Annotated in this window: 48 protein-coding genes (2 of these 48 only partly in view); 22 read left to right on the forward strand and 26 right to left on the reverse strand. The window is 63.1% G+C overall.

Going from position 1 to position 57,494, the window contains the following annotated elements:
* The 13 genes from dgoD to ATF69_RS01245 all read right to left on the reverse strand — a co-directional run.
* Positions 1–503 carry the 5' portion of a galactonate dehydratase gene (gene dgoD, locus ATF69_RS01185; RefSeq protein ID WP_146869646.1) on the reverse strand. Its footprint begins 646 nt before the window's first position, so only the first 503 of its 1,149 coding nucleotides appear in the window; the start codon lies at positions 501–503; its stop codon lies beyond the left edge, outside the window.
* A gap of 57 nt (positions 504–560) precedes the next feature.
* Entirely contained in the window at positions 561–1,220 is a 660-nt protein-coding gene (locus ATF69_RS01190) for a 2-dehydro-3-deoxy-6-phosphogalactonate aldolase (protein WP_116749616.1), read from the reverse strand.
* On the reverse strand, positions 1,217–2,266 hold the full coding sequence (locus tag ATF69_RS01195) for a 2-dehydro-3-deoxygalactonokinase (protein WP_146869647.1): 1,050 nt from the start codon (positions 2,264–2,266) through the stop codon (positions 1,217–1,219). The genes ATF69_RS01190 and ATF69_RS01195 overlap by 4 nt, the downstream gene beginning before the upstream one ends.
* Positions 2,267–2,277: 11 nt before the next feature.
* The gene (locus ATF69_RS01200; protein WP_146869648.1) at positions 2,278–3,216 is read right to left on the reverse strand and encodes a dihydrodipicolinate synthase family protein; all 939 of its coding nucleotides are present in this window, start codon (positions 3,214–3,216) and stop codon (positions 2,278–2,280) included.
* 113 nt (positions 3,217–3,329) lie between these two features.
* Complete coding sequence (locus tag ATF69_RS01205) at positions 3,330–5,063, reverse strand: IlvD/Edd family dehydratase (protein ID WP_146869649.1); 1,734 nt, start codon at positions 5,061–5,063, stop codon at positions 3,330–3,332.
* A 34-nt stretch (positions 5,064–5,097) separates the two neighbouring features.
* Positions 5,098–6,135 carry a galactofuranose ABC transporter, permease protein YjfF gene (gene yjfF, locus ATF69_RS01210; protein ID WP_146869650.1) on the reverse strand — a complete coding sequence of 346 codons (1,038 nt, stop codon included), beginning with the start codon at positions 6,133–6,135 and terminating at the stop codon, positions 5,098–5,100.
* On the reverse strand, positions 6,132–7,184 hold the full coding sequence (locus ATF69_RS01215; RefSeq protein ID WP_146869651.1) for an ABC transporter permease: 1,053 nt from the start codon (positions 7,182–7,184) through the stop codon (positions 6,132–6,134). The genes yjfF and ATF69_RS01215 overlap by 4 nt, the downstream gene beginning before the upstream one ends.
* Positions 7,177–8,730, reverse strand: a complete 1,554-nt coding sequence (locus ATF69_RS01220) for a sugar ABC transporter ATP-binding protein (RefSeq protein ID WP_244303626.1) — start codon at positions 8,728–8,730, stop codon at positions 7,177–7,179. The genes ATF69_RS01215 and ATF69_RS01220 overlap by 8 nt, the downstream gene beginning before the upstream one ends.
* Positions 8,727–9,956, reverse strand: a complete 1,230-nt coding sequence (gene mmsB, locus ATF69_RS01225) for a multiple monosaccharide ABC transporter permease (RefSeq protein ID WP_146869652.1) — start codon at positions 9,954–9,956, stop codon at positions 8,727–8,729. Before mmsB ends, ATF69_RS01220 begins: the two co-directional genes overlap by 4 nt.
* A gap of 1 nt (position 9,957) precedes the next feature.
* Positions 9,958–11,475, reverse strand: a complete 1,518-nt coding sequence (gene mmsA / locus ATF69_RS01230) for a multiple monosaccharide ABC transporter ATP-binding protein (RefSeq protein WP_108497700.1) — start codon at positions 11,473–11,475, stop codon at positions 9,958–9,960.
* 110 nt (positions 11,476–11,585) lie between these two features.
* Entirely contained in the window at positions 11,586–12,656 is a 1,071-nt protein-coding gene (chvE, locus tag ATF69_RS01235) for a multiple monosaccharide ABC transporter substrate-binding protein (RefSeq protein WP_146869653.1), read from the reverse strand.
* A gap of 187 nt (positions 12,657–12,843) precedes the next feature.
* Positions 12,844–13,809: an ABC transporter substrate-binding protein gene (locus ATF69_RS01240; RefSeq protein WP_116750363.1), complete on the reverse strand. Its 966-nt coding sequence runs from the start codon at positions 13,807–13,809 to the stop codon at positions 12,844–12,846.
* Between the two features lie 78 nt (positions 13,810–13,887).
* Entirely contained in the window at positions 13,888–15,339 is a 1,452-nt protein-coding gene (locus ATF69_RS01245; protein WP_146869654.1) for an aldehyde dehydrogenase family protein, read from the reverse strand.
* A 148-nt stretch (positions 15,340–15,487) separates the two neighbouring features.
* Here ATF69_RS01245 and ATF69_RS01250 point away from each other — a divergent pair, with 148 nt between their 5' ends.
* Positions 15,488–16,450, forward strand: a complete 963-nt coding sequence (locus tag ATF69_RS01250; protein ID WP_056067548.1) for a LysR substrate-binding domain-containing protein — start codon at positions 15,488–15,490, stop codon at positions 16,448–16,450.
* 899 nt (positions 16,451–17,349) lie between these two features.
* On the opposite strand, the gene ATF69_RS01260 is transcribed toward ATF69_RS01250, so the two are convergent.
* The gene (locus tag ATF69_RS01260) at positions 17,350–18,171 is read right to left on the reverse strand and encodes an SDR family NAD(P)-dependent oxidoreductase (RefSeq protein WP_055401789.1); all 822 of its coding nucleotides are present in this window, start codon (positions 18,169–18,171) and stop codon (positions 17,350–17,352) included.
* A gap of 124 nt (positions 18,172–18,295) precedes the next feature.
* Here ATF69_RS01260 and ATF69_RS01265 point away from each other — a divergent pair, with 124 nt between their 5' ends.
* Both ATF69_RS01265 and ATF69_RS01270 read left to right on the forward strand, forming a co-directional pair.
* Complete coding sequence (locus ATF69_RS01265) at positions 18,296–19,249, forward strand: SMP-30/gluconolactonase/LRE family protein (RefSeq protein ID WP_146869656.1); 954 nt, start codon at positions 18,296–18,298, stop codon at positions 19,247–19,249.
* 76 nt (positions 19,250–19,325) lie between these two features.
* A complete protein-coding gene (locus ATF69_RS01270; RefSeq protein ID WP_146869657.1) occupies positions 19,326–20,255 on the forward strand; it encodes an aldose 1-epimerase in 930 nt (309 codons plus the stop codon).
* Between the two features lie 93 nt (positions 20,256–20,348).
* On the opposite strand, the gene ATF69_RS01275 is transcribed toward ATF69_RS01270, so the two are convergent.
* Both ATF69_RS01275 and ATF69_RS01280 read right to left on the reverse strand, forming a co-directional pair.
* Entirely contained in the window at positions 20,349–21,962 is a 1,614-nt protein-coding gene (locus tag ATF69_RS01275) for a rhodanese-related sulfurtransferase (protein WP_146869658.1), read from the reverse strand.
* 26 nt (positions 21,963–21,988) lie between these two features.
* On the reverse strand, positions 21,989–22,645 hold the full coding sequence (locus ATF69_RS01280; protein WP_146869659.1) for a cysteine dioxygenase family protein: 657 nt from the start codon (positions 22,643–22,645) through the stop codon (positions 21,989–21,991).
* A gap of 204 nt (positions 22,646–22,849) precedes the next feature.
* On the opposite strand from ATF69_RS01280, the gene ATF69_RS01285 reads away from it, so the two are divergent.
* The 4 genes from ATF69_RS01285 to ATF69_RS01305 all read left to right on the forward strand — a co-directional run bounded on the left by ATF69_RS01285 (position 22,850) and on the right by ATF69_RS01305 (position 27,213).
* A complete protein-coding gene (locus tag ATF69_RS01285; protein ID WP_099730012.1) occupies positions 22,850–23,875 on the forward strand; it encodes an ABC transporter substrate-binding protein in 1,026 nt (341 codons plus the stop codon).
* Between the two features lie 208 nt (positions 23,876–24,083).
* A complete protein-coding gene (locus ATF69_RS01295; RefSeq protein WP_146869660.1) occupies positions 24,084–25,199 on the forward strand; it encodes an ABC transporter permease in 1,116 nt (371 codons plus the stop codon).
* Positions 25,193–25,996: an ABC transporter ATP-binding protein gene (locus tag ATF69_RS01300; RefSeq protein WP_146869661.1), complete on the forward strand. Its 804-nt coding sequence runs from the start codon at positions 25,193–25,195 to the stop codon at positions 25,994–25,996. The genes ATF69_RS01295 and ATF69_RS01300 overlap by 7 nt, the downstream gene beginning before the upstream one ends.
* A gap of 8 nt (positions 25,997–26,004) precedes the next feature.
* Positions 26,005–27,213, forward strand: coding sequence for a c-type cytochrome (locus tag ATF69_RS01305; RefSeq protein ID WP_244303627.1), 1,209 nt, complete (start codon positions 26,005–26,007; stop codon positions 27,211–27,213).
* 168 nt (positions 27,214–27,381) lie between these two features.
* Here the strand turns inward: ATF69_RS01305 and ATF69_RS01310 are convergent, their stop codons facing one another.
* A complete protein-coding gene (locus ATF69_RS01310; protein WP_056067560.1) occupies positions 27,382–27,774 on the reverse strand; it encodes a VOC family protein in 393 nt (130 codons plus the stop codon).
* A 364-nt stretch (positions 27,775–28,138) separates the two neighbouring features.
* Here ATF69_RS01310 and ATF69_RS01315 point away from each other — a divergent pair, with 364 nt between their 5' ends.
* A complete protein-coding gene (locus ATF69_RS01315; protein WP_056067562.1) occupies positions 28,139–29,254 on the forward strand; it encodes an LLM class flavin-dependent oxidoreductase in 1,116 nt (371 codons plus the stop codon).
* A 98-nt stretch (positions 29,255–29,352) separates the two neighbouring features.
* Here ATF69_RS01315 and ATF69_RS01320 read toward each other — a convergent pair whose 3' ends face one another.
* Both ATF69_RS01320 and ATF69_RS01325 read right to left on the reverse strand, forming a co-directional pair.
* Positions 29,353–30,993, reverse strand: coding sequence for an FAD-dependent monooxygenase (locus tag ATF69_RS01320; protein ID WP_146869662.1), 1,641 nt, complete (start codon positions 30,991–30,993; stop codon positions 29,353–29,355).
* Positions 30,994–31,083: 90 nt separating this feature from the next.
* Complete coding sequence (locus tag ATF69_RS01325) at positions 31,084–32,100, reverse strand: tripartite tricarboxylate transporter substrate binding protein (protein ID WP_146869663.1); 1,017 nt, start codon at positions 32,098–32,100, stop codon at positions 31,084–31,086.
* A gap of 83 nt (positions 32,101–32,183) precedes the next feature.
* Here ATF69_RS01325 and ATF69_RS01330 point away from each other — a divergent pair, with 83 nt between their 5' ends.
* Entirely contained in the window at positions 32,184–33,113 is a 930-nt protein-coding gene (locus tag ATF69_RS01330; RefSeq protein ID WP_244303628.1) for a LysR family transcriptional regulator, read from the forward strand.
* A gap of 174 nt (positions 33,114–33,287) precedes the next feature.
* Here the strand turns inward: ATF69_RS01330 and ATF69_RS01335 are convergent, their stop codons facing one another.
* The gene (locus ATF69_RS01335) at positions 33,288–34,136 is read right to left on the reverse strand and encodes a nucleotidyl transferase AbiEii/AbiGii toxin family protein (protein WP_146869664.1); all 849 of its coding nucleotides are present in this window, start codon (positions 34,134–34,136) and stop codon (positions 33,288–33,290) included.
* Entirely contained in the window at positions 34,133–34,714 is a 582-nt protein-coding gene (locus ATF69_RS01340) for a type IV toxin-antitoxin system AbiEi family antitoxin domain-containing protein (protein WP_244303629.1), read from the reverse strand. Before ATF69_RS01340 ends, ATF69_RS01335 begins: the two co-directional genes overlap by 4 nt.
* Positions 34,715–34,886: 172 nt before the next feature.
* On the opposite strand from ATF69_RS01340, the gene yjjJ reads away from it, so the two are divergent.
* Positions 34,887–36,272, forward strand: coding sequence for a type II toxin-antitoxin system HipA family toxin YjjJ (gene yjjJ / locus ATF69_RS01345; protein WP_146869666.1), 1,386 nt, complete (start codon positions 34,887–34,889; stop codon positions 36,270–36,272).
* Between the two features lie 522 nt (positions 36,273–36,794).
* Positions 36,795–38,240, forward strand: a complete 1,446-nt coding sequence (locus ATF69_RS01350) for a PIN-like domain-containing protein (protein WP_146869667.1) — start codon at positions 36,795–36,797, stop codon at positions 38,238–38,240.
* 222 nt (positions 38,241–38,462) lie between these two features.
* Here ATF69_RS01350 and ATF69_RS01355 read toward each other — a convergent pair whose 3' ends face one another.
* Positions 38,463–39,413, reverse strand: a complete 951-nt coding sequence (locus tag ATF69_RS01355; protein WP_146869668.1) for a LysR family transcriptional regulator — start codon at positions 39,411–39,413, stop codon at positions 38,463–38,465.
* Positions 39,414–39,510: 97 nt separating this feature from the next.
* Here ATF69_RS01355 and ATF69_RS01360 point away from each other — a divergent pair, with 97 nt between their 5' ends.
* A complete protein-coding gene (locus ATF69_RS01360) occupies positions 39,511–40,746 on the forward strand; it encodes an MFS transporter (protein WP_146869669.1) in 1,236 nt (411 codons plus the stop codon).
* A gap of 512 nt (positions 40,747–41,258) precedes the next feature.
* Here the strand turns inward: ATF69_RS01360 and ATF69_RS01365 are convergent.
* On the reverse strand, positions 41,259–41,855 hold the full coding sequence (locus ATF69_RS01365) for a putative pterin-binding protein (RefSeq protein ID WP_056067822.1): 597 nt from the start codon (positions 41,853–41,855) through the stop codon (positions 41,259–41,261).
* Positions 41,856–42,329: 474 nt separating this feature from the next.
* On the opposite strand from ATF69_RS01365, the gene wecB reads away from it, so the two are divergent.
* The 6 genes from wecB (at position 42,330) to ATF69_RS01395 (ending at position 50,687) form a co-directional block, all read left to right on the forward strand.
* Positions 42,330–43,475 carry a non-hydrolyzing UDP-N-acetylglucosamine 2-epimerase gene (wecB, locus tag ATF69_RS01370; protein WP_082564967.1) on the forward strand — a complete coding sequence of 382 codons (1,146 nt, stop codon included), beginning with the start codon at positions 42,330–42,332 and terminating at the stop codon, positions 43,473–43,475.
* Positions 43,450–44,778, forward strand: a complete 1,329-nt coding sequence (locus tag ATF69_RS01375) for a glycosyltransferase (protein WP_146869670.1) — start codon at positions 43,450–43,452, stop codon at positions 44,776–44,778. The genes wecB and ATF69_RS01375 overlap by 26 nt, the downstream gene beginning before the upstream one ends.
* Before the next feature lie 344 nt (positions 44,779–45,122).
* Complete coding sequence (locus tag ATF69_RS01380) at positions 45,123–45,929, forward strand: glycosyltransferase family 4 protein (RefSeq protein ID WP_158641474.1); 807 nt, start codon at positions 45,123–45,125, stop codon at positions 45,927–45,929.
* Between the two features lie 75 nt (positions 45,930–46,004).
* A complete protein-coding gene (locus tag ATF69_RS01385) occupies positions 46,005–47,426 on the forward strand; it encodes a polysaccharide pyruvyl transferase family protein (RefSeq protein WP_146869672.1) in 1,422 nt (473 codons plus the stop codon).
* 22 nt (positions 47,427–47,448) lie between these two features.
* Positions 47,449–49,767 carry a glycosyltransferase gene (locus ATF69_RS01390; protein WP_146869673.1) on the forward strand — a complete coding sequence of 773 codons (2,319 nt, stop codon included), beginning with the start codon at positions 47,449–47,451 and terminating at the stop codon, positions 49,765–49,767.
* Positions 49,764–50,687, forward strand: coding sequence for a class I SAM-dependent methyltransferase (locus tag ATF69_RS01395; protein WP_146869674.1), 924 nt, complete (start codon positions 49,764–49,766; stop codon positions 50,685–50,687). Before ATF69_RS01390 ends, ATF69_RS01395 begins: the two co-directional genes overlap by 4 nt.
* A gap of 24 nt (positions 50,688–50,711) precedes the next feature.
* Here ATF69_RS01395 and ATF69_RS01400 read toward each other — a convergent pair whose 3' ends face one another.
* The 3 genes from ATF69_RS01400 to ATF69_RS01410 all read right to left on the reverse strand — a co-directional run bounded on the left by ATF69_RS01400 (position 50,712) and on the right by ATF69_RS01410 (position 53,577).
* Positions 50,712–51,971: an ABC transporter ATP-binding protein gene (locus ATF69_RS01400; protein ID WP_146869675.1), complete on the reverse strand. Its 1,260-nt coding sequence runs from the start codon at positions 51,969–51,971 to the stop codon at positions 50,712–50,714.
* A complete protein-coding gene (locus ATF69_RS01405) occupies positions 51,961–52,779 on the reverse strand; it encodes an ABC transporter permease (protein WP_146869676.1) in 819 nt (272 codons plus the stop codon). Before ATF69_RS01405 ends, ATF69_RS01400 begins: the two co-directional genes overlap by 11 nt.
* Before the next feature lie 114 nt (positions 52,780–52,893).
* Positions 52,894–53,577, reverse strand: a complete 684-nt coding sequence (locus tag ATF69_RS01410) for a 2OG-Fe(II) oxygenase (protein WP_146869677.1) — start codon at positions 53,575–53,577, stop codon at positions 52,894–52,896.
* A gap of 775 nt (positions 53,578–54,352) precedes the next feature.
* Here ATF69_RS01410 and ATF69_RS01415 point away from each other — a divergent pair.
* The 4 genes from ATF69_RS01415 to ATF69_RS01430 form a co-directional block, all read left to right on the forward strand.
* Positions 54,353–55,171 carry a class II aldolase/adducin family protein gene (locus tag ATF69_RS01415; RefSeq protein WP_146869678.1) on the forward strand — a complete coding sequence of 273 codons (819 nt, stop codon included), beginning with the start codon at positions 54,353–54,355 and terminating at the stop codon, positions 55,169–55,171.
* Complete coding sequence (locus ATF69_RS01420; RefSeq protein WP_146869679.1) at positions 55,168–56,316, forward strand: acyl-CoA dehydrogenase family protein; 1,149 nt, start codon at positions 55,168–55,170, stop codon at positions 56,314–56,316. The genes ATF69_RS01415 and ATF69_RS01420 overlap by 4 nt, the downstream gene beginning before the upstream one ends.
* A gap of 21 nt (positions 56,317–56,337) precedes the next feature.
* A complete protein-coding gene (locus tag ATF69_RS01425; RefSeq protein ID WP_146869680.1) occupies positions 56,338–57,339 on the forward strand; it encodes an NAD(P)-dependent oxidoreductase in 1,002 nt (333 codons plus the stop codon).
* Between the two features lie 145 nt (positions 57,340–57,484).
* On the forward strand, positions 57,485–57,494 hold the 5' end (the start) of the coding sequence (locus tag ATF69_RS01430; RefSeq protein WP_146869681.1) for an ABC transporter substrate-binding protein. 950 nt of this gene lie beyond the right edge of the window; the window shows 10 of its 960 coding nt (coding positions 1–10); it begins with the start codon at positions 57,485–57,487; the stop codon falls past the right edge of the window.

Raw genomic sequence — 57,494 nt, forward strand, 5'->3', positions numbered from 1 at the left:
GCCACGTTCTGCAGGCAGCGCTCCACCTTGTCGTAGCTGTCCACGTACTGCACCTCTTCAGTGCCGTTCATCTTGACGGCCGTGAAGCCGCGCGCCACGGCGGCCTGGGCAGCGGCGGCGGTCTCGCTGGGGCGGTCTCCGCCAATCCAGCTGTAAACCTTGATGTGGCTGCGCACATTGCCACCCAGCAGTTCGGACACGGGCACGCCCAGCGCCTTGCCCTTGATGTCCCACAGCGCCTGGTCGATGCCGGCCAGCGCGCTCATGTGCACGCCGCCGCCCCGGTAAAAGCCGCCCCGGTACAGCACGGTCCAATGGTCTTCGATGTGGCGCGGGTCCTTGCCGACGAGGTAGTCTGCCAGCTCATCGACCGCAGCGGCCACGGTGTGCGCGCGGCCTTCCAGCACGGGTTCGCCCCAGCCGGTGATGCCTTCGTCGGTTTCGATTTTGAGGAAGCACCAGCGCGGCGGGACGATGAACGTGGTGAGTCGGGTGATCTTCATGGGGGAAGGGCAGTCGGTTCAGAAGTGCTGGGTTGTCTGGAACGAGTAGGGGGCGGTTCAGGCCGTGGCGGGCGCGGTGCCAAAGGACGCCTGCCACGCCCGCGCAAACGCTGCGGCTTTGTGCGCGACTTCGGGGGCCTGGTCGCCGGGCCGGTACAGGGCCGAGCCCAGGCCAAAGCCGCTGGCGCCTGCTGCCGCATAGGGGGCAATGCTCTCGGGCACGATGCCGCCCACGGGCACCAGCGCCATGGGCGGCGTGATGACGGCGCGCCAGGCCTTGAGCACATGGGGCGGCAGCGCCTCGGCCGGGAAGAGCTTGAGCATGTTGGCGCCCGCTGCCAGCGCGGCGTAGGCCTCGGTCAGCGTGGCCACGCCGGGCGCGCAGGCCATGCCGGCAGCGCGGGCGGCCCGGATCACATCGGGGTCGCTGTGGGGCATGACGATGATCTGCCCGCCAGCTGCGGCCACATCGGCCACGGCATCGATGGAGAGCACGGTGCCTGCGCCCACCAGGCAGTCGGCTGGCAGTGCATCGCGCAGTGCGCGGATGCTGGCCAGCGGCTCGGGCGAGTTGAGCGGCACTTCGATGATGCGAAACCCCGCGTCGTACAGCGCGTGGCCGATGGCCACCACCTCGTGCGGCTGCACGCCGCGCAGGATGGCGATGAGCCCGCAGCGCTGCAGGATGTGGAACAGGGCTTTGTCGATGGGGTTCATGCAGCCAGACTCCCGGCGGTGAAGGGGTGTGAGGGGGAGGGCGCTGGCGCAACGACCAGCCCTGCCGCCAGCGCGATCTGCCACAGCCCGGTGGCCGTGGCTTGCGTGGCGATGTTGGGGGCGGCAAAGCCGTAGGTCTGCAGCGCGACGGCGTAGCGGCGGCACAGGTCGGGCTCGCCGCAGAGCACCAGCGTTTGCGGGTTTGCCTCGGTTTGATCCTGTGCGCGTGCCAGGCTGGCCACCTCGTGCCCGATCAGCAGGCCCGAGAGGTAGTCCGCTTGCGCGGTAGGCGCCAGCGCGCCGGTCAGCCCCAGCGTGCGGGTGCTGAAGATGTGCGAGAGCAGCCCCAACGCGGCGTCGCCGCCCCGCGCCACCTCCAGGCCGCGCGCAAAGGCGGCGTCGTCGGGCGCGGCTGCGGCCTGCATGGTCTTGCCCAGAATGGTGTGGCCGCGCAACGCGGCAAACACATCGCCGGTCATGAAGGTGTGGAACTGCTCGATGCGCCCCCGGCGTGCCAGCACCCATTTGCTGTGGGTGCCGGGCAGGCCGATGAGCACGGGCGCATCCGCAGGCAGCGCAAGGCCCGCCAGTACGCCCAGCACCTGGGTCTCTTCGCCACGCATCACGTTGGGCAGTGCGCCCTGCTGCAACAGGCCCGGCACGATGTGCAGCGGCGGGCCGTCGCGCCGCTCCACCAGCGTCAGGCCCCGCGCCAGTGCATCGAGCGAGGTGGGCGTCGGCAGGTACTTGGCCTCGCGCCAGCCCTGGGCGCTGCCCACCATGCCGCAGGCCAGCAGGGGCAGGCCGGGTGTGGCGGCCAGCCAGTCGCCGCAAGTGTCTTGCAGTGCGCGTTCAAACGCGGCACCGAGCCCGCCGTCTGCCACGCTCGCGGTGGCGAGGGGCAGGTTCATGATGCCCCAGGGGCGGTGCCGCGTCTCCAGCATCTCGCCATGCGCGCCCATGCGGAAGGCCCGCAATGCGCTGGTGCCCCAGTCCAGGGCAATCAGGCCCGCCTCGGCGGGCACCAGAAAACGTGCAGGCACCATGTGAGTCCTGCTTAACGTGCCCAGCGCAGCACCAGCGGGTCCAGCCGCCGTGCGATGCCGATCAGGCCGCGTCGCACCTCAGGGTGCATGGTCGGGAAGGGGTGGCGGCCCGCCTCGCAGGCGATCACGCCGCCTTCCTTCATCAACGCCTTGGCCGTGAGGATGCCGCCCTGGCGGTTTTCGTGGTTGATGAGGGGCAACCAGCGCTGGTAGAGCGCAAAGGCCTGGTCCATGTCGCCCTGGCGGTGCGCCTCAATGATTGGGCGGATGCCGTCGGGGAAGGCGCCGCCCGTCATTGCGCCCGTGGCGCCCGCATCCAGGTCGGCCAGCAGGGTGATGGCCTCTTCGCCGTCCCACGGGCCTTCAATCGCATCGCCGCCCAGGCGGATCAGCTCGCGCAGCTTGCTGGCGGCGCCGGGCACTTCGATCTTGAAGTAGGCCAGGTTCTCGATCTCTTGCGCCATGCGGGCCAGGAAGGGGGCCGACAGCACGGTGCCGCTGGCGGGTGCGTCCTGCACCATGATCGGGATGCGGATCGCATCCGACACACGGGCATAGAACTCGTAGATCTGCGCCTCGGGCACGCGGAAGGTGGCACCGTGGTAGGGCGGCATGACCATCACCATGGCCGCGCCCATGTCCTGCGCGGCGCGGCTGCGCTCGGCGCACACGCGGGTGCCGTAGTGGGTGGTGGTGACGATGACCGGCACGCGGCCCGCCACGTGCTCCAGCGATGTGCGGGTGAGGACTTCGCGCTCGGCATCGGACAGCGAGAACTGCTCGGAGAAGTTGGCCAGGATGCAGACGCCATCCACACCGGCGTCGATCATGAAGTCGAGGCAGCGCTTCTGGCTGTCGAGGTCGAGGCTGCCGTCATCGTGGAAGGTGGTGGGGACGACGGGGAAGATGCCGCGGTAGCGAGGGTTCTGGAGGGAATGGGTGGCTGGCATGGCGGGTGCGGGTAAGAATTTGAGTGAAATATGCCTCTAGCGCTAGTTGAACAAGCGCTGGTAGCTATTGAATCTGTAGCAATTGACTGCGACGAGCGCCTCAGTGGGGCACATCAATGCGAGTGGCGGGGCACAGCAGCCCCCCGGCAGCCGACCAAGAAGTCAAAGTCGCAACCATCGTCCGCCTGCAGTACGTGGTCCACATACAGCCGCTGGTAGCCGCCGCGTCCCCCGTTGTCCGTGCCAGCCAATGCGGCCAGGCGTGCTGCCAGTTCCTCGTCGCTGATGTCCAGGTGCAGGCGGCCGTTCTCGCAGTCCAGCTCAATGAAGTCGCCATCGCGCACGGCAGCCAGGGGGCCACCGGCTGCCGCCTCGGGCGCCACGTGCAGCACCACGGTGCCGTAGGCGGTGCCGCTCATGCGCGCGTCGGAGATGCGCACCATGTCCTTCACGCCCTGGCGCAGCAGCTTGGGAGGCAGACCCATATTGCCCACCTCGGCCATGCCGGGGTAGCCCTTGGGGCCGCAGTTCTTGAGCACCATCACGCAGCTGGCGTCGATGTCCAGGTTTTCATCGACGATGCGCTCCTTGTAGTGCTCCAGGTTCTCGAACACCACGGCGCGGCCCCGGTGCTTGAGCAGTTCGGGCGATGCGGCCGAGGGCTTGAGCACCGCACCACGCGGCGCCAGGTTGCCGCGCAGGATGCAGATGCCGCCGTCGGCAATCAGCGGGTTGCTGATCGGGCGGATCACCTCGTCGTTGTATTGGGGCGCTTCGCGCACGTTGTCCCACAGGCTCCTGCCGTTGACGGTGAGGGCGTTGGGGTGGGGCAGCAGGCCGCTCTCGCCCAGGCGGCGCAGCACGGCGGGCAGGCCGCCCGCGTAGTAGAACTCTTCCATCAGGAAGCGGCCCGAGGGCTGCAGGTCTACCAGCGTGGGCGTGCCACGGCCAATGCGCGTCCAGTCTTCCAGATCCAACTGCACGCCGATGCGGCCTGCGATGGCCTTGAGGTGGATGACCGCGTTGGTGGAGCCGCCGATGGCGGCGTTGGTGCGGATGGCGTTCTCGAAGGCTTCGCGCGTGAGAATTTTGGAGAGCGTGAGCCCTTCGTGCGCCATTTCAACGATCCGTTTGCCCGACATGTGGGCCAGCACATACCGGCGCGAGTCAACCGCCGGTATGGCTGCGTTGTGCGGCAGCGATGTGCCCAGCGACTCGGCCATGCAGGCCATGGTGCTGGCCGTGCCCATGGTGTTGCAGGTGCCGGCAGAGCGGGACATGCCGGCCTCGGCCGCGAAGAACTGGTGCTCGTTGATCTCGCCGGCTTTCAGCGACTCGTGCAGGCGCCACACGGCCGTGCCCGAGCCGATGTCCTTGCCGTCGAGCTTGCCGTTGAGCATGGGCCCGCCCGTGACCACGATGGCGGGTAAATCACAGCTGGCCGCGCCCATCAGCAGGGCAGGCGTGGTTTTGTCGCAGCCCACCAGCAGCACTACCGCGTCGATGGGGTTGCCGCGAATGGCCTCTTCCACATCCATGCTGGCCAGGTTGCGCGTGAGCATGGCCGTGGGCCGCAGGTTGGATTCGCCGTTGGAGAACACCGGGAACTCGACGGGGAAGCCACCCGCCTCGTAGATGCCGCGCTTCACATGCTCGGCGATCTTGCGAAAGTGGGCGTTGCACGGGGTCAGCTCGGACCAGGTGTTGCAGATGCCGATCACGGGGCGGCCGTCGAACGCGTGGTCGGGGATGCCCTGGTTCTTCATCCAGCTGCGGTACATGAAGCCGTTTTTGTCGGCCGTGCCGAACCATTCGGCGGAGCGGAGTTTGCGCTTTGGGGTGGTCATGGTGGGGTGCGAGAGAAAGAGAAGAAATGAAGAGTCAACGGGCCTTGCCCGAGCGGTGCGAAAGCAGCCGCTGCAGCAGACAGAAAGCGAACAGCAGCACACCGACGACGATGCGCGTCCACCAGGAGCTGAGCGTGCCGTCGAAGGAAATCAGGGTCTGGATGATTCCGAGCATGAGCACGCCAAACAGCGTGCCCGCCACATAGCCCACGCCACCCGTGAGCAGTGTTCCGCCAATGACCACGGCGGCAATCGCGTCCAGCTCCATGCCCACGGCATGCAGGCCATAGCCCGACAGCATGTAGAACGTGAACACCACGCCCGCCAGTGCTGAGCAAAAGCCCGACAGCGTGTAGACGCCAATGAGCGTGCGGCGCACCGGCAGGCCCATGAGCACAGCCGAGTGCTCGCTGCCGCCCACCGCATACACGCTGCGGCCAAACGGCGTGCAGTGCGCCACGAACAGGGCCACCAGCAGCACGGCGATGGCAATGAGCGCGCCCAGCGAGAGCGATGCGCCTTCCCACAGCGGCAAGCGCCACTGGGCCAGCTCGGAGTAGCCCTCGTGGGTGATGCTGATGGAATCGATGCTGATCAGGTAGCACAGCCCCCGCGCCAGGAACATGCCTGCCAGCGTGACGATGAAGGGCTGGAGCCGAAAGCGCTCGATGAGGAAGCCCATGAACGCGCCAAATGCTGTGCCCATCAGCAGCACCAGCGGGATGGCGACCATGGGGTTCCAGCCCCGGTGTTCCACCAGCGCGGCCAGCACCATGGTGGTCAGCGCCACCACCGATCCCACCGAGAGGTCGATCCCGCCCGACAGGATCACGAACGTCATGCCCACCGCCACGATGATGAGGAAGGCGTTGTCGATCAGCAGGTTGAGGAACACCTGGGCCGAGAAGAACCCGGTGTACAGCACCGAGCCCAGCGTGGCCATGGCCACGAACAGCGAAATGGTGGCGGCCAGCGGCAGGTACTTGGGGTTGAACCGCGCGCGCTCGGTGGTGGCCTGTGGGGCAGGGTGGTTCACGGTGCCGAAGCCTGCGGTCTTGGGTACGGCGCTCATGGCAAAGCTCCCGCGCCGGGGCGGCGTGCCAGGGCTCCCACTTGCGCCCGGAACTCGGGCGACTGCAGCAGCATCACGATGAACACCACCACGGCCTTCACCACCAGGTTGATCTCGGGCGGCACGCCCAGCGAGTAGATGGCGTAGGTCAGCGTCAGGATGATGAGCGCGCCAATCACGCTGCCCACCAGGCTGAAGCGGCCGCCGGTGAGGGCAGTGCCACCCAGCGTGACGGCCAGGATGGCGTCCAGCTCCAGCAGCTGCCCGGCGTTGTTGCCGTCCGCGCTCTTCACGTTGGAGCTGATCAGCAACCCCGCAATACCCGCGCACACACCGCAGAACACATAGGCCGCCACGATAAGCCGCCCCGCCTGCACGCCCGCCACCCGCGCCGCCGTGGGGTTGATGCCCACCGCCTGGATGAACAGGCCCAGCGCCGTGCGCGTGATGGCGAGGTACAGCACCACGAAGACTGCGGTCACTACGAACACGGAGAACGGCAGCCCTGCCAAGTACCCACCGCCCATGAAGAAGTAGGGCGTGTAGTAGATGGTGATGATCTGCCCGTCGGTGATGAGCTGGGCAATGCCCCGGCCCGCCACCATGAGGATCAGTGTGGCAATGATGGGCTGCATGCCCACCTTGGCGACCAGCACGCCATTCCACAGCCCGCACAGCAGCGCCACGCCGATGGCGCCCAGGATAGCGACGGGCAGTGGAAACCGGCTCTCGGTGCCCGACACCGAGCCGCCGATCAGCCACGCTGCCACGGCCGCTGCAATGGCCACCGTCGCGCCCACCGAAATATCGATGCCGCGCGTTGCGATCACAAGCGTCATGCCCAGCGAAACCAGCACCAGCGGTGCGGCGCGGTTCAGTATGTCGATGAGGCTGCCGTACAGGTGCCCTTCGCGCCATTCGATGTGCAGAAAACTGGCGTTGAAAGCCGTATTGATGGCCAGCAGGAGCAGCAACGTGACGGCGGGCCACGCCAAGCGGTGTCGCATCAGCGCGGCCAAAAGGGAGGGAGAGGGGGAACGTTCAAGCATGTTCTGCGGCGATGAGTTCGTAGACGGCGTCTTCGCTGCTGCCCGCAGGCAGCTCACCCACCTTGTGGCGGTCGCGGAGCACCACGATGCGGTGCGCCACGCGCACCACCTCGCTCATTTCGGAAGAGATGAACAGCACGGCCATGCCCGCCTGGGCCAGGCGCAGGATCTGGTCCATGATTTCCTGCTTGGCGGCCACGTCGATGCCGCGTGTGGGTTCGTCCAGAATCAACAGGCGCGGCTCGATGGCCATCCAGCGCGCGAGGATCGCCTTTTGCTGGTTGCCACCCGAGAGCAAGCCGATGGGCTTGTCCACACTCTCGGTCTTGATACCCAGCAGCTCCACATAGCGTTCGGCCAGCGCCGTCTGCTCGGCGCGCGAAAGGAACTTGCTCACACCCATGCGCGCCTGCAGCGCCAGCGCAATGTTCTCGCGCACCGACAGCTCGGCCACGATGCCGTCGGTCTTGCGCTCTTCGGGGCACAGGGCGAGGCCATGGCGGATGGCGTCCATGGGGTTGGTAAACTTCACCACCTGCCCGTCGATGCGCAGCGCGCCCCGGTCGGGCTGCTCCAGGCCGAACAGCAGGCGCGCCAGCTCGGTGCGGCCCGAGCCCAGCAGTCCCGCCAAGCCCACCACCTCGCCCGCGCGGATCAGCAGGTCCAGCGGCTGCAGTTGCGTGTCCTGCCCCAGGCCCTCGGTTTGCAGCAGCGTGGCCTGGCGGCTGTCCACGGAGGGCGCTGGTGCGGGTTGCTCCGACGCTGCGGCCAGGTCGCGGCCCAGCATGGCTGCGATCAGTGCCTGTGGCCCCAGGTCTTTGGCCAGCCACTCGCCCACCCAGCTGCCGTTGCGCAGCACGGTGATGCGGTCGGACACGGCATACACCTGGTTCAGGAAATGCGTCACAAAGACGATGGACGGTCCCTCGCTGCGCAGGCGCCGCAGCACCTCGAAGAGCTTTTGCACTTCGTCGTCGTCCAGGCTGGAGGTGGGCTCATCCAGGATCAACACACGCGATTCGATGCTGAGTGCGCGCGCAATCGCCACCAGCTGCTGCACGGCCACGGGGTAGTCCGACAGCAGGCGCGTCACGTCGATCTGCAGCCCGATGCGCTCCACCAGATCGCGGGCGCGCTGGTGCAGCGTGGCCCAGTCGATGCGAAAGCCCTGCGCGATGCCGCAGCGCGGGTAGCGGCCCGCAAAGATGTTCTCGGCCACCGAGAGGTTGGGGCAGAGGTTGACCTCCTGGTACACGGTGCTAATGCCCAGGCGCTGCGCCGCCAGCGGCGAGTCCGGCCACACCGCTTTTCCGCCCAGCCGCATCTGCCCGCCGCTGGCCTCCAGCACGCCCGTCAGCACCTTGATCAGCGTGGACTTGCCCGCACCGTTTTGCCCCATCAGCGCATGGATCTCGCCAGGGTAGAGGTTGAGCTGCACATCGCGCAGCACGGTGATGCCCGCAAACTGTTTGTGGATGCCCGAAAGCTGCAGCACAGGCGCGGCAGCGGGGGCGTGAACGGTGGATGCGTCCATGGAAACCGTCATGCCTTGTTCTTGTTGTAGACATCCACGAGCACGGCGGCCAGCAGCACGACGCCCTTGATGACCTGCTGGTAGTCGATGCCGATGCCCAGGATGGACATGCCGTTGTTCATCACGCCCATCACAAAGGCGCCGATGACCGCGCCCATCACCTTGCCCACGCCGCCCGATGCCGATGCGCCGCCGATGAAGCAGGCCGCAATCACGTCCAGCTCAAAACCCAGGCCCGCCTTGGGCGTGGCGGTGTTGAGCCGCGCCGCAAAAACCAGCCCGGCCAGGGCGGCCAGCACGCCCATGTTGATGAAGGCATACAGCGTGAGCCGCTCGGTCTTGATGCCCGAGAGCTTGGCCGCCTTCTCGTTGCCGCCCATGGCGTAGATGCGGCGGCCGATGGTCGTGCGGCTGGTAACAAAGTCGAACAGCACGATCAGCAGCGCCATCACGATGAGTACGTTGGGCAGGCCCTTGTATGAGGCCAGGAGGTAGCTGAAGTACACCAGCAGCCCGCCAAAAACGATGGTGCGGGCGATGAACAGACCCGCAGGCTCTGTCTGCACGCCGTGGCACAGCCGGTTGGCGCGCTGGCGCAGGCCACCCACGGCCAGGGCTGCGGCCACTGCGGCGCCCAGCAGCAGCGAGGTCAGGCGCAGCCCCTCCACGCTGAACAGGTCGGGGATGAAACCCGAGCTGAGCATCTGGAATGCCGAGGGGAACGGCCCCACCGACTGCCCCGCCAGCAGCGCCAGCGCCAGGCCCTTGAACACCAGCATGCCCGCCAGCGTGACGATGAACGAGGGGATGCGCGAGAAGGCCACAAACCCGCCTTGAATGGCGCCGATGAGGCCGCCGCACAGCAGGCACACCAGCGTCGCGGGCACAAAGTGCCAGTTGTATTCGACCATCAGCACCGCAGCCAGTGCGCCGATGAAACCACACACCGAGCCCACCGACAGGTCGATGTGCCCGGCCACGATGACCAGCAGCATGCCCAGCGCCATGATGACGATGTAGCTGTTCTGCAGCACCAGGTTGGTGAGGTTCAAGGGCTGCATCAGCGTGCCCTCGGTCATGTACTGGAAGAAGCCCATGATGGCCACCAGCGTGATCAACATGCCGTATTCGCGCAGGTTGTGCTGCAGGTGCTGCAGCAGCGACTTGTCGTGCCGCGCCGCTGCTGTCGGGTTGCCGTCGGCCAGCGTGCTGGCGGGGGGATGGGTGGTCTGGCTCATATCAACTGGCTTTCACAATCGCTCGCATGATTCGTTCTTGGGATGCTTCGGCCGTCGGCATCTCGGCCACAAAGCGGCCTTCGTTCATCACATAGATGCGGTCCGTGATGCCCAGCAGCTCAGGCATTTCGGAGGAGATCACGATCACGCATTTGCCCTCGGCCGCTAGCTGGGCGATGAGGGTGTAGATCTCGTACTTGGCGCCCACGTCGATGCCGCGCGTGGGCTCGTCGAGGATGAGCACTTCGGGGCTGGTGAACAGCCATTTGCTCAGCACCACTTTTTGCTGGTTGCCGCCCGAGAGGTTCAGCGTCTTCTGGTCCACGCCCGAGCAGCGGATGCGCAGCTTCTCGCGGTAGTCCTGTGCCACGCGGTGTTCCTGACCGCTGTCGATCACGCTGGCGAACGACACGCCCGGCAGGTTGGCCAGCGAGGTGTTGAACTGGATGTCTTCGTTCAGCACCAGGCCATTGCCCTTGCGGTCTTCGGTCACATAGGCCAGGCCATGGCGCACGGCCTTTTCCACCGTGCTCACGTCGATGGGCTGCCCGTGCAGCCGCACTTCGCCGCTGATGCGCTGGCCCCAAGAGCGGCCGAAGATGCTCATGGCCAGCTCGGTGCGGCCTGCGCCCATCAGGCCCGCAATGCCCACAATCTCGCCGCGCCGCACGTTCAGGTCGATCCCCTTGAGGTGCTCGCGGTCGCTGCGCTGCGGGTGGTGGGCGCGCCAGTTGCGCACCTCAAAAACAATGTCACCCACTTGCGGCTGACGCTGGGGGTAGCGGTCGCTCATCTCGCGGCCCACCATGGCCTGGATCACGCGATCTTCGCTCACCGGGCCCTCGCGGCAGTCCAGCATCTGCACGGTGCTGCCGTCGCGCAGCACGGTGATGGCATCCGCCACGCGCGAGATCTCGTTGAGCTTGTGCGAGATCAGGATGCAGGTAATGCCCTGGGCTTTCAGCTCCAGCAGCAGGTCCAGCAGGGCCTGGCTGTCGTTTTCGTTCAGGCTGGCGGTGGGCTCGTCCAGGATCAGCAGGCGCACCTTGCGCGACAGCGCCTTGGCAATTTCCACCAGCTGCTGCTTGCCCACACCCAGCTGGCCCACTGGTGTGTCAGGCGACTCGCGCAGGCCCACCTTGTGCAGCAGCGCCTGTGCGCGGCTGTGCGCGGCCATCCAGTCGATGACGCCGTGCCGCGCGGTTTCGTTGCCAAGAAAGATGTTCTCGGCAATCGACAGCAGCGGCACCAGCGCCAGCTCTTGGTGAATGATGATGATGCCCAGGTGCTCGCTGTCGCGGATGCCCGCAAATTCGCGCTCCTGCCCGTCGAACAGGATCTGGCCGCTGTAGCTGCCGTGCGGGTACACACCCGAGAGCACCTTCATCAGCGTGGATTTGCCCGCCCCGTTTTCGCCGACGATGGCATGGATCTCCCCAGCCTGCACCTGCAGGTTGACCTGGTTCAGCGCCACCACGCCGGGGAAGGTTTTGCGGATGTTCCGCATTTCAAGAAGCATGGTCTCTCAGTCTGTTGGCGGGGCCTTGGGCCCCATCCCGGTTGCACGCCGCCTGCGCTGCCCCAGCAGCATTCGCAGGCGGCGGCTCTACATGCAGAAGCCGCTCGCGCTCACTTGATTTGGGACTCTTTGTAGTAGCCACTGCCGACCAGCACCGTGTTCCAGTTGGATACGTCCACCGACACGGGCTTGAGCAGGTACGAGGGCACCACCTTCACGCCGTTGTTGTAGGTCTTGGTGTCGTTGATCTCGGGCTGCTTGCCTGTCAGTACGGCGTCCACCATGTTGGCGGCCACCTTGGCCAGCTCGCGGGTGTCCTTGAACACGGTGGAAGACTGTTCGCCCTTGAGGATGGACTTGATGGAAGGCACCTCAGCGTCCTGGCCGCTGACCACGGGGCAGGGCTGCTGGGCGGTGCAGTAGCCCACGCCCTTGAGGGAGGACAGGATGCCGATGGAGATGCCGTCATAGGGCGACAGCACCGCATGCACCTTGTCCTTGCCGTAGTAGGCCGACAGCAGGTTGTCCATGCGCGCCTGGGCCACCGAGCCATCCCAGCGCAGCGTGCCCACCTTGTTCATGCCGGTCTGCTTGCTGCGCACCACCAGCTTGCCGCTGTCGATGTAGGGCTGCAGCACGCTCACGGCGCCGTCGTAGAAGAAGAAGGCGTTGTTGTCGTCCGGCGAGCCGCCGAACAGTTCAATGTTGAACGGGCCCTTGCCTTGCTTGAGGCCCAGCTTGTCCACGATGGAGGTGGCCTGCAGCACGCCGACCTGGAAGTTGTCGAACGTGGCGTAGTAGTCCACGTTCTTCGAGCCCTTGATGAGACGGTCGTACGCAATGACCTTCACGCCCTTGTCGGCCGCGTTTTGCAGCGCCTTGGACAGCGTTGTGCCGTCAATCGACGCGATCACCAGCACCTTGGCACCCTTGGTGATCATGTTCTCGATCTGCGCGAGCTGGTTGGGGATGTCGTCTTCGGCGTACTGCAGGTCGGTCTTGTAGCCCCGGTCCTTGAGCACCTTGACCATGTTGTCGCCATCGGCAATCCAGCGCGCCGAGGACTTGGTGGGCATCGAGATGCCGATGGTGCCCTTGTCCTGGGCCGATGCCACGGACGTGGCGCCAATGGCAGCCAGTGCCACGGTGGCCAGCACGGCCTTGAAAATTGCACGCTTCATTTGAGTCTGTCTCCTGATGTTGTTTTGATTTGATTGCCGCTTGGATGCGTCACAGCCTTACGAAACTGTCGCGGCCCAGTGCCAGAGCCACCGCCCAAGGGCCGCCCCGCCGGGCCGGTGGCGTCCCCCTTCCCGCATCGCGCAGCGATGTGAGAGAAAGGGGGAAGGCGCGCACCGCCTCAGGGGGTTAATACTTGCGGTTAGGCATTTCCTTCGCCGCCACTTCCATCGGGAAGATGCCTTCTTCGGTCACGATGCGCTTGGGAACGGCCTTGCCAGCCTTGATGTCCTTGACGGCGCTCATCAGCTGCGGGCCCAGCAGGGGGCTGCATTCCACGCTCACGTTGAGCTTGCCGGCGATCATGGCCTCGAAGGCGCCCTTCACGGCGTCGATGGAGATGATCACGATGTCCTTGGCAGGCTTCATGCCGGCCTCTTCGATGGCCTGGATGGCGCCAATCGCCATGTCGTCGTTGTGCGCGTACAGCACATTGATCTTCTTGCCCTCGGCCTTCAGGAAGGCTTCCATCACTTCCTTGCCCTTGGCACGGGTGAAGTCGCCGGTCTGGCTGCGGATGATCTTGAACTTGGGGTCGGCCTTGATGACTTCTTCAAAGCCCTTCTTGCGGTCGATGGCAGGGGCCGAGCCCACGGTGCCTTGCAGCTCGACGATGTTGACCTCGCCCTTCTGGTCCTTCATCTTCTCCACCAGCCAGCGGCCGGCCTTGCGGCCTTCTTCCACAAAGTCCGAGCCCATGAAGGTCACATAGAGCGACGTGTCCTTGGTGTTCACCGCGCGGTCGGTCAGCACCACGGGGATCTTGGCGGCCTTTGCCTCGCGCAGCACGGGCTCCCAGCCGGACTCGACCACGGGCGAGAACGCAATCACGTCCACCTTCTGCGCGATGAACGAGCGGATGGCCTTGATCTGGTTCTCCTGCTTTTGCTGTGCGTCCGAGAACTTCAGTTCGATGCCCGCCTCCTTGGCGGCCGACTTGATGGACTCGGTGTTGGCGGTGCGCCATTCGCTCTCGGCCCCCACCTGGCTGAAGCCCAGCACGAGGGGCTTTTGCGCCCAGGCGGTGCCGGGCAGCAAGGCGGCCACGGGCACGCTGGCCAAGGCGGCAGCAACGGTGCGGCGGTTCATTTTCATCATCTTGTCTCCTGTCTGTAATGGTTGGTTGACGATGGTTGCGGGATGGAAAAAGGAACGAAAAGGGAGCCTGGTGACTTAGGCCAGCATGTAGCCCGTCTTGACCATGGTGTAGAACTCGGCGGCATAGCGCCCCTGCTCGCGGGCGCCGTAGCTGGATTCCTTGCGGCCGCCAAACGGCACATGGAAGTCCACACCCGCCGTGGGCAGGTTCACCATGGTCATGCCCACGGCAGCGTGGCGCTTGAAGTGCATGGCGCGCTTGAGCGACGTGGTACAGATGCCCGCACACAGGCCAAAGGGCGTGTCGTTGGCCAAGGCCAGTGCGTGCTCGTAGTCGTCAGCCCGCAGCACGCAGGCCACGGGGCCAAAGATTTCCTCGCGCGCCACGCGGTGCTCCGGGCGGGCCAGGAAGAGGGCTGGGCTCATGTAATGGCCTGGGGTGGGGCGCTCCAGGCGCTCGCCACCCCAGACATGCTCCGCTCCCTCATTGCGCGCAATGTCGATGTAGTCCAGGTTCTGTGCCAGCTGGTTGTCGTCCACCACCGGGCCCATCTCGGTGCCATGCTCCAGCGCGTGGCCCACCTTCAGGCTGGCCAGCCGGTTGCGCAGGCGCGCCACAAAGGCGTCGTGCACCTCGGCCTCGACGATGAGGCGGCTCGATGCGGTGCAGCGCTGGCCGGTGGAGAAATACGAGCCCTGCAGCGCGCAGTCCACCGCCTGGTCCAGGTCGGCGTCGGCCAGCACGATGAGCGGGTTCTTGCCGCCCATCTCCAGTTGCACCTTGGCGCGGCGCTGGCTGGCGGCGCGCAAGATGCGGTCGCCCGTGGCGACTGATCCGGTAAAGCTCAGCGCATTGACCAGCGGGTGGTCCACCAGCGTCTGGCCCACCTCGCGGCCGCTGCCCATGACGAGGTTGAAGGCACCGGCGGGCAGGCCGCTGCGGCTGATGATTTCGGCCAGCGCCCAGCCACAGGCGGGCACCAGCTCGGCGGGCTTGAACACCACGGTGTTGCCGTATGCCAGGGCCGGGGCGATCTTCCAGGCCGGGATGGCGAAGGGGAAGTTCCACGGCGCGATGATGCCCACCACGCCCACGGGCTCGCGGGTTACGTCCACCTGCACGCCCTGGCGTACAGAGGCCAGCAGTTCGCCCTGGATGCGCAGCGCCTCGCCCGCAAAAAACTTGAAGATCTGCCCGCCGCGCGCCACCTCGGCGATGCCTTCGGGCAGCGTCTTGCCTTCTTCACGCGCCAGCAGCGCACCCAGCTCGTCCTTGCGCGCCAGCAGCTCGCTGCCAATCATGTCCAGCACGTCGGCGCGGCGTTGGGGTGTGCTCTGGCTCCAGGTGGGCAGGGCGTCGGCCGCCGCGCGCACGGCCAGTTCGGTCTGGTTGCGGTCGGCGCGGGCGTATTCGGCCACCACCTCGCGGGTGTCCGACGGGTTGGTGCTGATGCCGGTGGTGGTGCCGATTTCCCACCGGCCGTTGATCAGGTGCCGGGGGCTGAGCTGGAGGTCGCCAAGCTTCATGGAGAGAGGCCTTTGTTGCAGTTGCGGCGAAGTCTATGGAAGGTTTTGATATCAATCCAATCGTTTTTTAGACAAAATACATATCGTTCTTTGCATTCTGGAAAACCCCTCCTTTTTCTCGCCCTCCCTTCCTTCCGTCCATCCATTCATGAGCACCTACAACCACTGGTTCATCCGCGCCCGCCTCAAGACGCGCCAACTGCTGCTGCTGGTGGCCCTGGCCGAAGAGGGCAACATCCACCGCGCCGCCCAGGTGCTCAGCATGACGCAGCCGGCCGCCTCCAAGCTGCTCAAGGACCTGGAGGATGTGCTGGAGGTGTCGCTGTTTGACCGCCTGCCACGCGGCATGCGCCCCACCTGGTACGGCGAAACCATGATCCGCCACGCCCGCATGGCCCTGGCCAACCTGAACCAGGCGCACGATGAGATCGGCGCGCTCAAGCGTGGGCACTACGGCCAGGTAGGCATTGGCGCCATCACCTCACCCGGCCTGAGTCTGCTGCCCGCCGCCGTGGCACAGGTCAAGCAGGAGCACCCCAGCCTGCGCATTTCGCTGGACATCGAAACCAGCCCCGTGCTGCTGGAGCGGCTGGAGCAGGGCAAGCTCGACATCGTGGTGGGCCGCCTCTACGAGGAGCACGATAAGGAGAACCTGCGCTACGAGTCGCTGACGGAGGAGCTCGTCTGCGCCATGACGCGCCCGGGCCACCCGCTGTCGAGCATGACCGGGTTGACGCTGCGCGATGTGGTGTCGGCCAGCTGGATCGTGCCGCCTGCGGGCAGCGTGCTGCGGCACCGGTTTGACCTGATGTTCCAGCAGGACGGGCTGGCGCCGCCGCTGCACACGGTGGAGACATCGGCGCTGTTGTTCATCACGCGCATGCTGCAGCAGAGCGACATGATTGCGGTGGTGGCGGAGGATGTGGCGCGCTATTACGCGGCGCATGGGATCGTGACGGTGTTGCCGCTGGCGATGCCGTGCCATATGGATGCGTTCGGGATCATCACGCGGTCGGACCGGCTGTTGTCGCCGGCGGCGAAGGTGATGATGAAGGCGTTGAAGCAGACGAGTCTGGTGCAGTATGGGCGGCGGTTGGAGGTGGGGGATTGATGGTTTTGGGTGTTATTGGCTGGATGCGCTAGTGGAATATGCGCGGATAGCTATTGATTTTGTAGCGTTTTGTTGTTGACGCTGATTTGGGCGCATGCCTGGTTTGAGGGCGGAGGCCGGGAGTCGCCCCGGCGGGCGAGGTACTTTTCTTTGCTTCGCCAAAGAAAAGTACCCAAAAGAAAGGCGACCCCCAGTCTGCGACCCCTTCGCTGTGCGAAGGGGCAAACCTGCGGCGGGGCGGTTGCGGGGTGCGTCGTGGAACTCGCTCTGCGCTGCGCGCGCCGCTCGGACATCCACGGCGAGTCAGTTCACGAAGCATGGGCGCTTCGACGCCCATGCCACCCCGCAACCGCCCCGCCGCAGGCGCAGCCAGCAGGGGTGGGGAGCCGAACATCCAAACAGCCACACGGGCCATCGCTGCGCTCGGCCCCGCCTGCGCAGCGTGTGGCGCTTGCGCCCGCGAGACGGGGCCGAGCGCAGCGCAGCGAAGCAATGGCCCGAGTGGATGTCCCTCGGGTTCCCTTCTGGATGCGCCTGGGGCGCGCAGGGTGCGGGGTGGCATGTGTGCCGAAGGACACACATGCTTCGTGAACTGACTCACCGCAGTTGGTCGAGCGAAGCGCCGCAGGCGCGCAGCGAGTTCTGCGGTGCACCCCGTGACCGAGCACCCCAGGTTGCCCCGTAGCGAAGCGCAGGGGTCGCAGACAGTAGGGTCGCCCTTTCTTTGGTGACTTTCTTTCGGCGACGCGAAAGAAAGTTACTCGCACGCCGGGCGACTCCCGGCCTCCGCCCTCAACCCGAGCACGCCGCCAGACCAGCGCCCAAACTCAAAAACTACAAAAACAATAGCTGCCAGCGCTTGATGGATAAGCGCCAGAGCCCAAAAAAACTTCAAAAAATCAAACCCATCCCGCATCCACCTTGAACTCCTGCGCCGTACACATCGCCGCATCGTCCGACGCCAAAAACAACACCATCCGCGCAATGTCATGCGGCCGCAGCTTGTCCGGCAAACACTGGTTGCGCGCCAGCTCCTTCTCGCCCTCGGCGTCCAGCCACAGCTTGATCTGCCGCTCCGTCATCACCCACCCCGGCGACACCGTGTTAATGCGGATCCGGTCCTGCCCCAGCGTCTTGGCCAGCCCGCGCGTGAGGCCGTTCACCGACGACTTGGCAATCGCATAGCAGGGGTAGCCCGTGCCCTTGCCCTGCCAACCGGTGGAGCCCAGGTTGATCACCGAGCCCGCGCCCAGCCTGCGCATGCCGGGCACCACGGCCTGGATGGCGAAGAAGGCGGGGCGCTCGTTGATGGCCATGCGCTCGTCGTAGTACTCGGGCGTTACGGATTCGAGCGTGTGCCGGTCATCGCTGGCCACGTTGTTCACCAGCACTGCAAAGTCGCTGCCCAGCTCGGCCGCCGCTTCGGCCACACAGGCTTGCAGGGCGTTCACATCGCGCACATCGCACACACGCCACCAGGGGCGGGGCAGGCCTGCGTCGGCAATGTGCTGAGCCAGGGCTTCGCTGGCGTTGCGCGCCACGTCCACAAACGCCACGCGGGCACCTTGTTCGGCAAACGCCGCAACGATGGCCGCGCCAATGCCGCTGCCGCCGCCCGTCACAAACACGGCGCGGCCTTGCAGGCTGGGGAATTTCGCCAGGCCCTGGGGGGCGCCGGTGGCGTCGGTCGACGAAGAGGAGGGGGTAAAAAGCTGTGTCATATCAATATTGCAATCAATCAATGGCAAAAAAATTCATTTCAAGCATCAATTGGCGTTGATAAGATGCCGCTCGTCAAGTGCCTGGCGGCAGGCCGATGCAAAAAAACGACCGGAGACAACCAACGTGCGCCCTTCGCTGGATACCCCCATCCCACCGTCCAGCGGCGCGTCCGCCTCTGCTCCCACAACAACCGGCGCCGTGCGCTGCGTGGTCGCGCTGGGCAACGCACTGGGTGAGGGGGTGATGTGGTCCGTGCGCGAGCAGGCCGTGTACTGGGTGGACATCCTGCAGCGCGAACTGCACCGCTGGGACCCTTCCACCGGCGGCCACCAGCGTTGGACGTTTGATGAAGAAATCTCCGCCGTCGCCGAGCGCGCCAACGCACCCGGCTTCATCGTCACCCTGCGCCGGGGCTTTGCGCTGTTCGACCCCGCTGCCGACATCGCCCCGCGCTACCTGCACCAGCCCGAGCCAGAGCGCACCGGCAACCGATTCAACGACGGCAAGTGCGACGCCCAGGGGCGCTTCTGGGGCGGCAGCATGGACTTTGCGTGCGAGGCCCCCACGGGTGCGCTCTACACCTACACCGCCGGCGGCCACTGCGTGCGGCACGACGATGGTTTTGTCGTGACCAACGGCCCCACCTGGGCCACCACCGCGCAAGGCCCGGCCATGTTTTTCAACGACACGGTGCAGGGCACCACCTACCGCTACCGCTGCGACCCGGCCACTGGCACCGTGAGCGACAAGACCTTGTGGAAGCGCTGGCCCGCGGCTGACGGCGTGCCCGACGGCATGACCACCGATGCGCAGGGCCGCCTGTGGGTGGCGCACTGGGGTGGCGGCTGCGTCACCTGCCACGACGCCGACACGGCCGACGAGCTGGCCCGCATCACGCTGCCCGTAAGCCAGGTCACCAACTGCGCCTTTGGCGGTGCGGACCTGCGCACGCTGTACATCACCTCGGCCCGCACCGGTCTCACGCCCGAGCTGCTCGCGACCGAGCCGCTGGCCGGGGCACTGTTTGCCGTGGACATCAGCACGCCCGGCCTGCCCGCGCATCTGTTTGGCGGCTGATGCCGGCCCCGCGCGCAGCAGCGAGGCCCATGGCTCCGCCTCTTCTTTTCTCCATCCCGTAGAAAGCACACCGCCCATGACCGAGGCCTCTTCATCCCACCCAATCGTCTGGCTGCACCACGCGGGGCAGCATCTGGGCCTGGTGCCCACACTGGGCGGCAGCGTGGCGGCCTGGCAGATCGACGACCCGCAAGAGGCTGATGCACGCATCGACCTGTGGCGGCCATGGGATGGCGCCACGCCCGACCTGTACCAGCTTGCATCCTTTGCCATGGTGCCCTGGTCCAACCGCATCAGCGGCGGCGGGTTTGAGCATGCAGGCCAGTTCCACCCCATGCGTCCCAACCGCGTGGGCGAGCCGTACCCCATCCACGGCGACGGGTGGCTGCAGCCCTGGCAGCTGACCCAGCCCGCGCCCGACATGCTGCAGATGCAGCTGCGCTCCGAGCGCTTTGACGGCAACCCCTACGAGTACGAGTGCGTGCAGACCTTCCGGCTGGTGGAGGGCGGCCTGGACCAGTCGGTGCAGGTGCGCCACCTGGGCGCACAGCCGCTGCCGTACGGCCTGGGCCTGCACCCCTGGTTTCCGCGCACGCCCGGCACGCGCATCACGGCGCCGGTGCGGGGCGTGTGGCTGTGTGGCGACGACCCTTTGCCCACGGAGCACACGCAGCACTTCCCGCCCGGCTGGGACTTGAATGCAGGCGCCCCCGCCAACGGCGGCCTGATCGACAACGCCTACACCGGCTGGGGCGGCACCGCGCAGATCGACTGGCCCGAGCGCGGTCTGCGCCTTACCGCCCACATGCCGGACTTTGCCAAGAACGGCGGCGCGGCCCACCACTACTGCCTGGTGTACCGCCCGCCGCAGGGCCCGGCGTTCTGCTTTGAGCCCATCACCCAGCCCATCGACGCCTTTCACCAGCCGGGCCAGCCCGGCCTGCGCACGTTGGCGCAGGGCGAGGTGCTGGCGATGAACGTGTCGTGGCGGTACGGGGCGTTGTGAGCGCCCCGGGGGCGCCCCAGAAGAGGGTTTGTAGAGAAATCAGCCGGTAGCGCTAGTGAATCATGCGCTGGCAGCTATTAAATCGATAGTGAATCAGATCACCCGGAACCCGTGGGTGCCGTCGCGCCCCAGTTGTTCCACCAGCCCGAACTCCCAATCCAGGTAGGCCTGCATCGCCTCGCGCGGGCTGTCGGTGCCTTCGTACGGGCGGCGGTAGCGGTCGATGCGGGGCGAGGCCAGGCGCGTCTCGCCATGCTCCAGCGGCAGGCCCTGGGCGATCCAGGCCAGCGTGCCACCCTCCAGCACCGCCACCTCGGCGCCACCCGTCAGGCGGGCCAGGTCCTGCGCGGCATAGCGTGCCAGCAGGCTGCTGCCGCAGGTCAGCACATAACGCTGCGCCTTGGGAATGCTGGCCACGGCCTGCGCCAGTTGCGAGCGGATCACGAACCACGCGCCGGGGATGTGGCGCTGCACGTAGTTGGCGCTGGTGGTCAGGTCCAGCACGGCGGTGTGGCCGGGGCGCTCTTTGCTTTCTTCGTTCAGCCAGGCCGCCAGTTGTGCGGGCGTGACCCAGGCAATGGGGCCTTCGGGCTCGGGCACGGGGTTGGCCACGGCGCCGGTCTCATTGAAGTCGGCGGCGGGCGCGTCGTCCAGCACCCACACATCCCAGCCCATCTGCGCCAGCCACGATGCGCTCATGTTCGCGCGCACGCCGTCGTCATCCACCAGCACGATGCGCGCGCCACGCACGGCGGCGGTGTGGTCGGTCTCCTGCACCAGCTGGCCGCCGGGCGTGTTGCGAAAGCCGGGCAGGTGGCCTGCGGCAAATTCTTCAGGCGTGCGCACGTCCAGCAGGTAGGTGGTGCGCTGCGCCTCGGCCGCAAAGCGCTCCAGGTCGGCGCGGGTGGCGCGCTGCACGCCCGCGCGGTCGGCCACGCTGCGCGCCTGCTGGGGCGCGCGCTCGCGGTCGGCATGCACGGCGGGGTCAAAGCGGCGGGTGGCGCCGCGCTCCAGCGTCTGGCCGGCCAGCAGCCAGCCGATGGTGCCGTTGCGCAAGGCCGCCACCGGGTTGGGGATGCCCGCGTTCACCAGCGACTGCGTGCCGATGATGCTGCGCGTGCGGCCTGCGCAGTTCACGATGATCTGCGTGGCCGGGTTGGGCGCCAGTGCCTGCGCGCGCAGCACCAGCTCCGCGCCGGGCACGCTCACGCCGGTGGGGATGTTCATGGTGTGGTACTCGTCATACCGCCGCGCATCCAGCACCACGACGTCGGCCTTGGCGTCGATGAGCGCCTGCACCTCTTCGGCCGCCAGCGAGGGCGTGTGGCGCTCGGCCTCCACCAGCTCGCCAAACGATTTGCTGGGCACGTTCACGTCGATGAACAGCTCGCCGCCCGCATCGCGCCAGCCCTGCAGGCCACCGGCCAGCAGCGTCACCTGTGTGTAGCCCAGCTGCTGCAGCTTGCGCGCGGCGGGCTCGGCCAGTCCTTCGCCGTTGTCGTACACCACGATGAAGGTGTCGCGGCGCGGAATGCGCGTCCACGCCTCCAGCTCGATCTTGCCGGCGGGCAGGTTGGCGGCGAACAGCGGGTGGCTCTGGGCAAACGGGTCTTCCTCGCGCACGTCGAGCAAGGCGATTTCCTGGCGGGCGAGCAGGGCCTCGCGAACCTGGTGGAACGAAGTCTGGGGCAGGGCGGGAGCGGTCATGGTCTTGGTGTTGGGTCGGATCGGCTTCAGGCAGCCGGTGCAGGGTTTTTGGACAGGTCCCAGAGGTTGGGCAGGGTGCTGTTGCTGTAGCCCGAGATGAACGGCTTGCGCGTGCCGTCCTCCAGGTACACGCTGCGCTGCACCGCGCCGATGTTGGCGCCGTACACGTGGATGCTGATGGAGGTGTGGCCCTCCCACGCGTTGCTTACGCGGTGCACATCGCCTATGGCAGGGTCGTTGGGCGAGACGGCCTCCACCTGGCCCGGCTGCAGCTGCACGGGCGCGCCCTGCGGTGCCCAGCGGCCGTCGGGCGTGCGGGCATAGGCCTGCGAATCCTCGGCGCCGCGCAGCATGCCGATCAGGCCCCACACGGTGTGGTCATGAATGGGCGTGGCCTGGCCCGGGCCCCACACAAAACTCACGACCGAAAAGCGCCCCAATGCGTCGGCATGCAGCAGGTACTGCTGGTAGCGATCGGGGTGGGGCTGGGCATAGGTGTCGGGCAGCCAGTCGTCATGGGCCACCAGCGTGCGCAGCAGCGTCGCGCCCTGGGTCAGGGTGTCGGGCTCGGGCAGGCGCTGCTCCACCAGCGCGGCCAGCTGCTGCACAAAGTGGCGCAGGCGGGCGGTGTGGGGGGCGGAGGGGGACGTGGGTGGGGTCGATGGGTTGGGCAATGCACTCATGCCCGGTATTGCACCAGCGCCCGGGCTGCCCGCGCGTTGCGTGTTTTGCATATGCATCCCTGTTTTTCTTCGTTCTGTTGCGAGGCGTCTTTCAGTTCAATGCCAATCCATCGTAACGGCGGTGCGGACCGGCTCGCAGGCATCCACAGGAATTCACGGGCAATCGCAGCGCCGATCAGGATTTGACAACCAAAAGGGCACAACATGAGCAAGCTTCAAAACCAAGGTGGGGTGGGAGGGCGCTGGACGCGCCGGCAGCTGTTGCAGACAGCGGGCGCGGCCAGCGTGGTGGGGGTGTCGAGTGTGGTGGGCAGCCACGTGCTGGCCGCCGGCAAGCTGCGCGAAGTAAAGCTGGCGTGGAACGCCAACGCCATCTGCCTGTCGGCCGCGCCGGTCGCCATCGAGCGCGGCATTTTTGAAAAACATGGTCTCAAGGTCGAGCTGATCAACTTTGCGGGCTCCACTGACCAGCTGCTGGAGACCATCGCCACCTCCAAGGCCGACGCGGGCCTGGGCATGGTGCACCGCTGGATCAAGCCGCTGGAGTCGGGCTTTGACGTGAAGCTGGTGGGCAGCTCGCATGGCGGCTGCTCGCGCCTGGTGGGCTATGAGGCGGCGGGCGTGACCAGCCTGCAAAAGCTCAAGGGCAAGACCATTGCGGTGTCGGACCTCAACAGCCCCGGCAAGAACTTCTTTTCTGTGCTGCTGACCAAGGCCGGGCTGAACCCCGAAAAGGACGTGACCTGGCGCCAGTTCCCCGGCGACATGCTGGGCCTGGCGGTGGAAAAAGGCGAGGCCCAGGCCATTGCCGATGGCGACCCCAACCTGCTGCTGATCCAGCGCCGCACCAAGGGCCTGGTGGACCTGGCGTCCAACCTGTCGGGCGAATACGCGGCCAAGACCTGCTGCGTGCTGGGCGTGAGCGGCGCCATGGTGCGCAACGACAAGGGCACGGCAGCCGCGCTGACCCGCGCCATCATCGAGGCGTCGGACTTCGTGGCCGACAACCCCAACGAAACGGCGCGCATCTTCAGCCCGTATTCCAAGGTGCCGCAGGAGGACCTGCGCGCCGTGCTGGGCACGCTCACGCACCGCAGCCACCCGGTGGGCACAGCGCTGCGGCAGGAGATCGAGTTCTATGCCCGCGACTTCAAGCTGGTGGGCGTGCTCAAGCCCGGCACCGACCCTGCGCGCTTCGCGGCCCACGTCCACGCTGACGTGCTGGTGTAGCAAAGGGCACCCCCCTGAGTCGCTGCGCGCCATCCCCCCGCTCTCGCAGTGCTTCGCATTGCGGGCAGGGGAACGCAGCCCTCGCTGCGGGGCGGCCCTTGCTCGGCAGCCCTCGCATGGGCCGCGCCCACCTCGCGCGGCTATGGCCAAACATTCACCGTGATGAATGAATACCACTGGACCTGAATCGATCTGACTGGACCCGACTATGAGCACTGTTGCCGACTACATCCTGGGCGCCCCGCCGGGCATCAGCCCCAAGCCTTCGCAGCCCTCGCTGCGTGCGCCCAGCCCATCATCCGGTGCGCCCCGTGCTGCGGGTGCGCAGCCTGCCGCCGCGCCCGACTTCAAGGCGGCCAAAGCGGCTCAGGGGGTCTGGTGGGCGGGGCTGGCCGCCGCCGTGGCCTGGGCGGGGCTGGCCTTGCTCACGGGCCTGTGGCCCAACAAGCCTGCGGGCTTCAGCGAATGGGCGTTTACCGAAGAGTTCGCCTGGGGTGCGGGTGGGGTGTCGGCACTGCTGCTGGCGCTGACGGTGCTGGCCCGTCCGCTGGCTGCCGTGGTGCGCCGCGTGCGTGCGGCCGGGCCCTGGCTGGTGGCCATTGCCGTCGGTCTGGCGGTGTGGGAGGTGTTCACCGCCAAGCTGGGCACGCTGCCGCCGCCCTTCTTTGCACCGCCCCAAAGCCTGGTGGAGGTGTACGCCACCGACTGGCCGCGCCTCCTGGAGAGCGCGGGCGCCTCCATCCGCCTGCTGGCGCTGGGCATTGCCATCGGCGCAGCGGCAGGTTTTGTCACGGGCGTGCTGATCGGCTGGTCGCGCCAGGCCAGTTACTGGATCCACCCGGTGCTGCGCATCCTGGGCCCGGTGCCCACCACCGCGCTGCTGCCGGTCAGCTTCTATTTCTTTCCGTCCAGCTGGTCCACCGCGATCTTTCTGATTGCGCTGGGCACGGCCTTCCCGGTGGCCATCCTCACCTGGTCGGGCGTGGCCGGGGTGCACAAGAACTTTTATGACGTGGCCCGCACCATGGGCGCGTCGCCCTGGTTTCTGGTGCTGCGCGTGGCCATCCCGGCGGCGCTGCCGCAGGTGTTTGTGGGCCTGTTTATGGGCCTGGGCGCGGCGTTCTCCACCCTGGTGGTGGCCGAGATGCTGGGCGTGAAGGCGGGCCTGGGCTGGTACCTCACCTGGGCGCAGGGCTGGGCGGCGTATCCCAACATGTATGCGGCGCTCATCGTGATGGCACTGTTGTTCTCGGGCGTGATCACACTGCTGTTTGTGCTGCGCGACAGGGTGCTGTCGTGGCAGAAGGGGGTGGTGAAATGGTGAGTTCCGCGACGATTCCTGAAGTCTCTACGGCGGCCCGTGTGACCGGCGCACGCATTGACGTGCGCAATGTCAGCCACTGGTTTGACCTGCCTGCAGGCCCGCTGCACGTGATCGACGAGCTGGACTTGTCCATTGCACCCGGCGAGTTCGTGGCCCTGCTGGGCCCCAGCGGCTGCGGCAAGAGCACGCTGCTGCGCCTGGTGGCGGGGCTGGAGCCCGCCACCACCGGCGAGCTGCTGCAGAATGGCGCCCCCATCACCCAGCCCGACCCGTCGCGCATCGTGGTGTTCCAGGACCCCACGCTGTTCCCCTGGCGCACCGTGTGGGACAACGTGGCCCTGGGGCTGCAGGCGCGGGGCATCCTCAAATCCCAGCGCCATCGCGTGGACGAAGCGCTGGCCCTGGTTGGGCTGCAGGACTTTGCCAAGGCCTTCCCGCACCAGCTGTCGGGCGGCATGGCGCAGCGCGTGGCGCTGGCGCGTGCGCTGGTCAACGACCCCACCTTGCTGGTGCTGGACGAGCCGCTGGGCAAGCTCGACTCGCTCACGCGCCTGTCCATGCAGACCGAGCTGGTGCAGCTGTGGCAGCGTGCGGGTTTCTCTGCCCTGCTTGTCACGCACGATGTGGAAGAAGCGCTGTTCATGGCGCAGCGCGTGGTGGTGTTCTCTGACCGGCCCGCGCGCGTCAAGCAGGTGCTGGTCAACGACCTGCCGTACCCGCGCCACCGGGGCGACCCGCGCCTGGCGGCCCTGCGCCACGAGGCGCTGGCGTTGCTGGGGCTGGACGCCAGCTGGTAGCCGCCGCCTTGACCTGGCTGTCGTTGCCGCCCGAGTGGCTGGCCGCTCTGCTCGAAGGCCTGCAGGCCACCCAGCAGGGCCTGCGCACGCTGTTGCATGCGGTGGGCCTGGCGCCCGATGCGCACGGCCAGCCCGCCTGGCCGTTTGCGCACCGTGTGGCTGCCGAGATGCTGGTGGTGGATGCCGGCCACGCGCGGCGCGTGCTGTTGTCGCTGCTGTGTGTGGGTGTGGCGCTACTGGCGCTGGCGGTATCTGTGGCGTGGCGGCGCGGCCGCAAGCCGCTGTGGTGGCTGGCCGCTGCGCTGGTGGTGTTTGCGCCCTGGCCCCATCGCCACCTGCTGCTGACGCCCGCCGTGGCCACCAGCCTGCACCAGTCACCCACGGGCTTCACTGCGCAGGGCATCGTGCGTGGCCAGGCGGTGTACCAGCAGCACTGCGTGCGCTGCCATGGCGCCAGTGCCAACGGCGAAGGGCCCGATGCAGCCCGGCTGGCCATGTGGCCGCCCAACCTGAACGGCGCGCTGCTGTGGAAGCGGCTGGACGGCGAACTCTTCTGGCGCGTGCGCCACGGCATGCAGGGCCGCAACGGCGCGCAGACCATGCCGGGCTTTGACACCACGCAGCTCACCGACGCGCAGGTGTGGGAGGTGCTGGACTACCTGCAAGCCCATGCCGCAGGCCAGATGCTGCGCGAATCCGGCACCTGGGACCGCCCGGTGCGCCTGCCCGACGTGGCCGTGCTGTGCCGCCAGGGGCGCCAGCACACGGCGCGCAGCCTGGTGGGGCAGCGGCTGCGCGTGGTGCTGCCAGGCAGCGGCAGCCCCTTGCCTGCCGATGACCCACGCCTTGTTTCGCTGGTGGTGGCGCACCCCGGGCCCGGCGCGCCGCACACTCCCGATGCTGCTGCCGCAGATGCGGAATGCCTGACCAACGATACCGCAGCGCCGTTGGCATTGGCCCTGGTGCTGGGGGTGCCCGCCAGCGACCTGCCCGGCCACCAGCTCATCGCAGACCGCGCGGGCTGGCTGCGCGCACGGGGCCAGCCGGGCAAGGCCGCGTGGTCGGAGGACGATCTGGTCTGCCGCACTGCGCCAGCGGCCCAGCAGCTGCCTTCTGTCGATGCAGCTGCCAACGCTGCGGGCGATGGCCTGCAGTCGCTGATTCGCCGCATGGACGCAGAGCCCGTGCGGCTGGTGCGGGGCGGCTTCCCGCACTGACAGCGCCTGCCACCAGCGTGTTGGCAGCGTGCTGCGAGCGAACGCCTGGGTCGCGTTCAGGTTGCTCTTAAAAGAATAGCAGCTGGCGCTTTATCGGCTAGCGCTTGAGGCCATTTTTCCTTAAATATGCAGCGCAGGGGGCTCTCGCCCGCCCGGCGCCACCCTGCGCTACGCCTGTCCGTGCGACGCCACACACAGCTTGTTGCCGTCCGGGTCCCGAAAATACGCGCCGTAGTAGTTGGCGTGGTACTCGGGCCGCAGTCCGGGGCGGCCCTCGCACTGGCCGCCCAGGCTCAGCGCCAGCGCGTGGGCCGCGTCCACCTGGCTGCGCGTGGCGGCCATGAAGGCCACCATGAGCCCGTTGCCGGGGTGGGGCACCTCGCCATTGAACGGGCGGGCAATGACAAACAGCGGCCGGGGGCCGGGGGTGGACTCCCAGCCCGCCCAGGGTCGCTCCGCTTCACAAAAGCGCTCCTGAATGCCCAGCGAGGCCAGCACCGGCCGGTAGAACGCCAGGGCGCGCTCGAAATCTGTGATGCCAACAAAAACGTGCGAGAGCATGGTGGGTTGGGTCCTTTCTGGATGCGAAGTGAGCTGGCCATTGTGAGGAGTGAGGAGCGAGGAGCCAGCGGTCAGAGGCCAGGGCCAGACATGCAGGTCGGCAACGCACTGGCCGACCATGCCGACGCTGGCGGCCAGGCGGGGGAGTCTGGATGGCGACCCGCCACAGCATAGCGGCGCGCACGGCGGCGGTGCACCCCCTTCGCCGTGCACAGCGGGGCCTATGCGCCGCACAACTTTGCAAACGCGTTTTTCTTCGTTGGCGCGCGCCAGGGGCGGGCAGATCATGGCTGCAGTCCCGCACGCGTGACGCTGCCAACCATTCACTCAACCTTGTTTCACCCCATCGCCACAGGAGCCCGCTATGCCCGTCCAGTTCATCGGCATGATCCAGCCGCACGAAGTCTCTGAAACCATCGCCCGCAAGGGCCCGGCGGTGGACCCCGCCTATGTGCGCGTGTTTGCCCAGGCGCACGAGCACGCGGGGTTTGACCGCATCCTGGTGCCTGCCAGCTCGTCCAGCCCCGACACGCTGCTGACCGTCACGTACGCGGCATCGGTCACCGACAAGATCAATTTCCTGCTGGCGCACCGCCCCGGCTTTGTGGCGCCCACCCTGGCCGCGCGCCAGCTGGCCACGCTGGACCATTACACCAACGGCCGCCTGGCCGTGCACTACATCAGCGGCGGCTCGGACGAAGACCAGCAGCGCGATGGCGACTTCCTGAACCACGACGAGCGCTATGCGCGCACCGACGAATACCTCACCGTCCTGCGCCGCGTGTGGGCCGAAGACAAACCCTTTGACCACGAAGGCACCTACTACCGCGCCAAGGGCGTGGTGTCGGAGGTCAAACCCCTGCAAGGCCAGCGCGTGCCCATCTACTTTGGCGGTGCCTCTGCACCCGCGCTGCAGGTGGCCGGCAAACATGCCGACGTGTACGCGCTGTGGGGCGAGTCGCTGGCCCAGGCGGGCGACCTGGTGCGCCGTGTGCGCGCCGAGGCCACCTTGCAGGGCCGGCATGTGGACTTCAGCATCTCGTTCCGCCCCATCCTGGGCAAGACCGAGGACGAAGCCTGGGCCAAGGCCGAGCGCATTCTGGAAGACACGCGCCGTTTGCGTGTGAGCCAAGGCTACTCGCGCGGCGTGGGCCCGCAGCAGAGCGAAGGCGCGCAGCGCCTGCTGGCCGACGCCGCCAAGGGCGACCGTGTGGACGAACGCCTGTGGACGGCCATTGCGCGCGAGCTGGGCGGCCGGTCCAACTCCACATCGCTGGTGGGTACGCCCGAGCAGGTGGCCGACGCACTGCTCAAGTACTACGACCTGGGTATCACCACCTTCCTGATCCGTGGCTTTGACCCGCTGGTGGACGCTATCGAGTACGGTCGCGAGCTGCTGCCCCTGGTGCGCGCCAAGGTGGCAGAGCGCGACGGACAGCAGACACCGGTGGCGCCCGCCGCGTTGCGCAAGGCCGCCTGAGCGATTGGCTGCGTAGCGCCCCGGCCTGGATCGCGCCCTGGCCTGGATCACTCCCGGGCTGGGGCGTTGCCGCTAACCCAGCGGCCTCGCCCGTGCGGTTACCCCGCCACGCGCGCCAGAACGTCGCGGGCTTGCTCGGCGGTCACCACGGGGCCGCCAGCAGGCGCCGTCCAGGCCACAAACTGGTCGGGCCGCACCAGCACCAGCGGTGCGCCATAGCGCGCAGGCTCGGTGCCTTCGCCCCCGTCACCACAGTCCACCAGCCGCAGCGGCAGTCCCAGGCCCGCCGCCGCCTCGCGAAAGGCCTGCACCGATGGCGCGTGGGCGCCGTCGCCGCCCACCACCAGCAGCGAAAAGCCCGGGCCCAGTTCCTCAAACACATTGCGTCCGGTGGGCAGCGTGGCGGGTGCCAGGTGGTGGCCAGGCCGCGCCTCAAACCGGTGCGATCCCTTGGCGCTGCTGGCGCGGCCCTCGCTGCCCCACACGATGCCCGAGCCCTCGTAGTGCGGCTCAAACGCATGCACCTCGCCCACGGCACCCTGTGCACGCGCCTGCCATGCGGCTTCAAACGCGGCCTGGTCCCGCGCCGGGTCGTGGGTGTCCAGAAACTCCTTGTCTGTCTCGATGGACCGCGCAATGAAGTCGTTGATGGTGGACGCAAACACCGGGCGCCGCTCGGCGTCGTACGAGTCCAGCAGGCGCTCGCCGCCCCAGCCTTGCAGCGTGGCAGCCAGCTTCCAGCCCAGGTTGCGCGCGTCTTCCAGGCCCGAGTTCACGCCATAGCCGCCGTAAGGCGGGTGGCTGTGGGCGGCATCACCCGCGATGAACACCCGGCCCTTGCGGTAGCTGTCGGCCAGCATGAAGCGCAGGTCCCAAAAGCCGATGTGCTCAAACTCCACCTCAAACTCCGCGCCCACCGCCTCGTGCAGGTATGCGGCAAAGTCAAAGTTGTCTTTGGTGGTGCCTGGCGGCACCGGGGCGTGAAAGAACCAGGTGCTGCCCAGGTCCACCCGGCCCAGAAACTTCCAGTAGCCCTTCAGCTCGGGCTGCAGCACGTTGTAGTAAGACTTGCCGGGGTAGCGCTCCAGCAGCTGGTGCAGGCCTTGCGACTTGAACACCAGCAGCACCATCATGCGGTCGTGGTCCGTGCGGGTGTGGGTGATGCCCACCTGCTCGCGCACCACCGACCGCGCCCCGTCCGACCCCACCACATAGGCGCCGCGCAGCACGCGCTGGGCCTTGCCGTCGCCGCGTTGCTGAATGGTGACGGACACGCCCGCGTCGTCCTGCGCCACGGTGCTGGTCTCCCAGCCGTAGAGGGTCTGCACCGACGGCAGCTGGGCCACGCGCTGGCGCAGCACGGCCTCGGTGGCGTACTGCGGCAGCCGCTCGTTGGCCGTGAAGTAGTAGGGCTTGACCAGGTCGCGCTGCAGCCAGTCGTAGCTGTAGGGCCCCAGCAGCGTGCCATGTGCGGTCAGGCCGCCAATGCCGTATTCGACCGGTATGGTGCGCGCTGCGCGCAGCTGCTTTTCGGCACCCCAGAAGTGAAAGTGCTCCATGGTGCGCTGCGTCAGGTTCTGCCCCTTGGGAATGGGCTGGGGCTGCACATAGCGCTCCACCACAATCACGCTCACGCCGCGCTGGCCCAGCTCAATGGCCAGGCCCATGCCGACCGGGCCGCCGCCCACGATGATCACTTCGGCGTCCTGCTGCGGCGCCACGGTTGCTTGCTGGTTCATATTGTTGGTTTTGTTCGATTCGGTTCGGTGCGGGCTGCGGTGCGATGTTGTGCAGTGCTGCGCGCTGCTGCGTGGTGCGAGTGACCGTGGTTACTCGGCGGTGATGCCCTGGGCCTTGATGAGGTCGGCCCAGCGCTTGGCGTCAGCCGTCACTAGCTTCTGGAAGGCGTCTGGCGAGCTGTGGGCGGGCGTCATGCCCTGGGTCTCGAACGACTTGGCCACGGCGGGCGAGGCCAGCACGTCGCGCAGCTCGGTGTTGAGCCGGTCAATCATCGCGCGGGGCGTGCCTGCGGGGGCAAACACGCCGTACCACATGTCCACGTTCAGGTCGCCCAGCTTCAGGGTGCCGAGCGACGGCACCTCGGGCAGCAGGGGGTGCGGCGTGTCCGAGCTGATGGCCAGCGCCTTCAGCTTGCCCGCCTTCACATGCTGCAAGGCCACGTGGATGGGCAGGAACATCGCGTCGATCTGCCCGCCCAGCAGGTCCGTCACGGCCGGGGCAGTGCCCCGGTAGCTGATGTGGGTGAGCGAAATCTTGGCCCGGTTCTTCAGCAATTCCATCGCCAGGTGGTGCGGCGTGCCCGCACCGGGCGATCCGTAGTTGAGCGAGCCGGGCTTGGCCCGGGCGCGGTCCATCAGGTCCTTGAGCGATTCGATCTTGGACCCGGCCGACGCCACCAGCAGCAGCTGTCCCCAGCTCGTCTGGCTCACCGGCACCAGGTCCGTCAGCGGGTTAAAGCCCTGCTTGGGGTACAGCGCCATGTTCATCACCAGCGTGTTCACGCTGACCAGCAGCGTGGTGCCGTCGGGCGCCGCGCGCACCACCTCTTGCGTGCCGATGATGCCGGACGCCCCCGCCTTGTTCTCCACAAAAAACGGGCGCTTGAGCCGGTCAGACAGCGGCTGCGCAATCTGCCGCGCAATCAGGTCAATGCCCGTGCCGGGCGTGAACGGCACCACCAGCCGCACCGGTGCATCGGCACCCGTCTGTGCCCAGGCCCCGGGCGTGGCGGCTGCAGCCGTGGCGACCAGCGCGCCCAGCACCAGGCTGCGGCGTTGGGGGGAGGGCGGGTGCGCGTTGGCACGCAGGGTGGGCAGCTGGGGCATGGGGCTTGTCTCTCTAGTCGTTGGAAGGGCGTTACAGGACAATTACAACGACACTCTTGACATTGATCAAACGGAAAATTCTGATGAATTCTTCATCAAAGCTGATGAATGTCAGCACCCGCCAGCTCCACGCTTTTCTGGAGGTGACGCGCCTGCAGAGCTTTGCCAAGGCGGCCGAGCAGGTGCACCTGTCGCCCTCGGGCATGAGCATGCTGGTCAAGGAGCTGGAAGACCAGGTGGGCGCCCGCCTGTTTGACCGCACCACCCGGTCGATCACGCTGACCGAGGCCGGGCGCCGCCTGCAGCCCGTGGCCGAGCGCGTGGTGGGCGAGCTGCGCGCCCTGGGCGCCGTGCTGGACGGCAACGAGGCCGCCGTGCGCTCGCGCCTGCTGGTGGCGGCCACGCCCATGATCTCGGCCAGCCTGCTGCCCGAGGTGATTCGCGGTTTTGCGCAAAGCCACCCCGGCGTGCAGGTGCAGCTCAGCGATGTCGAGGTGGGCACCGTGCGCCAGCGCGTGCTCGACGGCGAGGCCGATATCGGCTTTGGCTTCTTCGTCAAACCCGCCGTGGGGCTGTCGCGCCAGCCCTTGTGCAAGTTCCGCCTCATGCGCATCAGCCCGCCCGATGCGGCTCACACCAGCGGCCAGCTGTCAGACAGCCAGCCCTGGAGCCGCCTCAAAGACGTGCCCCTGGTCACCCTGCCGTCGGGCAACCCCATCCAGGTGGTCATCGAAAAGCAGCTCTCCCGCCTGGGCCTGGCCCACCAGGAGCGCCCCCGCATGAACCTGATCGGCACCCTCATCGGCATGGTGCGCGCAGGCCGTGGCAGCGCCATCGTGCCCTCGTTCGCGCTGGAAGAATGCCTGCGCCAGGGCCTGGGGGTCGCCATGCTGCGCGAACCTGTGGTGCATCTGGACCTGTACCTGGCCTACCGCCGGGGCACGCAGCAAAAGCCGGCGGCGATGGCGTTTGCCGAGGCGTTGCGGGAGGCTGCGGTGCGGTTGCCTGCTTGAAAGCCTGAAACGTCTTGGGATGATGCTGGGAAGGTGCGGGGCTGAGATTCAGTGCGAAATGTGCACCAAGCGCTAGAAAAACATACCGAGGCAGCTATCAAGTTAGGAGCGGATATGACATGGCACGCAGTTGTTGCGCACCATTCGCCCCCCTCATCCCATCGGTCTGTCGCTTCATAGCCCCAACAGCTTCTGCAACTCGCTGCGCAGTAGCCTCACCACCTCGGCAAGGTCCAGGGCTTGCAGACGGTTCTTTTTCAGAAAGGCGGCCCACTGCTTCTGCTTGGCCGCATCCTGTGCAAATGCATCACTCAGGCCTGAGGGAATGGAATTGGGCAGGGCCAACCGGCGCCGATGGAACGTGGCAGCCACTGCGCGGTGCAGTTCTTGCGGGTCCAACACGCCTTCGGTCAGCAACACCCACAGGTCAAAGTAGTCCTTCATGCGCGTGTTGGCCATGCCCAGCAGGCACACCGCATGAAACTTCTCTGCCACCACCGTGTACTTGGGGTACGCGCGCAATTGGGGTGCGGGCAGGTCTGGCAGCAGCACCGGGTAGTGCACCGCCTCGGGCGCCGGGGTCACCGCGTCGCCAAAGCCAATGTCCACCTGCAGCGCAATGCGTGCGCCATCCAGTGTGGCCAGCAGGTCCACCCGCACACCGCCGTACCCCGCATCTTTGCGAATGGTGGAGCCCTTGACCGAGGCCGGGTCAAACGCCATGCCGTCGTCCACCTCGATCTGGCAAATCTCGCGGAACGCCAGCACGGCGGATTCGATGTCGTCCGGGCCAAAACCCAGCAGGTCTGCATCGCGCGTGGGCCGGTGGGGCTGGTCAAACCACAGCGAGAACAGCAGGGCGCCTTTGAGCAGATAGCGGTTGGCGTGTGGCGAGATCGACAACCGGTACAGCAGCCGCTCTAACCCATAGCGAGTCAGCGTTAGGTTGAAGTCCTGCTGGTGCGCATCGGCATACAGCTTGAGACGCGCGCGGATGGATGCCGCCACATTGCGCTGGCTCATGCCGTAACGCTTTCCAGATACGGCCGCATCACATTGGCCACGCGGTTGATCGTGGCGTAGTGCCACAGCGCATCCATCGGCAGCTTGCCTTGCTGCCAGCCATCGCGCAGCGCCTCCAGCGCCACATCCAGCCCGATCTTGTTGCGGTATTTGAAGCAGTCCGCTACCGTCTTCGCGGCGTTGAACACTGGTACCTGCACGCCGTCGATCTCCACCGGCTCCACCCCTTCCGTCAGCGCCGCGCCAGACATGCGAGTCACGCGCAGCGCCGGTTGCCCCAGGCGCGGGGTGGGCGTGTTCGGCGGTATCGCCATCCACACCTCAAACGGCGCTTGCGTGCCAATGCCATGCACGCGCAGAGCAGAGAGCAAACACACCACGCCCTTGGGCACACGCAGCGCCACCTCGGCCAGCGAACGGTGTTCGCTGACGGCACGGCCTGGCAGGCTGTACATGCCGCGTGCCACGCGGTCGAGCTTGCCTGCGGCGACCAGCCGGGTCAGCAGTACCGTGGGCAGGCCATGCGCGCTCAGGTCGCGCGCGCGGAGCAGAGGTTGGTGCTGGGCAAGCTCAAGCACCGTGCTTTCTTGGGAGGTGAGGGGGGTTGGTGGCACGCCACAAGTTTGTTGTATTGGATAGTTGTTTGTCAATAAATAACTAGAAAAAGCAACAATCAAGGCTTCAATTAAGTTTGGTTTATCTATTCATTTATCTATCCAATTTTCAATTCAATCGGCGTATCCTTAGGGCATGCCCTCCGCCGCCCAGACATACGCCAACGCCATCCGGCCCCTGCTGCGCCCCGGCCCTGCCAAGGCGCAGGCGCTGGCACAGGCGCTGCAGGTCAGCCAGCCCACCGTCTCCCGCGCACTCAGCGCGCTGGGTGACGAGGTGGTGCCTTTTGGCGCTGCAAGATCTATTCAATACACGCTGCGCGATCCCCAGCGCGCCGATCTGCAGGCCACCGTGTACCGCGTCACTCCCCAGGGCGCGCTGGAAACCCTGGGCACCCTCGTCCCCGTGTGCCCGCAGGGCTTTGTGATGGTCGAGGCGGGTGGTGCCCGGCTGCACAGCGACGGCCTGCCGTGGTGGATCTATGACATGCGCCCGCAGGGCTACCTGGGGCGCGCCTACTGCCAGCGGCACGGCCAGCCCCTGGGCCTGCCCGAGCGGCTGGGCGACTGGAGCGACACCCACGCGCTGCGCGCCATCCTGGACCAGGGCGACGACATGCCCGGCAACCTGCTCATCGGCCCCACCGCGCGCGACCAGTTCGTCAACGCGCCCGACCCCGTGCCCATTGCAGCCGCACAAAAGCGGCACACGTACGCCCAGTTGGCGGACCTGGCCGCGCGCGGCGAGGTGGCGGGCTCCTCAGCCGCTGGCGAGCAGCCCAAGTTCACCGCCTACGCAGAGCAAGCCGATGGCACTGCCGCGCATGTGATGGTCAAGTTCACCGCAGAACTCGACACCCCCGTCAGCGCCCGCTGGCGCGACCTGCTGCTGGCCGAACACATCGCCCTGCAGGTGCTGCGTGACCACGGCGTGCCTGCCGCGCAGTCCATGACCTGGATGCACGGCACCCAACGGTTTCTGGAGGTGCAGCGGTTTGACCGGCTGGGGGCGCGCGGACGCAGGGCGCTGCATTCCTTCGCCGCACTGGATGCCGAGTTTGTCGGCAGCGGCGGCAACTGGCCGGTGATTGCAAGGGCGTTGTGGAAGTCCGGGGTCATCACCCCCCAGGCCTTTGACACGGCCTGCCTGCTGTGGGCGTTTGGCACCCTGATTGGCAACACCGACATGCACAGCGGCAATCTGTCGTGCTTGTCAGAGGGGCGCAGGCCTTACGGGCTGGCGCCTGCGTATGACATGACGCCCATGGCGTTTGCACCCACGGTGGGGGGAGGTTTGCCGGAGCGGTCGCTGGAACTGACGGTGGGGGAACAGGTCAGCGCGGCGGCTTGGAAGGAGGCACTTGCGATGGCGCTGGTGTTTGTGCGGCGGTTGGGGGATGAGGACGGGTTCAGCGCGGGGTTCGATGCCTGCAAGGCTGAGTTAGTGCGCCATGTGACTGTGGCTAATGAGCGTGTTGGGAGGCTGGCCGTTTCGAGTGATTCCCGGCTCAGAATGCAGTAGAAGCTGGCCGCATTGGAGTGTTTTCTCGAGCCGATGAGATTGCTGGGCGGGACTGGCGGGCGCTGAGAAGGTAAAGGCTACGAAATGTATCGACAGTGCTTGTTTCATAAGTAGTGGCTGCTATGAAATTAATAGTGATGGCTGTGGTGTCTTCTTCTTTGAGTTTCGATACGAATGGTTGATGATTGGATGTTTTTTGGCCCAGTTTAGGCATGCAGAGCGGTCATTCGATGCGCTATATGTCATGTATCGAGCTAATGCCGTTTGCGAGCAGTCATGATTTAGTGAGTTAGCTCACAGACGTGCTCCAACAGCGGTATAGAAAAAATCGGGGGGCCAAATTAATGACGGAGTCTATTTCTGTTTAATAATACGCAGAACGCGTGAAAAATATAGGTTAGAAGCCGCCTTTCTTTGGCTTCGGTATGCCAAATTAGTCCGCAAACGTCAGATATTGACTGCGCTTGGCAAGGACTGTGTTAAATTATTTAAAACTGAAATTTCAAAAACGCACACTGAAGTATGAAGACACATTTCTTTGGCTACTATCCACCAACTGAAGCTGAGTATGAGAGGCTTTGGAAGGAGGGGCTTGTTGTTGTCGATACAAATGTCCTTCTCAATCTCTATCGACTTCCTACAACAGCTCGGGATGAGCTTTTTGAAGTCCTAAATTTATTGAAGGAACGCTTATGGATTCCTTATCAAGTTGCACTCGAGTTTCAGCGCCGCCGCTTAACGGTGATAGCGGCAGAAAGAAAGGCAACAGAGGACGCGCTACAGACGGCAAGCGACTTAGTGGCCGAACTTAGGCGGAAAGTTGACACGCTTCAGATCGATAAGCGAGGACTCGGAGTGCAGTCTCAGCCGTTACTCGACGATCTTGAGAAAGCCAATAGCAAGCTTATAGATGCAATCAAAGAAGTTCACAGATCTCAGCTTGATATTTCTTCGTCCGATTCTGTTAGAGACAGGCTGGATTTGTTGCTGCGGGACCGCATTGGACCTGGTCCAACAACCCAAAAGGAATTGGATGACCTTTCCGCGCAAGGTGATGATAGATTTAAGGAAAAAATTCCACCTGGTTTTGCCGATGCGGATAAAGATAAGAACCCAAACGAGGCAACGTTTATCCATGATCAGTTGAAGTATCAGCGAAAGTTTGGTGATCTGATTTTATGGCGCCAAGTGATTGAACACGTGAAAGCTTCAGGCGCAAAGTGCGTACTTTTTGTGACTGCTGATCGCAAGGAGGATTGGTGGTGGCGCGAGCAAGGTAAGACTATTGGGCCGCACCCAGAGTTAGTCAGGGAAATCATTAAACAAGGCAATGTGGAACTCTACTGGATGTATTCTTCAGTCCAGTTCGTAGAACATGCAAACAAATATTCGGCTGCAACAGTATCATCACAGTCAGTCGCTGAATTGAAGCAGGTAGCATTGGCACCGAGGATGGAAGCCGGTCGAGACTATCAATTAATTGAATCAGCTACTGCGTCACGACTGATGAGTCCATCCGATCCATATTTATATATGGATCGGCCCGATCTGCGACATATCGAGCGGCTGGTCGCCGAATGGCTTCAGAGTATACATGACGATGTTAGGCCTAACCAGCATGGATTTCCTGACTTTATTGCAATAGAAGGTGAGGATGTTCACGGCTTCGAGGTTAAGTACGTGCGCAATTTCGATCGCATGGTTACCTCCCCTAGTATAGTGAATAGTCTTTTGCGTGGTTATATGGAGACGCGAGAAGGGCGACTTTCTGAATTTACCGCCATTTTGGTAGTCTCTGAGATTGATTTTTTTGACATAGCTCATTCAGATCGAGTTCACGAGCTGAACCGCCGCCTTGCTCATCTCCTCGGTCGATATCCAATCACCGGAATAGTGGTTGGTGCTATTCTGGGTGAGCGATTTGAACCACTTGTTTATCAAAGAGAACGCGATGGTGATACCGACTGATTTTTTATTTGGACTGGAAAATGTAACTCAAGACTAAACTAGAAAAGTTGTCGCTTAGGTTGATTCGTGACCTGCCACCCTCACCAGCAACGTTTCTAACTCAATAAAAGTTCCACACGGACGGAAAAATTGGCCATTATTTCGCGATTTTGGTGGCGCACGCCGATTTCTCTAGGCCCTACCTGGCAACAGCGCCGATAAGCTCTGCATTGAGCGTCCGCATTACATAAAACCCACCGCCCGCATCCCCACCAACCCCGGCATCGCCCCCCGCATCGCCTCCAAAAACAAGCGCAGCCGCGCCGGATAAAACCGCGCATACGGGTACACCAAGTACACCGGCAGCGGCGCCGCGTGCCAGTTGGGCACCAGGTGCAGCAGCTTCCCCTGCCGCACATCGTTGTCCACGATCCACGCCGATGAAATGCACGCCCCCAGCCCGGCCAGGGCGGCGCTGCGCAGGGCGTACAGGCTGTCGGTGGCTAAACGCGGCGTGATGCCGAAGGTGTGGGCCTCGCCGCCGGGCTCTTGGGTCAGCGTGACCTCGCGGCGGTAGAAGGTGCTCAGGGCCAGCCAGGGCAGTGGTTGCAGGTCTTGCGCGTGCTGGGGCGTGGGGCGCCCGGCCATCAGGGCGGGGGCGGCCAGCACGATGCGGGGCACTTCGGCCAGGCGCACCGCCACCACGCTGGGGTCGTCCACCGCGCCGACCTGGATGGCGCAGTCGATGCCTTCGGCGATGAAGTTGGGGCGGCGGTCGTGCAGCATCCATTCCACATCCACCTCGGGGTAGCGGCGCAGGTAGGCCATCAGCGGGGCGATGAACTGGTCTTGCCCAAAGGCGTGCGGCGCCAGCACGCGCAGGGTGCCGCGCGGGGTGTCGGCCGTGCCGCGCAGGTCGTCTTCCATGGCGCGCCAGTCTTCCAGCAGGGCCTTGGCGTGGGCAAAGCAGCGGTCGCCGTCTTCAGTCAACTTCATCACATGGGTGGAGCGCTGCAGCAGCTTGATGCCCAGGCTGCGCTCCAGCGCCTGCAGGCGGCGGCTCACGGTGGGCTGGCTGGTGCCCAGCTGCTGGGCGGCGGCAGACAGGCTGCCGGCTTCGACGATGCGGACAAAGGTCTGCATCAGCTCGATGCGGTCGGCGCCGGGTTGCAAGGCTGGCAGGGTGTTGGTCATACGCCAAGCGTATAACGAATCTGCAATTCAGCCTACTACCCAGCGCGGCGGCGGGCTAGAACAATCGCACCATTCCTTTTTAACCGATGGTGTTGTGATGTCTTCCATTCAAAATGTGCATGCAAGTGGTGCAGCGGGGCTGGCCCCGGTGGCGCCGCCTGCGGAGGGGGCGGTGAGTGCGCCGCTCTTATTGCTGCTGGCGACCACGGCGGGGCTGAGCGTGGCCTCGCTGTACTACAGCCAGCCCATGCTGGGCGTGCTGGGGCCCGACATGCAGGCCGACAGCCGCGTGGTGGGCCTGGTGCCCACGCTCACGCAGCTGGGGTATGCGCTGGGCATCTTGCTGCTGGCGCCGCTGGGTGACCGGTATGACCGGCGCCGCATCATCGTCATCAAGTCCATCGCGCTGATGCTGGCCCTGCTGTTGAGCGGCCTGGCGCCCGGCATGGGCGCGCTGCTGGCGGCCAGCCTGGCCGTGGGCCTGGCTGCCACGGTGGCGCAGGACGTGGTACCTGCCGCCGCCACGCTGGCCCCGGCGGCGCAGCGCGGGCGCATGGTGGGCACGGTGATGACGGGGCTGCTGCTGGGCATCTTGTTGTCGCGCGTGGTCAGCGGCTTTGTGGCGCAGCAGTGGGGCTGGCGCACGGTGTATGTGGCGGCGGCGGTGGCCATTGCGCTGCTGACGGTGGCGGTGTGGCGCGGGCTGCCGCGCTTTGCGCCCACCACGCAGATGGGCTATGGCGCGCTGATCGGCTCGATGGTGGCGCTGTGGCGCCAGCACGCAGCGCTGCGCCGTGCGGCCTGGGCGCAGGGGCTGCTGGCCGTGGGCTTCAGCGCGTTCTGGTCCACGCTGGCGGTGATGTTGCACAGCCAGTTCAACCTGGGCACGGCAGCGGCAGGTGCGTTTGGCCTGGCCGGGGCTGCGGGTGCACTGGCTGCCCCACTGGCCGGGCGCCTGGCCGACAAGCGCGGGCCCGAGGTGGTGACGCGCTATGGCGCGGGGCTGGCCGCCGTGTCGTTTGCGGTGATGGCGCTGGCGCCGCTGCTGCCTGCGCAGGCCCAACTGGGCTTGATTGTGGTCAGCGCGATTGGCTTTGACTTTGGCGTGCAGGCCACGCTGGTGGCGCACCAGACCATCGTGTACGGCATCGACCCTGCGGCGCGCAGCCGGCTCAATGCGCTGCTGTTCACCGGCATGTTCATCGGCATGTCGGCCGGGGCGGCGCTGGGCAGCCTGGCGCTGGCGCAGTGGGGCTGGTTGGGGGTGGTGGGCTTGGCCACTGCGGGGTCGCTGGCGGCGCTGGCGGTGCGCATGGGGCTGCGCTGGGGCTGATTTGGGGAGAAATATGGCTTTAGCGCTAGTAAATCATGTGCTGGCAGCTATACAAATGAGAGCGAAATCCGCGCAAGGCAAGGGTTACGCTTTTTGCAGCAAGCGGTCTATCCAAACCAGGCAAGCTAGACCCAAGGGGCCAGACAGCGCCACATAGCCCAGCGAGGCGACCAGTTTGGCCCACCGCGAGTAGCGTGGCAGGTTAGTGATGACATACAGCCCGGGGATGAAGATGAACAGAGCCAGTATGGCGGCCACTGCCGGGGGAGGGGCCCCAAGCCAGATCATCACCAAAGGCGGCACCCACAAAGGGGCCAGCAGCGACGCCCAGCGAAATGAAGCGCCTTCCAGAACATAGGGAGGCAGACCCCAGCCCGCTTCCCTGGGGCTGAGGTCATCTCGCGACGCGGAAGGACTGCCGCCTGCCCACCGGCCGCATCTGAGGCACCTGGATGTACCTGGCGGGACGCTGGCGCGGCAGTTGAAGCAGGTGGGAAATGACACGCGTCCGCTCAGGCCTTCTTCACCTCAATGTGGTACAGCCCCCAGGGGCACAGGCCAAAGCGTTCCTTCACGGGCTTGTCCTTGAAGGCGGGTAGCACGTCCGCGTCGTACACGGCCCACTGCGGGCCCAGGCCGCCCAGGGCCATGGGCTGGCCGTCGATGTGGGTGGCGACGATCATGCGGTAGGCCTGGGCGTCAGCCATGCTGATGTTGACGTTGTAGCCGTCCACCGCGCGCAGGCCCAGTTGCACGGGGCTGCCCGCTGCCACACCGGCGGCGGCCAGCACGGTGGTGAGCAGGGGGCCCTTGAGCGTGTGGGGCTTGCTGTCGTATTCGAGCGTGGGCTTGATGGTGACGGCGGGCATGCGCGCCAGGGCGGCGGCGTCCAGCGCGAAGGCCTTGTCGAACTGGATGCCGTGTTTGCCCATCATCTGGTCGATGGTGGTGTCCAGCGCGCCGCGGTTGGACTGGGTGATGGCGCCGCTGATGGTGAGCAGCGTGGGGCCGCTGGGGGCCTTGGCCGGCGTGGCGGCGTGGCTGCTGCCCGTGGCCGTCCACAGGCCTGCCAGGCCCATGCCGGCGGCGACGAAGTTGCGCTTGTTCATGCTCATGGGAGGGTGCTCCTTGATGGAAATCAGGGGCGCATGGTAAGCGCAAGATGCAGGGGCGCCATGCAAAAAGTTGCCGTGGTCCAGCCATCGCTTGCAGTGCGCCAGAGTCCGCCGGGTCCGGCTATCGCGCACGAAGCCCATGGCGCAGCGCCGACATGGGGCAAACGCAGCGCTCGCTGGGGTCTCCGGAAAACATGCGTCGCGGTGTGCTCCTGTGATTCAGGTCAAGCTCTCATGCACGCGTACCTGCTATGGATCCAATGGCCCGACGCTTCAATCGAAAAGGCGCGGGCGTACGATGGGGGCCACGGCGATGTGGCCTGAAGCGCTGGTCTGCACCTTGTGTTGCGCAAAGCGTCATTCACCGAAATCCCGAGACTGAACAAATTGTGACTGGCCCAGAATAGAACGAAGCCAACCAAGCAATCAACGGGCGTACCATTTTTGTCCCAACTCTATTCCTTTGCAATGCAATCATCTAGCCGGATAAATATCATTTGTGTAGTGGGTACCCGGCCGGAAGCCATCAAAATGGCTCCACTGATTATTGCGCTGCGCAACACCCATTGGGCATCGGTACGGATTGTTTCGACAGGGCAACACCCTGTCTTGGTCGAAAAAATGCTGTCGCATTTTTCGTTGACTCCGGATTTTATTTGCGACGTCATGGAGCCAAATCAGAGCCTGGCAAAACTGACCATCCGATTGCTTGGTGAACTGGATCGTTGCTTTCAGGCTGAAAAGCCTGATATCGTGATTGGACAAGGTGATACAACGTCAGTCACGGTTGCCGCACTCGCTGCGTTCTATCTTCGCATTCCCTTTGCTCACGTGGAGGCGGGCTTGCGAACGAGAGACTATAAAAATCCATTTCCCGAGGAAATGAATCGCGTACTGGTTGGAAACCTGGCGCAATGGCATTTTGCACCGACTAATATTGCTAAAAAAAATCTCGTCGCCGAAGGGAAATCTGCCGATACCATCTACGTGACGGGCAATACGATAGTGGATGCCTTGCTTTATACCGCAGATCGTTGTCCGCCCTTCGTGCTTCCAGAATTTGCGAACTGTAAAATGATATTGTTTACCGCGCACAGACGGGAAAACATCGGGCAGCCATTTTCTGAAATATGCCGGGCGGCGCGATATCTGGCTGACGTGAGGGACGATGTATTTATTCTCTTCCCGGTTCATCCTAACCCAGCTATAAAGGATGCGGCGTACTCGTATCTTTCAAATCATTCACGGATTCGTTTGACCCCCCCGCTTGACTATATTGATTTCATCGCGGCCATGAAATCTTCGTTTTTTATACTCACTGACTCAGGGGGGGTCCAGGAGGAGGCCCCATCTTTGCGTAAGCCGGTGCTGGTGTTGCGCAATGAAACCGAAAGGCCTGAGGGCTTAGAAGCCGGCGTTACCAAATTGGTGGGGCATGATTTTGAATCCATCGTCAATTCATCGCTGCAACTGCTTGATGATGATACTGTGTACAAATCGTTTTCACGGGGCAATTCCCCTTACGGCGATGGCAGGGCATCAGAAAAAATCGTGGATATATTGCATAAGGCATTGAGAAAAAACAGTTATGCGCATTCTTCTGATTGCCTATGAGTTTCCTCCCATCATCGCAGCCCAATCACTACGATGGTTCTATCTTTCGAATGAGCTGGCAAAGCTCGGTGTGGAAGTGCATGTGCTTTGCTCCGACATGCCTTCACTGCCGCCTTTTCATGAGGATTTCGCGCCCGGGGTTATCGTCCACCGGGTCTGGCCTGGTCCATATGTCGGTTTTTCGCAAAAAGCCTATTTACATTTATCCAGATGGACACGAGGTGGTGGCGCGGTTGGGCCGCTGGGTGGCGATTCGGTTTTGTTAAAAATGCACCGGTGGGGGCGTCGGGTACTGGATCAGATTATATTTCCGGACTTACGTACCGAATGGGCACCCAGCGCGTCCTTGCGTTTGATTCAGTTGCTCCGAACAACCCGGTACAGCGCGGTAGTGGCGTCGCACGAGCCCGGCGTAGACCTTCTGTTGGGTCTCTTGGCCAAACGGATCACTCGAATTCCGCTTATCGTCGACCTCGCTGATCCTGTAGTTGCGCCCTATACGCCGCGCTGGCGCCAGCGCATCGATCTCGCCTTTGAAGCAAAAGTTATTGCCCGTGCCGACGCTATCGTGGTAACGACGATGGCTGTTGTCGATCTCCTGAAAAGGCGCCACGGATTACAAGACGCCGACAATAAATTCACCTGCATCGCACAGGGGTTTCCCAGTCGAAATAGCGGACGTGTAGAAAATCGCCATCATTCCAAGTCCCTGCATCTTGTTTATACCGGGAATTTTTATGCGGACTTCCGTTCTCCTGTCGAGTTTGCAAGGGCGCTGCGGTCGATTCGTGAGCTGGATATTTCAGTCACATTTTATGGAAATCACGCTGCATACCAAGCACTTTTCGATGGCATTCCGGGGGTCAGATTTCACGGGACAGTCGATCATGGCACGTGCATTTCCGCGCAGCAGAATTCCGATGTGCTGCTTAGCGTGGGCAACAGCCAGCCGTTTCAAGTTCCAGGAAAAATTTATGAGTATCTCGGTATAGGTTCACCTATCTTGCATATTGCCAATACCCCAATGGACGAGGCCGGCGCACTGATCATGCGCGTCCAGGCAGGATGGGTTGTCCAGAACCAGGCAGATTCCATCGAACGCATCCTCCGCGAAATTCATGCGCGATGGACAAGCGGGGCATTGCAATCGATGTTTCTGCGTGATGAAAATACCATTGCAGAGTTTGCTTGGGGTAAAAGAGCCTTTCGCTATAAGGGCGTAATCGATGAGTGCATAGGGGCGCATGAAAATGCCGATCGTATAGAGCGCAGCATGAAAAACAAGGAAAAGGGAAGGTATTGATGCGTATAGCCGTTGACATCAGCATGCTTGAGGTACCTGGTTCAGGCATCGCGAGGTACATCAAATGCCTGCTGCCAATCATGATAGAGCAGAGCGAGGGTCGGCATCATTGGTTGCTTTATGGTAGGGCGTGCCCGTCAGGGGAGTATGCTCATCTGCCAAATGTGACTTGTCGGTCTGATTATTTACCTCGGGACGCCGGCCGCATCGCCAGTTTGTTTTGCTCCCAAGTCATTTGGGGGAGTATTGATAGACCTGATGTTTACTGGAGTCCTGCGCACAGGCTGCCATGGTTCTTGCCGCGAAAAACAGCCACTACTGTAACTGTTCATGATTTGTGCTGGTTGAAGCAACCAGAAACGATGCGTCGCGTCACGTATCACCTTGACCGCGTGCTGATGCCCCGAAGCCTTGCCTCCACCCAACAGATCATTGCGATTTCTGAATCGACGGCGGAAGACATCAGGCTTCATTTTGATGAGACAGTCTGGAAAAAAGTGTCCATCGCAACCGAAGGCGGGGCGCATATGCCATCCCCCTTGCCGATCACCCATTTAAAGACGCTTGGCATTGAAATGCCCTATGTACTCTTTGTGGGTAGTTTCGAGCCACGAAAGAATTTGGCAAGATTGCTGCAGGCTTTCCAACAGGTGATCAAGCGTAGCGACACTGAAATACTTTTAGTATTGGTGGGGGGCGCGAGCTGGGGACAAAACTCTGTCAAAAGTGACATTGCAGCCTTGGGGATCGCGGGCAAGGTGCTTGTCCTGGATAACGTTGACGATCAGATTCTGTCGACGTTGTACTGTCATGCGCAGTGCCTGGCCGCGCCTTCTCTCCTGGAAGGCTTCTGTTTGCCGGCAGCCGAGGCAATGTCGTTTGGAACTCCGGTGCTGGCCTCCATGTCCTCAGCGTTTCCAGAGGTGGTAGGGCAAGGCGGTGTTCTTGTAGATCCCCTTAGCGTGGATTCCATTGCCGAAGGTCTTACCAAGCTCGTCACCAATGAGGAATTGAGACGGGAACTTGGTGCGCATGCACTCCAGCATTCCCGTGGTTTTTCATGGGAGCGCGCAGGACTGGCCACGTTGAAGATTCTGGAAAATGCGCATGCAACTAAAAAAATGGAGCTGGCTCGCTGTCGAGCCCGCTAGATTTTCAGAATTTCTCTGGCATGAATAATCAAATGGGACTGAAAGTGCGAGCGCCCAGTTTTTATAAACCTATAAATGAATGCAACTGATTCCAATGCAATGAAGAACCAACGCTCTTGGCGCATTGGCATCTTTGGCACGTTTGATGTAGAGAATTATGGTGATCTACTTTTTCCGATCATTGCAGAACTGGAGTTGTCCCGCAGGCTGGGAAGCGTTGAACTCACCCCATTTTCCTATCACGCAAAATCCTCGGATGATTGGCCATATGGTGTTGAGTCACTGGCGGAATTGCCCCGCATGGCCAGTGATCTTGATGCAATCCTGATTGGCGGCGGGTTCATTGTCCGTTTTGACAAATTCATCGCTCCGGGATATGGGCCACCGGCAACGTGGATTCACCATCCCACGGGATATTGGCTGGCGCCGGCATTGGTGGGTGCGCAGCATGGCGTGCCTGTCATATGGAATGCTCCGGGCATGCATTGCAACGAGATTCCAGATTGGAGCCACCCGCTGCTTTCTCTTGCGCTTGATTCCAGCGCTCATATCGCGGTGAGAGACGAACCGTCGAAGACCGCACTCAGGCCATTTGTTGAGCCGCAGCGCGTGCATGTGATGCCTGATACCGCCTTTTCAATCGGGCGCTGTTTGAAATCCCATGCCGCGACCGATGAGGCGGCTGCGATTCGCGACGCTCTGGGCCTGAAAGCCCCATATCTCGTGATTCAGGCGACCCAGAATCTCGAGCGGCTTACCGATTACTTGAAGAAATTTCGTACGGAGTTGCCCAATCTCAGCGTGCTTCTGCTCCGTCTCGGGCCGGTGCTTTGTGATCACGAATCGTTCATTGACAGCGAACTGCAGGGGACGTTTTGTCTCAGCGCATGGCCATCTCCGATGGTGCTGGCATCGCTGATAGGCGGATCCGAAGCAGTCGCGGGACACAGCTATCACCTTGCGATTACTGCACTGTCCTGTGGTGTTCCGGTATTCAGCTCCAGCGATCTCTCCCAAGGAAAGTTCACGGCGCTAGCCAAATTCGACACCGTGCATCCGTTGCCGCCTGAAGGCTGCGACGATCCCCAATGGTTGTCCCAACGAATGGGCCGCAAAGAACCGTCGCATGTGGTGGTCGAGGCCAATGACATGCTGGAAAACTACTGGAATCATGTTGCCACTGTGGTTCGAGCGGGCAAGACGGACTCCACGACCGCGACGAGTGCTTTTTTGATGTCGCTGCCTGGCATTCTGGAGCATGGGCAACGGCAGGCAGGAGCAGGCGATCCGGAATCCGCCGACCATCTGCGGGATCTGAAGGCTCGTTTGATAGGCTGCGAGGATTCGCTTGGTGAAGCAAAAGCGCAGTTGTCGGAGGTAACGCGCAGATCGCTCGATCTTGAAACCCAACTGCTGGAGTTGCACCAATCCATGTCCTGGAAAACGACGGCCCCCTTGCGCAGGGCGTGGCGCTGGTTGCAAGGCCTATCAGCTTGAAGCAGATTCATACTATTTTCTTATGAAGCCAGAATCAGACGAATCGGAAAACCTACTGCCCACCCCAGCTCACGGGAATGCCATCGGGGACCCCGAAGGCCCGCGTCAATGCCCTTCCTGCGGCGAAATGGCAGTGATGCGGCAGGCCATTACTCAACTTGAGCAAGAGTTGATTACCAGCAGGGAGACGATTGCGTCCCGAGACATCGCCATTGATTGGCTGAAAAAAGAAGCAGAAGCTGCAAAGATGGCGCTGGAGTGGCGTCGCAAAAGTCTCAAATATCTGCTGATCGATTTGATGTATCTGCTGGCCGACCGCTCGCCGATTGCTCGTACGCTGGGAAATCTGCTTTTGCCGAGGCGCCTCAAAAGAAGACTCCATGCAGAATCACTGCGCAATCAATTCCAGGAAGTTCCGCTTCTCCGGCCGCTAGCTGCGCCCCTCGTTGGCGAAAAATGCAACGATAAAATTGATATTGTCTGTTTTGCCAACATCGAATGGTCTGCCCGGTATCAAAGACCGCAGCAGATGATGTCTCAGTTTGCCGCTCATGGTCATCGTGTGTTTTATATCGTACGCTCGGGAATGCCTGAAAGGAGGGCTCCCTACGAGTTGAGGCAGGTTGCCGAGAGGATATTCGAGGTATGTCTGGCTTTCAGTGAATATGAAGATTTCTATTCCGTAAAGATGTCAGCTACCAATCTTAAGGCTGGGAACGAATCATTTTCCCGGCTGGCGCTGGATGCAAAGATAAGAGCCGCTCTGGTCGTGGTCCATCTTTCTTACTGGACCGGGTTGGCCCTCGACTTACAGAAGTCCCGGTCATGGCGCGTTCAATACGACTGCATGGACGAATGGGCTGACTTCCCTGATATCGGCGAGCAACTTATCAAAGAAGAAGAGGTACTGGTTCGCAGCGCAGATCTGGTTACGGTAACTGCATCTGTTTTAAAGAAAAAATGGATGGACCAAGGAATAGATTGTCTGCTCGTGCGAAATGCTGTGGACTATGATTTCTTTTTTGATCGATGTACTGAAAACAATCTGCTTGCCCATCTAAAGAAGCCCATCATTGGGTTCTACGGCGCCTTGGCTCCCTGGATTGATTTTTCTTTGTTACATTTCCTGGCAGAAAAACGCCCAAGCTGGAATTTTGTATTGGTCGGGGATCGCTTTGTAAAAGATCTGGCGGACCTTGACCGGATGTCCAACGTGCACCTTACGGGCCGAAAGCCTTATGAGGACATGCCGCGCTATCTTCACGGCTTTGATGTATGCCTGATCCCATTCAAGTTGAACAAAGTGACGCATGCGGTGGATCCAGTGAAATTCTACGAATTCATGAGCGCCGGGAAGCCGGTGGTGAGTGTGCCACTTGAAGAGATGGCAATATACCAAGATTATGTATATTTTGCAACTGAGTTCGAGGATTTTCTTGCAAAAATAGAAATCGCGTTGGCCGAAATAGATTCCGTACTGGTTGAACGAAGAAAGGAGTTGGCCAGGGAAAATGATTGGCGGCATCGCTATATCGCAACCCAGGAGGCCATCAAGGGGTTGTACGGAAAATGCTCGATTGTAATAGTGAGCTTCAATAATGCTGAACTTACCAGGCAATGTATTGAGAGCGTTGTTTCCTGGACTACATATCCCAACTATGAATTGATCATTGTTGATAATGCTTCTTCCGATGGTACCGGAGCCATGCTCCAGGAAATTCAGAGCCGGTATGCGATGGTGAAGGTGCTTATCAACAAGAGCAATAGAGGTTTTGCGGCGGCAAACAACCAGGGAATTACGTTGGCCGAGGGCGAATATATCGTTTTGCTCAATAATGATACCGTGGTCACAGGCGACTGGCTGGAGGCAATGCTCCGTCATTTGGAGGATGAGAAAATTGGCATGGTGGGACCAGTGACCAATTCAATCGGTAACGAAGCAAAGATCAATACAAGCTATATTAATCTGGAGCAGATGCATGAATTCGCTTCTGGATATACCGTCGCGCATGCCGGCCGCCATTTCGACATCTCGATGCTGGCAATGTTTTGTGTGGCGATGCGGCGCCATGTTTTCAATGAAATCGGGGACCTGGACGAGATGTTCGGTCTCGGAATGTTCGAGGATGATGATTACAGTCGGAGAATGCACGCGGCCGGTTATCGAACAGTATGTGCTGAAGATGCCTTTATCCATCATTATGGCCAAGCATCGTTTGGAAAACTGATCGAGACGGGTGAATATCAGGCCATCTGGGACCGAAACCAAGCTTACTTCGAAAGCAAATGGGGTGCCTGGAAGCCGCACACGCACAACCGCCAGCCAGGAAGGCCAGAATGAGATCCGATAGTGAGATCACCGCCGACCATTGGTCCAAGAATGTGGCGAGTTCCGATGCCTTTTCGCCCCAGGTCTACTGGCTTGCTGTGCCGGCTGTTCAGCAGCGCTTTCAGCGGCTGGCCTGTGGAGGGACCGATCATCGCTGGTGGGTGCAATATTGCCTTGGTGAATTCCTAGATCGTTCGATATCCCCGATCAGGATGTTGAGCATCGGTTGTGGCAGCGGTACTCTGGAGCGGGACCTTTTCCGACTCAATGCCTTTTCCGAGTGTGATGCAATTGATATTGCGCCCGGTGCTATTGATATTGCCCGGAAAGAGGCGAATTTAATTGGCGCTTCCAATATTAAGTATCACGTACAGGACGTCCAAAAAACGCCGTTGGAGAAAAATACTTACGATGCCGTCTGGTTTAATGGGTCGTTGCATCACATCAAGGAACTCGAGTCAGTTTGTGGGTCGGTTCGCAACGCCTTAAAGCCGGGGGGCTGGGTGTTCTATAATGAATATGTAGGAGCCAATCATTTTGCTTTTCCAGGGCGCCAACGGGAGGTTGTCGAAAGTGCTTTCCGCCTTTTGCCTCCAGAGTATCGCCGCTCATTTCAGCTGGAACACTTCGGCAAGGTACAGTTCAACGTGCAACTTCCCGAGCCGGCAGAAGTAATCAAGGTCGATCCGTCAGAGGCAATTCGGTCACAAGACATACGCAGGGTGCTATCTGATTATTTTGTCGAACATGCTTTCAATCCCTGTGGTGGCAATATATTGCAGTTCGCCTTGCATGGGATTGCGGGTAATTTCGTAGAAACAGACCCGCGTTCGATGGCTTTGCTCCAGATGCTGTTCGATATTGAAGACACTCTCTTGAACAACCGATTTTTTGAAACCGACTTTGCAGTGGGCGTTGCACGGGTTCCGTAATGGAGTGGAGATTGATCCAAAAATTCATCCGCCATGAAAGCTGGTTGCCTGGTTTTTTGCTTCGATTCCCAGATCGACGATACCAAGAAAAGGGTCATTTCCGCGCGCTACCGTATCAAAACTCAGTATCCCCACTTGCTTGTCAATCAGGAGTGAGGTCTCCTCGGTGCGACCATTCATCAGCTTGATGGTGATGTAGTATCGACCTGCTGCCAGTATCGCTGGAACGTGAAAGGTGACTGTTCCACTTTCCCCGTCGATGTCAGAATTGGTGAGGGGAAGTACAAAATTTTTTCCACCAACGACGAGCAGCCGTGCTTCCTGGATGGTAATGCTGATATTGGGTAATGAGACTGACTTGCTGATTCTATAGCTGACGACGATCTCGATTGTCTCACCATAGACAAATGACGAATAGTGGCTTCCGGTGTTGGTGAATTTGGCGGAGATTACCTCTCCTTCCGTTGTCCCAAATGCAATGCGTGCACCGTTGACCTCCTGTTTTCTCGTCACTGGAATCTTTCCGCCGCTTGCCCAGCGGCGTTGCTCGTCCCGCATGTCCAGCAGGTACATTTCGGAAATCGTCTCAGGAGATCCAAATGCCTTCAACAGTCCTTCATGGAGATAGATCGCGGTGTTGCAGAATCTCTTGACCATGCTCATGTCATGGGACACAAACAGAAGAGTTGTTCCTTTTCCTGCCAGGTTCTCTAGCCGACCCAAGCATTTGAACTGAAAGGAGGCGTCACCGACGGCAAGAGCCTCATCGATGACCAGTATGTCGGGCTCCACGCAGACGGACACCGAGAATGCCAGGCGCACAAGCATCCCGCTGGAATATGTCTTGGTCGGTTGGTCGATGAAGTCTCCGATATTGGCGAAGTCGGCAATTTCGTCAAACTTTGCATCTATTTCCGCTCTTTTCAATCCAAGCAGTGCTCCATTGAGATAGACATTCTCACGGCCTGTGAATTCTGGATTGAATCCTGACCCAAGCTCGAGCAGTGCCGCTATCTTCCCTCGGGCTTGAATCTGCCCCGACGTGGCGCGCAGCGTGTTGCAGATCAGTTGGAGCAGGGTTGATTTTCCGCTTCCATTTCGTCCAATAATACCGAGGGATTCTCCCTTGCGGACACGGAATGAGACGTCTTTCAGTGCCCAGAATTCGCGGAACCGCTGCTGCCCGACAAAAGGGAGCATCTGCAGCAGTCGGTCACGTGGCTTGTCATAAATTTGATAGCACTTGCTGATTTTGTCGACTTCAATGGCGAATTCAGAGGACATCGGAAAATCCCTCGCGGCTTTTCTGAAAAAACCAAAGGCTTGCTATCGCGAAGACGCCGGAAAATAGGATCGATGTACCCCATTTTATGATATTTGGCATGCCTCCCCAGAATAATGCCGTACGTGCATCTTCAATCACCTGTGCCAGGGGGTTCAAGCCCATTGCTTGGTGCCATTCAGGGGGGAGTGCACTGATTGGATAAAATACAGGGGTCAAGAACATGATCGGCAGTAAAAGTGCACCAATAATGTGATTGATATCACGAAAGTATACGCCGAGTGCGCTCAGGATCCAGGAAATGCCGAGTATGTAGAGGCAGATTGGAATTAAAACAAAAAGATAGATGAAAGAAGATGCGGGCGGAATTCCAATTGTCAATCCATAGAAAGCAAGCCATACGATTGAACTCACAAGCATATGAAATAAGCCTGCCCCCAGATTGATCCAGGGCATAATTTCAAGTGGGAATTGAATTTTTTTTACATAATTTGTATTGGATACAATCATTGTCGGTGCGCGGAGCGCGCATTCCGAAAAAAAATTGAAAATCGTCATACCGATAAAAATAAGCAGTGCAAATTCAGTAGGGGACTCATTGCTACCGGGCCAGCGAACAGTAAATACCTTGGTGAATACGGTGGTGTAGACAAGAAGGGTAAATGCAGGGGTGATGATTGACCAGATCAATCCCATGAGTGAATTTCGATAACGGGAAGTGATTTCACGTTGAATCAATGAGAAAATAAGCTCTCTATGTTCCCAGGGAATAAATAGATGGGCGGGTCGCAGAAATGACTGCCTGGTCATGTATTTACGGTAATTAAGGATTCAATGCAGGCGCCGCTTGACGGCAACATCACGAAACGCCCAGGTTGAGAAACTAGCTGCGTCAAAGATGCCAGCGCGTGGCACGCGGGCTATTCAGCTTGGGTAGTCATGCAGTTCCATATCCACCCCTGGTGGCCACATTGAGCTGATGGATCCGGGTTGGTAGAACGTCACGGTCACACTCCGTCGGGATTGAGTGGCTTGCTCCGATACCCGTGTCACTTCGTGCCAAGAAGTGTCCGACCTGACAAAGGTGGCCGAATTCCCAATGGTCGGGTTTACCAGAGCAGCAACGTCCTTTGCATCGGAAGAATTCAGGATGGCCAGACAGCCACCGTCCATGGGATGCCACTTGTCGTTGAAATAAAAAACGTGGGTGACAATTTTCTCGGGGAGATCGCGATGGGGCCCCAGAAGTGCGCCAGGGCCGTAGTGATAAACATGCGCCTCCATCGGCAGGCTAGTCAGGTCAATGCCAGTAATGGACGACATGGCAATCCGGTATTCTGCAGAAAGCAGGTCTTGTGCCAATTGGTACCAATAAGGGCTCAGGGATTCGGCGTGCGATATGGTTTGCTCTCCCATCGGAATCAGGGATCGGGCGTCGTATCGATAGTCTTTTTCTCCCCCATAAGCCTCGACGGTGCGGAAGTGATCGTGGGGATAGGTCTTGGAAAGTGCGGCGCAGTCAGCCTTTGAATAGAGGTCCGAAATTTCAGCCCATCTGAATGGCTGCATTTTCATACTGCATTCGCGAATTTTCGAAAAGTCGATCATGGGTCAATAAAAATTTGTGAAGGGGCAATTGGTGAGTACGTAAGGCTGAGCTGACTAAGGACTTTTTTCGTGTGACTTGGAACAGTATGCACTCCACTTCGTCGTTAGCTAGAGGCCTCAGATTCGGAAGGCGAGATGACTGCGGGAGGGCTCCTCTGATTGACTAGTCGAGACCGAGTGTTGTCCATCCGCCCGGCTGTCTGGGATGCCGTTGTCACCGGACTGCGGCTATACGGCAAGGGTAAATGGTGAACATGCCCACACGCACGCTTGATCAATAGGCTCTGGGCGAGGCCTTCTGATCTGTAGTGGTTTCGAGAGCTAGGGCTTCGCGCGGAGGGGTTGCGTAGATGCCTTTGCTGCGACTGGAGAGCTCCCGTCCTAATGTGGTGTCCGTGCGCAGATGCCCACACGATGACTTTCGCACCGAGGGGATTTGGGCTCCAGAAGGCCGAATGTGTTTGATCAGCCGGGGCTGAGGCCGTTTGTGACTGAGCTGGCTGCGGTAGCCTCCTGCCGTGCAGGCTCGTCACTTTCGGCGCGCCATGGCGTCAGAACCGGTCGGTGCATGTCGCCCTCCGCGAGTCAGCGCATTCGACAGCCGTTCATGGTGTCTGGCTCAAATCGGGGAGTGCGCTGCCTGCGCCCCCTTGCTTCATACAGAAACCGCATGTGGTCACGCGGATTTCTTCGTTGGCGCGGGGCGGGGGCGCCCCTATGGTGGGCGGGTTCGTTTCTCTTTCGTCCACCTCACCGATCTGGAAAGCCGCCGCCCATGTCTGCCGTCCTCAAGCCCCTGCCCGCCATCGACCTCGCCCGCAACCCCACGCCGCAGCGCAAGGACTGGTTTGATGCGCCCAGCCCGCGCCCCACGGTGCAGGCCGAGCGCCGCTACCGGCAGGAGAACCTGGCCGTGGCCTTTCGGCTGTTTGCACAGCAGGGGTTTGACTACGGGCTGGCAGGCCACATCACTGCGCGCGACCCGGAGTGGACGGACCACTTCTGGGTGAACCCGCTGGGCGTGCATTTTTCGCAGATCAAGGTGTCCGACCTGCTGCTGGTGAACGCAGCAGGCGAGATCGTCATCGGCCAGGGCCCGCTGAACCGCGCGGCGTTTGCCATCCACGCGGCGTTGCACGAGACGCGGCCCGACATCATTGCTGCGGCCCACACCCATTCCACATACGGCAAGGCGTGGTCTGCGCTGGGCCGCAAGCTCGACCCGCTGACGCAGGACTCGTGCATCTTCTATGAAGACCACGCGCTGTTCGACGACTTCACGGGGGTGGTGCTGGAGACGGACGAGGGCTTTCGCATTGGTAAGGCGCTGGGGGCGCAGAAGGCGGTGATCCTGCAGAACCACGGCATCCTGACGGCGGGGCCGTCGGTGGAGGCGGCGGCATGGTGGTACATCGCGCTGGAGAACGCCTGCCAGGCCCAGCTGCTGGCCGAGGCGGCGGGCACGCCCCAACCCATTCGCCACGAGATCGCGCAGCACACGCATGCACAGATCGGCGGGCCCGGCGGCGCGCAGTTTGCCTTCAGGAGCCTGTTCGACATCCTTGTGCGGCAGCAGCCCGAGGTGCTGCAATGAACGCGCCGCTGACCTGGGGGCAGGTGGCGCGCACGCTGGCGGTGGAGTTTGCCGAGCGCGCCGTGGCGCACGACCGGGACGGGAGTTTTCCGCACCAGAACTTTGCCGACCTGCAGCAGGCCGGCCTGCTGGCGCTGGCCGCGCCGCGCACGCTGGGCGGGCAGGGCGCGTCGGCCGCGCAACTGAGCGAGGTGATTGGCGCAGTGGGCCAGGGCTGCCCGGCCACGGCGCTGGTGCTGACCATGCAGTACATCCAGCAGCGCGGCATGGGGCGGCCCGGCTCGCCCTGGCCGCAGGCGCTGGCCCAGCAGCTGGTGCACGAGTCGCACAACGAGGTGTCGCTCATCAACGCGTTGCGCGTGGAGCCCGAGCTGGGCTCGCCCGCACGCGGCGGCCTGCCTGCCACAGTGGCGCGGCACACGGCCGAGGGCTGGCGCATCAGCGGGCACAAGGTGTATTCGACCGGCGCGCCCATCCTGCGCTGGTATGTGGTGTGGGCCCGCACCGATGAAGAGGTGCCGCGCGTGGGCTCGTTCCTGGTGCGGGCCGGTTCGCCCGGCATCCGCATCGACGCCACCTGGGACCACCTGGGCCTGCGCGCCAGTGGCAGCCACGATGTGATCCTGCAGGACGTGCTGACCCCCCACGACCACGCGCTCGATGTGCGCCTGCCGCAGGACTGGGCCCGTGGCGAGCCCGCCATGCTGGCCGAGATGACGGTGATGCTGGGCGCGCTGTACACCGGCGTGGCCCGCGCGGCGCGCGACTGGGTGGTGCGCTTTCTGCGCGAGCGCACGCCCGCCAACCTGGGTGCACCCCTGTCCAGCCTGCCGCGCGCCCAGGAGGCCGTGGGCCGCATCGAGGCCCTGCTGCTCACCAACGACCGGCTGATCGCCAGCGTGGCGCATGACCTGGACACCGGCACCCTGGTGCCAGCAGTGGACAGCGGCCTGGTCAAAACCGTGGCCACGCAGAACGCCATCGACGTGGTGCAGGCGGCGTTGCAGTTGTCCAGCAACCACGGCCTGGCACGCAAAAACCCGCTGGAGCGCCACCTGCGCGACGTGCTGTGTGGCCGTGTGCACACCCCGCAGGAGGACAGCGCCCACATTGCCGCAGGCCGCCGCGCGCTGGGCCTGGGCTGAGACGGTGAGAACGGATACGCCATGAATGCCGTGCTGGCGCCCCGCCCCCTGGTGGTGTTGAACCAGACCGGTGCCGAGGCCGATGCCCTGGTGGCCGCTGCGGGCTTGCCCGTGGCCCTGGCCGACGATGCCGCTGTGCCTGCCTGGGAGCGCGCCGCTGATGCGGATGTGCTGTTCACCGGCCCGCGCAATGGCTGGCGCAATGCGCCCGCGCAGCCCCCGGCGGGCTGGCCGGGGCGCCTGCAGTGGGTGCATGTGGCGTCGGCGGGCATCGACTTCTTTCCGCCGTGGTTGCTGCAGGTGCCGCTGGTGACATGTTCACGCGGTGTGGCGGCTGTGCCCATTGCCGAATATGTGATCACGGCGCTGCTGGCACACCAGCGCGACTGGGACACACTGCGCGTGCAAGGGGCAGACCCATGGCGTGAGACCTTTGCGCGGGTGGACCACCACCTGCCCGGCACCCTGCAGGGCCGCACGCTGGGCATTGCGGGCTATGGCGCCATTGGCCGCGCGGTGGCCGTGCGTGCACAGGCGCTGGGCATGCAGGTGGTGGCGCTGCGGCGTGGGGGGGCGCCGGTGGATGGAGGGGGTGAAGGGGATGAAGGCGTGCAGGCGGTGGGCTCCATCGAGCAGCTGCTGGCGGCGTCTGACCACCTGGTGCTGGCCCTGCCCATCACCGCCCAGACCTACCACCTCATCAACGCGGCCACGCTGGCCCATGCGCGGCCGGGGCTGCACCTGGTGAACATTGCGCGCGGCGCCCTGGTGGACCAGCAGGCACTGCTGCAGGCGCTGGATGCGGGCCGCCTGTCGGGCGCCACGCTGGATGTGACCGACCCCGAGCCTCTGCCCGACAGCCACCCTCTGTACCACCACCCGCGTGTGCGCATCACGCCGCATGTGTCGTGGGCCGCACAAGGGGCTGCGGAGGTGACGGCGCGCAAGTTTGTGGACAACCTGCAGCGCTTTGTGGCCGGGCTGCCGCTGCACGACGTGGTGGACAGGGAGCGTGGCTACTGAGCGCCGCAGGCCAGCGGGCCACCCCACCCACACCCTGCGCGTGCATGCGAAAACCGCATATGGATGCTTGCAAGCCTTCGTTGGCGCCGCGTGGGGTGGGTGATGCAATGAATGCCGAATCAACCTTGCCTTCATTGACCACACCATGCTGCGCC

The organism is Acidovorax delafieldii, from assembly GCF_007993815.1.
Taxonomy (GTDB): Bacteria; Pseudomonadota; Gammaproteobacteria; order Burkholderiales; family Burkholderiaceae_C; genus Acidovorax; species Acidovorax delafieldii.

Excerpts from the sequence above, each read along its gene's own strand:
- ATF69_RS01280 (WP_146869659.1), bottom strand. The coding sequence starts at position 22,645 with ATGAGTGCATTGCCCAACCCATCGACCCCACCCACGTCCCCCTCCGCC.
- ATF69_RS01405 (WP_146869676.1), bottom strand. The coding sequence starts at position 52,779 with ATGACCAGGCAGTCATTTCTGCGACCCGCCCATCTATTTATTCCCTGG.
- ATF69_RS01245 (WP_146869654.1), bottom strand. The coding sequence starts at position 15,339 with ATGAAGCTTGGCGACCTCCAGCTCAGCCCCCGGCACCTGATCAACGGC.
- yjjJ (WP_146869666.1), top strand. The coding sequence starts at position 34,887 with ATGCCCTCCGCCGCCCAGACATACGCCAACGCCATCCGGCCCCTGCTG.
- wecB (WP_082564967.1), top strand. The coding sequence starts at position 42,330 with ATGCAATCATCTAGCCGGATAAATATCATTTGTGTAGTGGGTACCCGG.
- mmsB (WP_146869652.1), bottom strand. The coding sequence starts at position 9,956 with ATGAGCCAGACCACCCATCCCCCCGCCAGCACGCTGGCCGACGGCAAC.
- ATF69_RS01200 (WP_146869648.1), bottom strand. The coding sequence starts at position 3,216 with ATGCCAGCCACCCATTCCCTCCAGAACCCTCGCTACCGCGGCATCTTC.
- ATF69_RS01390 (WP_146869673.1), top strand. The coding sequence starts at position 47,449 with ATGAAGCCAGAATCAGACGAATCGGAAAACCTACTGCCCACCCCAGCT.
- ATF69_RS01335 (WP_146869664.1), bottom strand. The coding sequence starts at position 34,136 with ATGAGCCAGCGCAATGTGGCGGCATCCATCCGCGCGCGTCTCAAGCTG.
- ATF69_RS01330 (WP_244303628.1), top strand. The coding sequence starts at position 32,184 with ATGAATTCTTCATCAAAGCTGATGAATGTCAGCACCCGCCAGCTCCAC.
- ATF69_RS01425 (WP_146869680.1), top strand. The coding sequence starts at position 56,338 with ATGAATGCCGTGCTGGCGCCCCGCCCCCTGGTGGTGTTGAACCAGACC.
- chvE (WP_146869653.1), bottom strand. The coding sequence starts at position 12,656 with ATGAAGCGTGCAATTTTCAAGGCCGTGCTGGCCACCGTGGCACTGGCT.
- ATF69_RS01195 (WP_146869647.1), bottom strand. The coding sequence starts at position 2,266 with ATGGTGCCTGCACGTTTTCTGGTGCCCGCCGAGGCGGGCCTGATTGCC.
- ATF69_RS01395 (WP_146869674.1), top strand. The coding sequence starts at position 49,764 with ATGAGATCCGATAGTGAGATCACCGCCGACCATTGGTCCAAGAATGTG.
- ATF69_RS01310 (WP_056067560.1), bottom strand. The coding sequence starts at position 27,774 with ATGCTCTCGCACGTTTTTGTTGGCATCACAGATTTCGAGCGCGCCCTG.
- ATF69_RS01190 (WP_116749616.1), bottom strand. The coding sequence starts at position 1,220 with ATGAACCCCATCGACAAAGCCCTGTTCCACATCCTGCAGCGCTGCGGG.
- ATF69_RS01220 (WP_244303626.1), bottom strand. The coding sequence starts at position 8,730 with ATGACGGTTTCCATGGACGCATCCACCGTTCACGCCCCCGCTGCCGCG.
- ATF69_RS01320 (WP_146869662.1), bottom strand. The coding sequence starts at position 30,993 with ATGAACCAGCAAGCAACCGTGGCGCCGCAGCAGGACGCCGAAGTGATC.
- ATF69_RS01355 (WP_146869668.1), bottom strand. The coding sequence starts at position 39,413 with ATGACCAACACCCTGCCAGCCTTGCAACCCGGCGCCGACCGCATCGAG.
- ATF69_RS01415 (WP_146869678.1), top strand. The coding sequence starts at position 54,353 with ATGTCTGCCGTCCTCAAGCCCCTGCCCGCCATCGACCTCGCCCGCAAC.
- yjfF (WP_146869650.1), bottom strand. The coding sequence starts at position 6,135 with ATGAGCGCCGTACCCAAGACCGCAGGCTTCGGCACCGTGAACCACCCT.
- mmsA (WP_108497700.1), bottom strand. The coding sequence starts at position 11,475 with ATGCTTCTTGAAATGCGGAACATCCGCAAAACCTTCCCCGGCGTGGTG.
- ATF69_RS01400 (WP_146869675.1), bottom strand. The coding sequence starts at position 51,971 with ATGTCCTCTGAATTCGCCATTGAAGTCGACAAAATCAGCAAGTGCTAT.
- ATF69_RS01270 (WP_146869657.1), top strand. The coding sequence starts at position 19,326 with ATGACCGAGGCCTCTTCATCCCACCCAATCGTCTGGCTGCACCACGCG.
- ATF69_RS01315 (WP_056067562.1), top strand. The coding sequence starts at position 28,139 with ATGCCCGTCCAGTTCATCGGCATGATCCAGCCGCACGAAGTCTCTGAA.
- ATF69_RS01365 (WP_056067822.1), bottom strand. The coding sequence starts at position 41,855 with ATGAACAAGCGCAACTTCGTCGCCGCCGGCATGGGCCTGGCAGGCCTG.
- ATF69_RS01375 (WP_146869670.1), top strand. The coding sequence starts at position 43,450 with ATGCGCATTCTTCTGATTGCCTATGAGTTTCCTCCCATCATCGCAGCC.
- ATF69_RS01360 (WP_146869669.1), top strand. The coding sequence starts at position 39,511 with ATGTCTTCCATTCAAAATGTGCATGCAAGTGGTGCAGCGGGGCTGGCC.
- ATF69_RS01260 (WP_055401789.1), bottom strand. The coding sequence starts at position 18,171 with ATGACACAGCTTTTTACCCCCTCCTCTTCGTCGACCGACGCCACCGGC.
- ATF69_RS01240 (WP_116750363.1), bottom strand. The coding sequence starts at position 13,809 with ATGAAAATGAACCGCCGCACCGTTGCTGCCGCCTTGGCCAGCGTGCCC.
- ATF69_RS01205 (WP_146869649.1), bottom strand. The coding sequence starts at position 5,063 with ATGACCACCCCAAAGCGCAAACTCCGCTCCGCCGAATGGTTCGGCACG.
- ATF69_RS01420 (WP_146869679.1), top strand. The coding sequence starts at position 55,168 with ATGAACGCGCCGCTGACCTGGGGGCAGGTGGCGCGCACGCTGGCGGTG.
- ATF69_RS01250 (WP_056067548.1), top strand. The coding sequence starts at position 15,488 with ATGAGCACCTACAACCACTGGTTCATCCGCGCCCGCCTCAAGACGCGC.
- ATF69_RS01285 (WP_099730012.1), top strand. The coding sequence starts at position 22,850 with ATGAGCAAGCTTCAAAACCAAGGTGGGGTGGGAGGGCGCTGGACGCGC.
- ATF69_RS01275 (WP_146869658.1), bottom strand. The coding sequence starts at position 21,962 with ATGACCGCTCCCGCCCTGCCCCAGACTTCGTTCCACCAGGTTCGCGAG.
- ATF69_RS01215 (WP_146869651.1), bottom strand. The coding sequence starts at position 7,184 with ATGCTTGAACGTTCCCCCTCTCCCTCCCTTTTGGCCGCGCTGATGCGA.
- ATF69_RS01385 (WP_146869672.1), top strand. The coding sequence starts at position 46,005 with ATGAATGCAACTGATTCCAATGCAATGAAGAACCAACGCTCTTGGCGC.
- ATF69_RS01350 (WP_146869667.1), top strand. The coding sequence starts at position 36,795 with ATGAAGACACATTTCTTTGGCTACTATCCACCAACTGAAGCTGAGTAT.
- ATF69_RS01410 (WP_146869677.1), bottom strand. The coding sequence starts at position 53,577 with ATGATCGACTTTTCGAAAATTCGCGAATGCAGTATGAAAATGCAGCCA.
- ATF69_RS01325 (WP_146869663.1), bottom strand. The coding sequence starts at position 32,100 with ATGCCCCAGCTGCCCACCCTGCGTGCCAACGCGCACCCGCCCTCCCCC.
- ATF69_RS01300 (WP_146869661.1), top strand. The coding sequence starts at position 25,193 with ATGGTGAGTTCCGCGACGATTCCTGAAGTCTCTACGGCGGCCCGTGTG.
- ATF69_RS01295 (WP_146869660.1), top strand. The coding sequence starts at position 24,084 with ATGAGCACTGTTGCCGACTACATCCTGGGCGCCCCGCCGGGCATCAGC.